This window comes from Cytobacillus solani, from assembly GCF_006704205.1.
In the GTDB taxonomy this organism is placed as follows: domain Bacteria; phylum Bacillota; class Bacilli; order Bacillales; family Cytobacillaceae; genus Cytobacillus; species Cytobacillus solani.
Window position 1 is genome coordinate 4,786,043 of record NZ_CP041305.1, and the last position, 57,671, is coordinate 4,843,713.

A 57,671-nucleotide genomic window follows, 5' to 3' on the forward strand; every position below is an offset into this window, starting at 1 on the left:
ACCTAATTCGGGGTACTGATTTTTATATTGAGCAAACATGTCATTCCATTCTTGCTCTTTCTTTTCCCCTTGCTCCAACACTTGTTTTCTAAAATGCGCATAAACGTCTTCAGGAATATGGAAATCTTCCTCAAAAGTCCATTTATAAGCTTCTTTCGTTAATTTCAACTCATCAGCACCAAGTGGAGCACCATGAACATCTGATTTACCAGATTTATTTGGGGAACCGAACCCGATTACTGTCTTCACTTCAATAAGTGTAGGACGGTTTTCATCTTGCTTCGCTTCTTCGATTGCTTTTGCAATTTCAGAAAGGTCATTTCCATCTTCCACTTTTATATATTGCCAGCCATATGAAGTGAAACGTTGAGCAACACTTTCTGAGAATGATTTGTCTAAGTCCCCATCAAGTGAGATATCGTTAGAATCATAAAGGACAACTAAACGCCCAAGTCTTAAATGCCCTGCGAGAGAAGCTGCTTCAGCGGAAACACCTTCCATTAGATCACCATCTCCGCAAATACTGTATGTATAATGATCAACAATATTCATATTGTCTTTGTTATAAATTGCAGCCAAATGTCTTTCAGCCATCGCCATACCAACAGACATGGCAATTCCTTGGCCAAGAGGACCTGTAGTTGCATCTACACCAGGTGTATGACCGAACTCAGGATGGCCTGGAGTTTTACTTCCCCATTGTCTAAAGCCTTTAATATCTTCCATTGATACATCATAACCAGAAAGGTGAAGAAGACTATATAAAAGCATAGAGCCGTGTCCAGCTGATAGCACAAAACGGTCACGATTGAACCAGTTTGGATTTTTCGGATTATGATTCATATACCGAGTCCAAAGGGTATAAGCCATTGGTGCAGCTCCCATCGGCATGCCTGGGTGCCCGGAATTCGCCTTTTCAATCGCATCAATTGATAAAGTACGAATGGAGTTTATAGATAGAGCATCATTTTGATCAAACATTAAAAACATCCTCCCAACGAGTAATCATTACTCTTATAATAATATAGACAGCTTCATCTATATTCAATAAATTGTATCAAAACCAAGTAAAAAAGCTGATTTATTTATATCTTGTCACTTTTATAAGCCCCTATGTAAAGAAGGAATACAAATCTAATGTATTCCTCCGATTAATGAAGATTCTTTTTTTGAACTTCTTTAAGCTTTTTCGGTGTGACATCATTGCCATTTGGATCAACGATTGTTACACTTTTTAATGTATTAAACATTGAAGAACGAAACGTCTCTAAATACTCCCTGCGAAGGGTAGATTGCTCCTTTGCTTCTTGTTCAGTTAGACCTGTTTCTTTCGCTTTCTTAGCTAACATATTGATTCGATCAAGCTTTTCTTTAGGCAGCATAGTTAGGCTCCTTTATATTTATCATTAAACTCAACTGCCATAATACTAAAAATGACTCCTTTTGACAAGAAGTTCACTCTATAAGCTCAGAATCCATATATTCCTTATACCTCCTGTGTACAGTTGCTTTTGAAATATCATAACCAAATCCTCTAAGGGTTGCAGCAATTTCCGAAAAAGTTAAATCATTCTTGCGAAGTCTAACTATCTCTTCAATCGGAACTTCTATACGTTCCCTCCCAGAATGGACCCCCAAATTGGACAAATTTTTTTCAGGCCTATAACCATTTTTAACAGCTCTTTTCATCCCGCGTTTAATCTTAATGTTATGAAGTTTTCTTTGATATTCCTCTACCATGCCGACAATATTCAAAACCATAGAGTCAGATTCAGAAAGCTGCAATTCCCCGCTGTGAGAAATGCTGAATAATTTTATTCCTTCTTTTAAAATGCAATGTAGAATGGCGATCTTCGCATTGCCTCGCCCCAGCCTCGTTTCATCCTGTATTAAAAGGACATCAGCTTGATGTCCTTTTATTAATGACAGAAGTTCGAGAATTCCTTCCCGCTCTAAATCATAGCCGCTAGCTTGTTCTCTAATAACCTTAACAATTTCTAAACTTTTTTCATTTGCAAGTTTTGTAAGTTCCTCTTCTTGTCTTACGAGCGATGTTTCCTGCGTTTCTTTCGTAGTGCTGACTCGGCAGTAGATAATTGCATTCATATATTTCCCTTTCTCCTAATCTATTTGCTTTGTGAACTTGCCACTTCTGTTCCGTTTCCTTTTTCTATAGCAATTGGAAGAATAAGTTCATCTCCCGGATAGATTCTATCTCCTGCAATTCCATTATGCCTTTCAACCCATTCAACAAATTCGTTCGCTGATAGCATATGTTCATCGGAAAAGTCTTCAGCTATCTGCCAAAGCGAATCCCCCTCATTAACAGTAATTTTCTTTAGGCCATCTTCTCCTGAAAGGCCATTATAAACTATAAGGATAAATGAAGTTAGCAAGCTTAAAACGACTAGAATAATAGCATACGAATATTGATTCCACAATTTTTTCATTATATTTACACCTCGATAAGAATATATGTTCGTTTATTGATTTCATTATAAATCGAACACTTGTTTCGTGTCAACAATTGTTCGAACTTATGTTTGTACTTTTTACTAATAGATGCTATAATTGGGAAAAGAAATCATAAGTGAGGTAATTATGATGGTGAAATTATCGAAACGGCAACAGGATATATTAAATTTTATTAAGGATGAGGTAAAGCTTAAAGGATACCCGCCTTCTGTACGGGAAATCGGCGAAGCAGTTGGACTGGCTTCAAGCTCAACTGTTCATGGTCATCTAGCAAGATTAGAAACAAAAGGGTTAATTCGCAGAGATCCTACTAAGCCGCGTGCAATTGAGATTCTTGATTTAGATGAAGGTGCCGAGGCAATCAATTATAAAGTCGTAAATGTTCCGATTGTCGGAAAAGTAACAGCCGGTATGCCGATAACAGCCGTTGAAAATGTTGAGGAATACTTTCCTTTGCCTGAAAGGCTTGCCCCAGCAGATGAGCAGGTTTTTATGCTTGAAATCATGGGAGAAAGCATGATTGAAGCGGGAATTCTTGATGGAGATTACGTAGTAGTCAGACAACAAAGCACTGCAAATAACGGTGATATCATCGTCGCAATGACAGAGGATGACGAAGCAACCGTAAAAAGATTTTTCAAGGAGAAAGATCGAATTAGACTTCAGCCTGAAAATTCAACCATGGAACCGATTATTCTTCGTAATGTTTCTATTTTAGGTAAAGTAATTGGGGTATACCGAGATATTCATTAATAATTTTGCACTCGTGTCATTTGCACTGGGTTTTACTAGATTAAAAGAAAAAAGGGATGCTTAACTTTTAAGCATCCCTTTTTTTCAATCATATATTAATACATCGACATATATTGCTCACGTTCCCAAGGGTGGACTTGCGTACGGAACATATCCCATTCGATCTCCTTCGCTTCAACGAAGTGTTCGAAAATATGGCCCCCTAAAGCAGATATAATCGTTTCATTTCCTTTTAATTTTTCGAGCGCTTCAGCTAAAGTTGAAGGCAGATCATCAATCCCTTCAGCAATACGCTCATCTTTGCTCATCACATAAATATTACGGTCTACTGATGCGGGAGGAACAAGATTATTTTTAATACCGTCAAGACCAGCTTTTAGCAGTACGGCCATAGCCAAATATGGATTTGCAGCCGGATCCACGCTTCGAACCTCAACACGTGTACTTACTCCACGTGAAGATGGAATACGAATTAACGGAGAACGATTCTGTGCAGACCACGCTACATAACATGGGGCTTCATAACCAGGAACTAATCGCTTAAATGAATTAACTGTTGGATTCGTGACCGCTGTAAAACTTGTTGCATGTTTAAGAATACCCGCAATAAATTGCCGTGCATAATCACTCATTTGCAGATCGCCTTTTTCATCAAAGAACGCATTTCTTCCCTCTTTAAAAAGAGATACATTGCAATGCATACCTGATCCTGCTACACCGAATAATGGCTTTGGCATAAAAGTGGCATGCAAACCATGTTTACGAGCAATTGTTTTTACGACTAGCTTGAACGTTTGAATTTGATCACAAGCTGTTAGGGCATCCGCATATTTGAAGTCAATCTCATGCTGGCCTGGTGCTACCTCATGATGGGAAGCTTCGATTTCAAATCCCATTTCTTCCAGTTCAAGAACAATATCGCGTCGGCAATTTTCTCCAAGATCTGTTGGTGCTAAATCAAAATATCCTCCATTATCATTGAGCTCAAGGGAAGGGTCTCCATTTTGATCTAATTTAAATAAGAAGAATTCAGGCTCTGGCCCTAAATTGAAGTCTGTGAAGCCCATTTCTTCCATTTCCTTTAAAATACGTTTTAAGTTATTGCGAGGATCTCCTTGAAATGGAGTCCCATCTGCATTATGAATATCACAAATTAGACGAGCTACCTTGCCTTTTTCAGCAGTCCACGGAAATACTACCCATGTGTCTAAATCCGGGAATAGGTACATATCTGATTCTTCAATTCGAACAAAGCCTTCAATTGAGGAACCATCAAACATCATTTTATTATCAAGCGCTTTTTCAAGCTGGCTAATAGGAATCTCAACATTTTTAATCGTTCCCAAAATATCTGTAAATTGGAGACGGATAAACTTTACATTCTCTTCAGCTGAAATTCGTTTAATATCCTCTTTTGTAAACCTTGCCATATAATAATTCCTCCTTTTTGTTTAAAGCCACTTTATCAGTGGAATAAGCGTGTTTTATTCCCTTGGCTTGATAAATGTTGGTTAAATCTTCCGGCTTGTACGATTTCTTTTCTAAGATGTCTTCTGATTTCGTCATTAGATAGTTCTCTCTCTGATTTAAGCGGTTTTACATCAGAAGCGATTACTTCTTGATTTTGCACAAATAATAGCTGTTTAATTCCAGCCATATTGATTCCCTGATCAATAAGATCTTTAATTTCAAGGAGTTTGTCAATATCATTGAGCGAGAACAATCTTCTATTGCCTTCAGATCGAGCTGGAGAAATCAATTGGTGCTCTTCATAATACCGAATTTGCCTTGCAGTCAAATCAGTCAGCTGCATGACAGGCCCAATTGGAAAAAGCGGCATGGAACGTCGAATGTTGCTTCCAGTCACTTCTTTCTCCTCCTTTACAAATTTTCTATTATTAGAATAAACGATGTTAGGTTTATTGTCAAACATATGTTAGATTTTCTGACATGACATTTAAAAAAATAAAAGGCTTGGATTATTGACAACCCAAACCTCTCAATTCTTATTTAACTTATTACAATTCTTCTAATTAACATCAATAAAACCCTTATCTGCTAATCCATTAAGAGCATGACAGATAGCGATTTTCACATGGGAATAAGTGAGCCCCCCTTGTACATAGGCAACGTACGGCGGCCTAATGGGACCGTCTGCAGAAAGCTCGATGCTTGCACCTTGAATAAAAGCGCCAGCAGCCATAATGACATCATCCTCATAGCCAGGCATTGGACTTGGATATGGTGTTACATGCGAATTGATCGGTGCCGCAAATTGAATAGCTTGGCAAAATGCAACCATCATATCACGGTCATCAAATTGTACCGCCTGAATTAAATCCGTTCTTTTTGCATCCCATTTCGGGGATGAGTTCATGCCAAATCGCTCTAGAATGGCTGAGGTAAACACAGCCCCTTTCAATGCTTGGCCGACAATATGCGGAGCCATGAAAAAGCCTTGATACATTTCTTGCAAGCTATATAAGGAAGCTCCTGCTTCCGCACCAATGCCAGGTGAGGTCATTCTATAAGAGCATGCCTCCACCCATTTTACTTTTCCGACAATATACCCGCCTGTCTTTGCAATCCCGCCTCCAGGATTCTTTATGAGGGAGCCAGCCATTAAATCAGCTCCGATATGACAAGGTTCCATCTCTTCAACAAACTCACCATAGCAATTATCGACGAAAACAACCACATCCGGTTTGATTTCTTTCACAAACTGAATCATTTCTTTTATTTGTGTGATCGTAAAGGATGGTCTTGTTGCATATCCTTTGGAACGCTGAATTCCGATCATCTTTGTATTTGGTTTAATGGCCTGTTCTACAGCACGATAATCAACTGAACCATCATTCTTTAAAGGAACACTATTGTATGAAATACCAAATTCCTTTAATGATCCGTTTCCGCTTCCCCTAATTCCTACTATTTCTTCTAGCGTATCATATGGCTTGCCAGTAATATATAGCAATTCATCTCCAGGACGGAGGACGCCAAACAAAGAAATGGAAATCGCATGTGTGCCAGAAATGATCTGCGGTCTAACAAGAGCAGACTCTCCGCCAAATACTTCTGCATAAATTTTTTCAAGCGTATCACGGCCAATGTCATCATACCCGTATCCAGTTGTAGGAATAAAATGTGAATCACTTACCTTATTATTTTGAAAGCTCTTTAATACTCTAAATTGGTTTTCATCAATCCGCTTATCAATATACTGAAGGACTGATGCAATTTGCTGCTCCACTTCATTTACAATCGGCTGCAGTTTTTCCCCATTTGATAATTGTTGAAACATGTTGTTCTCCTTATCTAAATCTTATATTTACTAATTTGTCCGGCTATTTGATGATCCTCTAAATAATAACCATTGCAAATGTAGATTTGTTTTTCCTCATGAAAGGATAGTTCGCGAAGTATTGTCTCATTTTTCAACTGTGATAGAAGCTTTCCTTCTGTAGAAGGCACCTCCACATGATAGAAACTCATCATACTTAACACGATTTCTTCCAATAATTTCATTAAATTATTTCGGTCATACTCATCAAATGCACTAATTTGGATTGTTTTCGTTTTTGCTGTTGGGACAAAATCAGAATGCTGAAGATCTTTTTTATTATATACGACTATTTGTGGGATTTTTTCATTTTCTAAATCCTCAAGCAGCTTGTTTACAGTCTGTTCATGCTGGTAATAATCAGGACTTGAACTATCAACCAGATGAAGCAAAAGGTTAGCCTCTTTCACTTCTTCCAGTGTAGATCGGAAAGCAGCGATAAGAGTCGTTGGCAAATCTTGTATAAAACCAACAGTGTCTGTTAAGAGGGTCAAAAATCCGCTCGGCAAAATAACCTTTCTAGTCATTGGGTCTAGGGTAGCAAACAGTTGATTCTCTTCAAATGAGTCTGCCTCTGTTAGCCGATTAAATAATGTTGACTTTCCAGCATTTGTATAACCAACAAGGGCAATCTGGAAAGCTTTATTTTTTTTCCGTCTTTCCCGGTACCTATCCCGGTGTTTAACAATAACCTCTAGCTGTGTTTTAATGTCATTAATGCGATTTCGAATATGACGGCGATCAGACTCCAGTTTTGTTTCACCAGGTCCACGTGTTCCAATACCCGCACCTAACCTTGATAATTGTGTTCCCTGCCCCATAAGTCGAGGCAGCAAATATTGAAGCTGAGCTAGTTCTACTTGTAATTTTCCCTCTTTCGAACGAGCCCTACCAGCAAAAATATCCAATATTAATTGTGTTCGGTCAATAATTCGCGCTTCAAAATCTCTTGAAAGATTTCGAACCTGACTTGGTGATAATTCATCATTAAAGATGATTAAATCTGCTTCCAACTCTTCCTGCAGGGCAGTTAGTTCTGCAACTTTTCCTTTTCCTATGTATGTAGCTGGGTGGATGCGTTCTCGTTTCTGCGTAACAGTAGACACTACTTTTCCTTTTGCTGTTTCTGTCAATGATCCGAGTTCATCCATTGAATAACCAAATCGCTGATCATCTTCATTCGTTTGACAACCAACTAAAATGACTTTTTCAAATTCAGTCTTTTGTTCCAATCAACAACCTTCTTTCATCATTAATCTAATTCTCATCATATCAAAAATCGAGCGGCAACTCTAATTTTCGTAAGTGCTAAGTTTTATTTTATTATTCCTAATATTAACCCCTTAATTATATTAAAAGGATTGTAAATATCGATATTTTTGGTAAAATCATATTGTTTGCACAAAAACTAGTAATCTATAAACATATCTGGGTCTTTATCAAGTTCCACTTTTCATATCCTAATCAGTAGCAATCATCACCAAAGAGGAGCCGAAATCATGACATGGGAAGTTTTAAGTATGATTGGAACGATCGCTTTTGCCATAAGCGGAGCGATTGTTGCAATGGAAGAGGAATATGACATATTAGGTGTGTATATTTTAGGAATTGTAACCGCCTTTGGTGGAGGAGCCATTCGAAATCTTTTAATTGGTGTTCCCGTATCCGCCCTATGGGAGCAAGGACTGTTTTTCCAAATTGCGTTACTTTCCATAACAGCCGTATTCCTTTTTCCGAATAATTTATTAAAACACTGGCAAAAGTGGGGGAATTTTTTTGATGCGATCGGGCTTTCAGCCTTCGCTATCCAAGGAGCACTTTATGCTTCTGAAATGAATCATCCGCTAAGTGCAGTAATCGTTGCTGCTGTTCTAACAGGCAGCGGTGGAGGAATTGTTCGTGACCTTCTCGCTCGAAGAAAGCCTCTTGTTTTAAAAGCTGAAATATATGCTGTGTGGGCCATTCTTTGCGGGCTCGCCATTGGACTAAAAATCGCCGTTTCTTCTTTTGAATTATATACTTTATTTATTGTTATTACTGGATTAAGGGTACTTTCATATACGTATAGATGGAAACTGCCAGCCCGGAGACTAGGTACTTAAATAGATAAGAGCAACATCCGATATCCCCATATATAAAGGATTCCGTGAAGACGGAATCCTTTTGTAATCCGTTAATCCTCTTCAAAAACTAAATCATTGCTTCTAATCGTTATTAATTCATGCCGATCAAACGTATTTTGCATCAATAACCTCATCGCTTGAGCACGAATTGATTTTTCAATGACGTTCCTAATATATCTTCCATTTGAAAAACTTGCTGGGTTTAATACTGTTTTAACCCATATTAAATGCTCTCGAAGCTTCTTCTCAGCTTCATGGCTAAAAGTATATTCTCTGTCCTTTAGCATTCGTTGTCCAATATCCATCAGTTGAATAATCGAATAATCCGGGAAGTCGATGACAAGAGGAAATCGTGAATGCAATCCTGGATTTAAGGTGAGAAAATAGTCCATTTCCTTCGAATAACCTGCCAGAATAAGAATAAAATCATGCTGTTTATCTTCCATATGCTTAACAAGTGTATCAATCGCTTCCTTGCCAAAATCCTTTTCCCCGCCTCTTCCAAGTGAATAAGCCTCATCAATGAAAAGGATTCCGCCAATCGCTTTTTTTATTAAATCCCGTGTTTTTTGTGCGGTGTGTCCAATGTACTCGCCCACAAGATCTGCTCGCTCTGCTTCGATTAGATGCCCCTTTGATAACACATTCATTTTTTGAAAAAGCTTGCCAATTAACCTTGCAACTGTTGTTTTTCCAGTGCCTGGATTTCCTTTAAACATCATATGGAGTGCCTGTTTTCCTGCTTTTAACCCAGACTCCTCCCGTTTTTTATTTACATATAACCATGCATAAATTTCCTTTATCATTCTTTTCATTTCTTCCATGCCAACTAATGTGCCAAGTTCATCCTCTATATCTTTAAGTGCCGCATGTTCTGGTGGAATGTCTTTTGGGAGAGGTTGAGATTCAGGTAATTCTTTCGCCAATGTCTTTCGTTTCTGTGAATTAAGGACAATGCTAATCTGCCCGTTATTTTTCATGCGAATCGGCTGGTCCAAAAGCGTTCACCTCACGTTCTCAAAACAGTATACGCCTAGAAGATATTTTTGTGACAAATGCCTATATTTCATCACGATTACATTCTTAATAAAAAATACTATATCTATATGTATTCAAGCTGTGCTTACTTCATTAAAGATTTTACGGAAAACGCACAAAAATCCCCCGCTGCAGCTAAAATCTTAGTGTGGGTAAACTACTTCGAAGCCATTGCCACTTTATCAAATTTATTTATTGTTTTGGACAATGCTCCTTTCCCTGCCAGCGAGCGGACTGTTACAGGTGTGACTTCATAGACTTTTGATTGAATGGTAATGGTTTGTCCAAGTTTGTCTTCTATTTTATTACTAAGATAGAGAACTATGCCTTAAAATATAATGCAATAGTATGACCATTTCAAAATTGTAATTATTATACAGTATACTTTTCCTAGGGAAATTATTGGAAAATTCGGTAATTTTACACATTCTATTTTAAACAATATCCTTATATACTAGTAATACACCAAGAATCAAACTAAGGTCGCTTAACCAAAAATCACGACTTTAGGAGTGTGAAGTGCAAATGTTGTTGAACATTATCTTCGCTGTTTTGATTGGTGGACTAGTCGGTGTGGCAGGGCATCTAAGTAAAGAGGGGAAACTAGTAGTGCCCCGAAAAACAAAAAAGTTTATTTATCTAGGATTTTGGGAAGAAGTCATCTTAGGAGCTCTTGGTGCAGTTTTTTTGGTTGTCTATACAGATCCTGATTCAACACTGAAAGTTATCCTCCTTTCTATCATTGCAGGTTTTGGAGGAGAAGCGTTGTTAAAAGGACTGGAGCTTTTAAAGGTTCGACAAAAAGATAATAGGTAATGGCATCCGAGTTACAGGATCTCTAGAATCCTTTCACAAAAAGTTTAATAATCTTTGAAAATGGCGAACAGTCTCAGTCACTGCTCGCCATTATTTAATTGCAATGATATTACCAAAATGCCATTTAACTCGAATGGATCTTGTCATCATTATTAAATCATGTTTCAACCTCTTTGAAGTTTTTTATAACCTTTACTATTAGAAAAAAATTTAAAGAAATTTTTCAAACTTTTTTCTCCCCCATCGGCGTCTATTTTATGTAACACATCAAAGATACGTATCTAACAAAAAGGGCCCTATAAAACATAAATAATATTATTGTTAGAACGGTGAAAGAGCCGCTCAAGATACCGGAAATTTAATTAACTATAAAATGGAGATGATTCTAATGAAAAAAGGCTATAAATGGCTTATTGGATTAACTACTGCAGCAGCTATCTTTACAGCAAGTGTAAATACAAGCGCATCATTCGCAAAAACTTTATCAGACGTACCTGTAGTTGGCACTATGGTAAAGGGAGTTACTTTTACCGCTGAAGGAAAAGATGTTAACGCCCAGCTACAAGTTCCTAAAATAGAAAGTCTTGAGAATAAAGAGCTTGAGAGCAGTCTTAATCAAAAGTATTTAGCTGAAAACCAAAAATTATATGATGAGTTTAAAAAGGAAGTAAATGAAATAAAGGAAAAAGGAAATGGTCATTTAAGCGTCAATTCAGGCTATGAAGTAAAAACAGATGATGAACTCATATTCTCTATCGGAAGATATACTGATAAAGCTAAAGGCTCTTCATCTACAACAATGAAATACGATACAATTGATAAAAAAGAACAAGTTCTATTAACTCTTCCAATCTTATTTAAAAATAATGATTATATAGCAGATATTAGTGAAAATATTAAAAGTCAAATGAAGGAACAAATGAAGAAAGATAGCAATAAAGTTTACTGGGTAAACGACGGAGGCATTGAAGACATAAATATAGTAGATAAATTCAAGCAGATTTCTGCTGATCAGAACTTCTATATTAACAAGGATCATAAATTAGTTATCTCTTTTGACGAATATGAAGTTGCACCTGGTTATATGGGCATTGTTGAATTCGTTATTCCTACTGAAGTGATTTCTAAAGACTTAGTTGGTCACAATTACATTAAATAAGTAAAGGCAGAAAACTCTAAAGGGGTTCGGGATGAAATCATTCCGAACCCCTTTTTGCAGGTAATCTGCAGCTTCTATTTCTTCATAACACCAATGGAATAGATAAAAAATCAGGTTCCTGCTTTGCAACAGATTGACTGATAAGCTTATCAAATTTTGGGCTGCAGCAGTTTGTGAAGTTCCCAGAGTTCTTTGATGTATATAAATCAAATGATGCATTGAGCGTCATTTTGAATGGTCAATGGTGGAGGCTGTTTTTCCTTGGTCTTCTAATTTCATTATTGATATTTGCCTTTAATGCCTTTGGGGACGGATTACAGAATGCGCTTGATCCGAGCACAAATAATCACAGGAGGGTCTTTATATGCACCAATTTTTGCTTTTACCTTTTTTCCTTATTTAGCCAAAACTTTCTTCTGTATTCATTTTTATATAACTTAACTACATACAACAAAATCCCCCGCTCCAATAGAAGCGAGGGTCATATTCATTTTATTTATATAACTAGAATTTTACTGGTTATCCATATCAAGCTGTACATTTCGCTGAGGGGCAAATGTTGAAATAGCGTGTTTATAGACGAGCTGTTGCTTTCCTTCAGATTCAAAAAGTACAGTAAAATTATCAAAGCCTTTAATTTGTCCTCTGATTTGGAATCCATTTAATAAAAAGACCGTTACATTTGTATTATCCTTGCGAAGCTGATTTAAAAATTGATCTTGAATATTGATCGATGTTTTCATACTATTTCCTCCTCTTTTATCTCTAATATTATGTATTCGATTTTAATTGCAGCTTTCCTTCAATATACGTTGAAATTTCATCAAGTTTTTTTTCAAATCCACCTAAACTCACAGCATCTGTCATATCAAACCAATCAACATTCATTTTATTTCGAAACCATGTTAACTGTCTTTTGGCGTAACGTCTTGAATTTTGCTTTAACTGTGTGATCGCTTCTTCGAGTGTTACGTGTGCTTGAAAATATTCGTAAATTTCTTTATATCCAATTGCTTGAATCGATTGGCAGCCCTTTAATCCATGCACGTACAGCTTCTCTACTTCTGGAAGAAGTCCATCACTTATCATTAAATCTACTCTCTTATTTATACGTTCATACAGCATTTCCCGTTCCATCGTTAAACCAATCATAGCTGTTTGATACATCAATTCTGGCTGTTGATTTTTCTGGTAGTTACTTACCGTTTTTCCAGTAACATGATACACTTCTAGTGCTCTAATTACTCGGCGAACATTATTAGGATGGATTTTATTTGCACTTTCTGGGTCTACTTCCATCAATTCTCGATGCAGCTTCTCATTCCCTTCAATATCTGCTCTTTTTTCCAGCATGATACGAAAATGATCGTCAGAAGGTGCATCCGAAAATTGGTAATCACAAATGACTGACTGAATATATAACCCGGTACCGCCAACAATCATGGGGAGCTTACCCCTTTGTGAAATCTCTGCAATTTTCAATCGGACAAGTTCTTGAAACTCTGCAACTGAAAAAGGTTCGTCTGGATTTTTTATGTCAATTAAATGATGTGGGATTCCTTCCATTTCACTTGGCATAATTTTTGCCGTACCAATATCCATCCCTTTATAAATCTGCATCGAATCGCCACTAATAATTTCTCCGTTAAATCTTTTTGCTAATTCAATACTTAATTTCGTCTTCCCCACTGCTGTTGGACCAATTAGCACAACAAGCTTTTCTCTCTTGTTCAATCTACACTCACTGCCTTTGCTGCCTACTATAATATCTGTTTCCTTCATGTATAACAAGGATATTTGCCCTTATCGTATCATATTGAGTGAATACTTTCCTGTTATTTATCTTATCAAAAACATATTCGTTTTCCACATCTAAACATTATTAACAGAAAATGTTCCTCCTATTCATTTTTCATTGGATATAATCTACCATATTCTTTTCATTTATTAAATATATAGGTTAAAATTTCCTCAATCATTACATTTCATTTACGTTACGATAACAATTCATTTTAAACCCCCAAATTCGTGTTAACGTATTAGAAGATTATAAGGAACATGAAAGAATAGAAAATAGGTGGGAAATAATGATTACAACTTATGAACTAGGAATTGATCTAGGAACTGCAAATATTCTCGTATATTGTAAAAATAAAGGAATTACTTTTAATGAGCCCTCTGTTGTAGCAATTGATACAGTATCTCAAAAGGTGTTAGCGGTCGGAAAAGAAGCAAAAGAAATGATCGGTAAAACACCAGGCAAGATTATCGCAATTCGTCCATTAAAGGATGGCGTGATTGCAGATTATCAAACAACTACTGATATGCTTAGATATGTAATAGGAAAAGCAACGAAAAAAGCTGGATTTTCAATTAGAAAGCCTAATGTAATTATATGTACTCCTTCTGGTTCTACGAGTGTAGAAAGAAGAGCCATACAGGATGCTGCCAAAAATGCTGGAGCAAAGCAAGTCCATTTAATTGAAGAACCTGTTGCGGCAGCAATTGGCGCTGACTTACCAGTTGATGAGCCGATAGCAAATGTTGTTGTTGATATAGGTGGTGGCTCTACAGAAGTCGCCATTATTTCATACGGAGGAGTTGTAGCCTGCCATTCTATTCGTATTGGAGGAGATAAGCTTGACGATGATATCATCCAATATGTTCGCAGAGACTTCAATGTCCTAATAGGTGAAAGAACTGCTGAGCAGGTGAAAATGGAAATTGGCTATGCCCTTATTGATCATGAGGAATTAACAATGGATATCCGTGGACGAGATCTTGTAACTGGCCTGCCAAAAACGATTACATTGTCATCATACAAAATTCGTGAGGCCATAAGAGAATCATTGCTTCACATTCTCGAAGCAATCCGAGCCACATTAGAGGATAGTCCAGCAGAATTAAGCGGCGATATCGTTGATCGTGGCGTCATATTATCTGGTGGCGGCGCTCTTATTAATGGGCTACAGGAATGGATTGCGAATGAAATCTCTGTGCCTGTTCATCTAGCCCCAAGTCCACTAGAATCTGTAGCAATTGGGACAGGCAAAGCTTTGAAGTATATTGGGAAATTGCAAACTGCGACTAAGTAAATAGATTGAAATGGAGTGTACTCTTCAAAGAAATGAGTGCACTCTATTTTAACTCACCTATAGTTTACATAATAATATTATAATCAATTTATATTCATATAAAAAATACACGTGTTAACTTGTGAAAAGTATACAAGGGAATAGATATAATATTTAGATAACTATCATCATTGGTTCATACCTTTTCTTCTTTGGAGTAATGTTTTAACGACCGATTTCAGATACTCCAGTGAATTTGTCAGCCATGAAGGTTCATATGGATTGGTTTCTGTAGCCCTAAAGGGTATTGGAAACCATATTTGTTAATAGTGAGGTTTCTTGAAGATAACATGGTATTCGTAACTTTGGGGAATCATATGAAAAGTTACAATCATTAAGAAACAAAGGGGAATATACAATGGATAAAAGATTAGCTGAAATTCAACAAAGGCTAACAAAGGAACAAAAAGACTTATCAATTTTCGTAAAACATGTATTTGATGAGTATGATAAGAAAGCAGACGAACATCGACGTCTAATCGCTTCGAACGCACTAGCTGGTATAAAAACAACTGGAGTTGAAGAAAAAGTATTCTACGATACGATACAAGAAACTAAACGATGGATGCTTAATGTCTTGGAGCGTACAGCTCAAGACTTAGAACACACTGGAGATAAAAATTGGAATAAAAATTTTCCCGATGGTGTACATGAATAGGTATAATATATAGAAAACTTTAGATTTGCTTAACTCTCTTATAGATGACATACAGCTCTTATTAAGAAAATAAAAAAACTAACCTAAGTGTTAATTAGCTTTTACTTCAAAAGCGAATGAAGGATATTTTCTTCGTTACCTGACCAAGTTTGATCCTTCATAGCCCCGATGAAGGTCATTTCTAGGTATCTGATAGGTTTTGTCCTTCATATTTGATTTCTATAGGTTTAAACCTATAGAAATCTCCTTGATATAGTGTTAATCCATTTAATAAAATAAATTTTCTGGTTCATATAAGAATAATTTTTGACAACTGAACCATTGTTCCCGCCTTAATTACTTAATTGTTAGTAACCAATCTTGAACTAAGCATTGAACAATTTGCCTTTTTTCGATTTGTATCATATGACCAGTTTGATCTAATATCGCAAAAGTTGCATTTGAAAATTTGTTTAAAAGCGATATATGATCTTTATATCCGCATATTGAGTCTTGTTTTCCCATTATGAAAAGAGCTGGCTGAGAGAGTTCCCCCATATTTTTAAAAGGTTCTTCTGAAAGAAAGTACCCTTTCTCCCTCCAATTTGAATGTAAAAATTTTTTATTAGCTAACAAGCGCCCTGGCTGAATTTCCTTCAGAAAATATTCTATATGTTGTTTATCTTGATAATTCATGAGAGTTTCAATTGCAACACGTATATCAGGATCTAATTGACTTAGCAAGATATCATCCTTAGTAAATACTTCTCTTTTTGGAAGCGTTCTATCTCTAATATGCAGTGCAGTAGAAAGTAAACAAATACTTTTAACATTTGTTTTCCTAGTATGCAGAATACCTTGGGCTAAATAGCCTCCGTACGAAAATCCAATCAGCGAGAACTTTTGATTAGGAATAATACAGTCAACAAAGTCTAATATGCTTATGAGCATATCATCTGAGGAACTAAAGTTTTCTTCAATTACACTTTTCCCATGAGCAGGTAGGTCTATATATATTCTTTTAAATCCTTTAATGGTTTGAAATATAGGCTCTATCCAACTTGTCATTGAAAGGTGATCGGTCCCCATTGAATGCATTATCAAAATTGGAAATCCGCTTCCATGGACTTCATAATTAATACTGCCTTTTTTCACGAGACACTGCATATCATTTTCTCCTCTCTAAACATATGCGATTCAAAATAAAAGGGAGATTCCTTTTATTGGAATGAGGGACAACTCCTGACAAATTCCTCACATACCATTTTATTTAAAATAAAATGCACCTTAAACTTCGTGTAGAACTATGATTATTCGCTTTCATTTAATGCTTCAGGATATACAATCGTATTAAACACTTCTCCTGTTGCCTCACTTTTAATAAAAATTGTCACTTTATAATCTTCTGGACTAACCCCATTAAATAGTTGATAGTACATTCCTGATAGGCCTAATCCAAATGCAGCAAAGCCATCAAAGCTATTTTCGAACTTATCTTGATCGACAATTAAAGTAAATTCCGAGAATGTCTTATTATGAGTAACATCTTTAATTGAAACATAATCCTCATTATTTTTAGCATCTTCAATGGATTCCATCAACCCCTCTTCTAGTTCCTTCATCATTTCTTTATGCTTTGACTTTGACATTTTGTAAGTTAAAGAACCGTCAGCGTTTTGTTTAACATCTTCTATACCTTCATTCTTTGCTTCAGCAATAACAGCATTAATGTCTTGGTCTTCAAATAAAGAAGCTGGCAAAGTAATTTCAACGTTTAATAGTCCCTTATCCACTTCAATTGACTTTTCATCAGTAGATTCTTTATCATTTCTCTCAGAATTACTATCTGTTGAGTTGCTGTTATTCGTTTTTTCCTGTCCACATGCTGAGATCATAGTAAAAAGTATACATATTATAATTAAAGACAATAGTTTCTTCATTTCAATCTCCTCCTTTAACCCTCCTATAATACTACCATAATTGTATTATTATGGATGTGAATATTCTATCTTACCTCTTGTCTTTGTCACAATTGTTGTTTACATAGCCTAATGGTTCGAAGAGATTCACTACCATCATTGCAAGCAGCTATACGATTTACTAGGGCACTAAATGAAACAGCGGAACATTTATTGGGAGATTTAGTGGACAAAATAAAGCTCTTCTCAAATGAGAGGAGCTCCACGTTATAATACAGAAACTTTCATAATGTCCCTAAATTGAAATTGATTAATCTCAGAGTTCTTTTCGATATGAATGAATCTAGTACGGCTATCCATTTTTATAATATTACCTTGGACCATCTTCCCAGACATCTAATATTACTTCTAATATTTCATCATGTGCTTCTACAAGCGTATTACCGATCTCTCCAAGCTCATATTCGTCTCTTGTAGGTCTTTTTTTCTTAACTTTAGCCATACTTATGCCCCTCTCCTTGTGTTCGAATTCAACCGAATAAAGAACAAATGTTCCTATGTAGGCGTTATTTAGAATAAGCGATACTGTTAGTACAATAACTTCAATAAAAATAAACAGTAATTGGAGCTAGTATAGAAGTATGGACACATTTTAGTTAAGTCCTTATGCTAGAAATTAAGAGAGGACGTGTCCGTTATGAAACAAAAACGTTACAATCAAGAATTCAAAGAAACGATTGTTGAACTTTATCGTGCTGATACTCCCGTCAACCAGCTTGCTAGCGAATATGGTGTCTCAGAAGTAACTATTTATAAATGGATTAAAGTGCATTCTCCTATTGGGGGAAATGAGTCATTAACACCCGCTGAAATCGCAGCTATTCAAAAAGAAAGTTTACGTTTAAAACAAGAGGTAGAAATATTAAAAAAGGCTATGACCATATTCGCGAAAAAGTAAGGGATCAAGAAATTATCGAACATATCAATGAAGAAAAGGCACACTATCCTGTTCAAACCATGTGTCGTGTATTAAAGTTGCCTAAAAGTACTTATTATCAAGCTGCCCATAAAATGCCTTCGGCCTATCAAATAGAAAATGAGGAAATAACCAAACGTATCCGAGAAATCCATAAAGCAAGTAAGGGTCGTTATGGAGCTCCTAAAATTCATTACTTATTGCGTAAAGAAGGATTTCAGGTGAGCATCAAACGTGTACAACGCTTAATGAAACAGGCTAGAGTTCGTTCTATTATTGTTAAAAAATATCGTCCTGCATCATTTCAAAGTCTTATAGAAGAACGTGAAAACAGATTAGAGCAGGATTTTCAAACAACCTCTATTAATGAGAAATGGGTAGCTGATATTACATATATTCACACACATAAAGATGGCTGGTGTTACTTAGCTTCAGTGCTAGACCTTCATTCTAAGAAAATCGTAGGATATAACTTTGCCCGACAAATGACGGTTGAATTGGTTACACAAGCACTAGACAATGCCATTCAAAATCAAGACCCTAATGAAGGGGTTATTTTGCATACGGATTTAGGCACACAATATACGAGTGAAGCATTCCAAAAGCAGTTAAAGCAACATGGATTCATTCAATCATTTAGTCGAAAAGGTTGTCCGTATGACAATGCATGTATAGAATCATTTCATGCAACATTGAAAAAAGAAGAGGTTTATAGGAACCGATATCTGGACTTTGAAACTGCAAAAGTAGCCTTATTTACTTACATTGAAAGCTGGTACAACCGAAAGCGAATTCATGGCGCAATAAACTATTTAATACCAGATGAAGTAGAAACATTATGCCGAGCAGCATAAGGAATGGGACTTAACTTTTTTATGTCCAAGATATTGACTTAGATCCAAAATAAAGGATTGTTATCAGTTTTAGATAACAAGCCTTTTGTTAATGCATTTCTTACCAAATATTAATTCATCTCCTTAAGTACCATTGTTATTTTCACTGAGTTTCCCTGACTTGATATCTTCCAACAGTGTGTTTAGTAGTTTTAAAGCTCCTGCTTTTTCCCCTTTTTTTAATGCTTTAATTACAGGATTATTCATATTGTTGAAATAGTTTAGCCACATTCGAATATCGGCGATCATTGGTCCTAAAGGAGCTATTCGCCAACTTGCCAAGGTCCATGAATTAACCTAACATCGCCTTCCGATTATGTATCAGCTAACTCTTGCTCATTTTATGTGCTGATCACTGACACTATTGTTGGTTACTAAAAAACTCGTTAATGTCAAGGATTAACGAGTTTACTGAAAAGAACATAAATTACATTATAGTTGGTACTAGTTTTCAATACTAATTAGTCTGCTTAATTAATGTTAGTATGACTGATTCATTACTTCTTACATTTTATTTACTACCTTAGGATGCATTGGCGTTGTTGTTACATGATCAGATATTCTATCTGTTCACTTACTTTTATTTTTTCATAAAACAAAAGTAACCTAAAAATCATGTTAAGTTTGAGTAATGAAATCAACATAATTCTATGTGAGATTACGAGATATTTAACCTAATTATTTGAAATACAGTATCTAAACTTATTTCCCATAAAATTCGGCAATTTTCGCCACAACATTTTCTTGCTGCACTAATTTAAGTTCCGGATACATTGGAAGTGACAATGCCTCTTTAGCTGCCTTTTCGGTCGCAGGAAAGTCCCCTTCTTTATACCCAAGACTTTTAAATACAGGCTGAAGATGAAGAGGTAGCGGATAATAAACCATTGTTGCAATTCCCTGCTCTTTAAGATACGACTGAAGTTCGTTACGTTTCTCTACTCTAATCGTGTACTGATGGAAGACGTGATAATTTCCTTCCTTCTCAACTGGAGTTATCACTTCTTCACCCACTATTTTCTTTAGGAGGCTTGTATATATTGCAGCCTTTTCACGTCTAAGTTCACCCCATCGCTCCAGATGAGGAAATTTGACATTTAGAACGGCTGCCTGAAGTTCATCTAAGCGGCTATTATAACCATTAACATGATGATAATACTTAGGCTTGCTTCCATGAACACGGATAATTCGACTTAGTTCTGCTACTTCATCATCATTTGTTACTATCATGCCGCCATCTCCATAAGCGCCCAAGTTCTTAGTAGGGAAGAAACTGTATGTTGCAACTGTTCCAAATTCACCTACAGTCTTCCCATTATGCTTCGCTCCTATGGCCTGTGCAGCGTCCTCCACTACTGCAAGATTATGTTTATTGGCAATTACTGAAATTTTCTCCATATCAGCCATTTGACCATATAGGTGTACAGGTATAATGGCCTTGGTTTTTTCTGTAATAGCATCTTCAATTTTATTTGGATCAATGTTGAATGTTACAGGGTCAATATCGACATAAACTGGTGTTGCACCTAATCTTGTTATGGCCCCACCCGTTGAAAAAAAAGTGAAAGAAGTTGTAATAACCTCGTCCCCTTTAGTTACTCCTAGAGCTTGTAAAGCTATAAGGATTGCATCGCTGCCGTTTCCGCACCCTATTCCGTGTGTAACATTATTAAACTTTGCAATGTCGTGTTCTAGTTTCTTAACATTTTCACCCAATATAAAACTTGAAGAGCTCATTACACTATCAAGTACTTCCAATACTTCACTCTTTATTGATTGATACTGCTCACTAAGGTCTAACATAGGAATTTTCATTTTATTTCCTCCGAAAGTTATTATTTTATCAAGGTATTCTTATTTGATAGGACTAAACTAGTAAAAAAATCAAAGGTTTTACTTTGACTATTCCATTAAAATGTAGGGTTTATCCTCTATTATTCATTCTACTTACACTTCTTTTTGCTTCTTAATCACTACAATTTCAAGAAATACTTGAAGAAAACGAGTATCAGAAGTTAACTCTGGATGAAAGGCGCAAGTAAGGACATTTCCTTCTCTTGCTGCAACAAATCTCCCATCTTATTTTGCAAAAACCTCTACATTTTCACCAATACTTTCAATATAAGGTGAACGAATAAAAAGAGCCTTATACGGATCGTCAATACTTGATATATTAAGATATGCTTCAAAACTAGCAATTTACCGGCCAAACTCATTTCTTTTTACAGTAATACCCATAATTTGAAGGGTGTGATTCCTCTGAACCAACAAGTTCCTTAGCAACTAATACCATGCCAGCACAAGTTCCAAAAATCGTTTTTCCAGCCTTGTGAAATTCTTTTAATGGGTCGAAAAAGTTGTAACGATTGATAAGATTTCGCATAGTTGTGCTCTCACCGCCACGAAGAATTAAACCATCCATTTGTTTAAGCTGCTCCAGTTTCTTGACGACAACAGTCTTTAATCCCAGGGCTTCAATTTGTTTTATGTGTTCTGTAACCGCACCTTGCAATCCTTAAATTCCAATTTTTTCATCTTACCAGCCACGTTCTTGCATTCTTTCTTCAAGAGACAATATGGAAATGTCGATTCCTTTCATTGCAGCTCCAAGTTCCTTAGAAAGCTTGCCAATTAAATCATAATCAGTGTAATAAGTTGTAGCTTGAACAATCGCACCTGCAAATTTTTTAGGATTTCCGGATTTAAAGATACCTGAACCAACAAACACTCCATCAGCACCAAGCTCCATCATTAATGCAGCATCAGCAGGAGTAGCAATACCACCGGCAGCAAAGTTAACTACTGGCAGCTTGCCTAGTTCTTTAATTTGCTTTAAAACTTCAAAAGGCGCACCAAGAACCTTTGCTTCTGTCATTAATTCATCATCGCTCATCACAGAAACCTTACGAACCTGTGCATTTATTTTACGCATATGGCGGACTGCTTCCACAATGTTACCTGTACCAGGCTCACCTTTGGTACGTAGCATTGCAGCACCTTCACCAATACGGCGAGCAGCCTCTCCAAGATCACGGCAGCCACATACAAATGGTATAGTGAAATCACTCTTTAATAAATGGAACTCTTCATCAGCAGGCGTTAACACTTCACTTTCGTCAATGTAGTCAACACCCATTGCTTCCAACACTCTCGCTTCCACAATATGACCAATACGTGCTTTAGCCATTACTGGGATGGATACTGCACTCATTACTTCTTCAACAATGCGAGGATTTGCCATTCTTGCAACCCCGCCAGCAGCGCGGATATCGGATGGAACTCTTTCTAATGCCATTACGGCAACGGCACCTGCTGCTTCTGCTACCTTGGCTTGCTCTGCATTGACGACGTCCATAATTACGCCGCCTTTTTGCATTTGAGCCATGCCCCTTTTTACAGTTTCAGTTCCTATTAACTTTTCCACTTTTTATACACTCCTTTTTCACTAGCTATTGCATTTTTTAATCTATTGACTATTATAAAAATCAATTGATAGTATTAAAAGTGTCAGTTTTTTAAAAAATAACAAGGTCAGTTATAAAAGGGCTACTGTAAATGGAAATCGAAATGTTATCATGTCATTTAAATGGTTTAAGTGATATACCCTTTATATAAACAAATTATATTTATATATAAAAAAAGTAGGAACAGAAAGGCTCATACTAAAGGACCTGTCCGAAGGATCGAACTGGTCCTTTTACTATTACCTCTCTAGTTGGGCAAATAGTTTGTGGAATGCTTCAACAGTTTTCTTTATATCTTCTTTTGTATGTGCAGCTGATAGAAATAATCTTTCAAACTGTGAAGGGGGATGATAAATCTCTTCATCAGCCATCAATTTTTAATAGTTTGCAAGCAATTCCAATTTGGATGTTTTTAACAGTTCCATAATTGATGACCTCCTCATTGATAAAGAAGAAGCAGATCATTGATCCTACGACCTTAACCGTGTGAGGAATTCCATATTTCGTTTCCACTTCGCAGAAGCCAGCCTAAGGTCCATTCCGATCCCAACTAGAATATTATCACTGAAACTTTGTGAACCTATGTATTTAGTTTCAGTTCCTAATTATTTTTCATTCTTTATACACTCGGTTTATCTAACTATTGTATTTTTAATCTATTGAAAATTTTAAAGAGAAACTGAATTGAAAGTGTCAGTTAAATTAAAAATAGCCACGCCAAAATTAAGGAAGTAGACAAAATAGAAATATTATTATGTAAATTAAATAGACTAATAGTATATGGACAGCCCATGATTTTAAACTAGGCTCTAGTAACCTTTCTTGCGATGTAATCATGCTCGGTGGGAAACTCTAAAAAAAGATTCCCTAGGAGTCACGAATTGATTTTTTACCTTGTATATTTTCTGATGTGATTTAAGAAGTACCATATACTATTCGATAAACGTTCTGCAGGACGTGTTATTACATTCGCTATTGCATCCTTTGGAGTATAACCGCTCCAATAGTCAAGCCCACCATGGACTAATTCAAGCTTAGCTGCAGATTCTTAAATTACCCCGTATCCCATACCTTCTTTCACAAAGTGTTTAACTGCCTCTATAGAATTCATTTTTATAATATCTAATTCGGAATCCCTATTAAACATAAAGTAGCAATCTTCAGGGATTAAAAGAGTTTGTTTACGTATGGGGGCTGTTGTCTGAATACCTATAAATCGATCCCGAGAAAATTCAGTAATTCTAAAAAACAAATGATTTTCTGGAAATTTTTATGTCAGCCCAATATCAACAGCACCTGTTTGAACCAATTTTTCAATTTCTTCATCCGTCCTAGTTTGTATATCAACTTTTAGATCTGGATAAGCTTCGGTAAATGAAAGAAGTTTTTGTGGCAAAAAATAGGTTCCAGCCACCTGAGAAGCTGCTATAACAATTCTGCCTCGGTTTCCCTGACGATCTTCCATCTCCCGTTTGATTTGCTCCTCTAGAGATAAGATAGAATCTGCATATTCTAAAAAACCCTTCCAGCATCTGTTACGGAAATGTTACGCCCTATAGCCTATTTCTTGTTTGTTCCCTTACGGTCTTGAGATTTTCCTCGACTAAATTCCCCACGTTCTTCCCTCTTTCCACTCTGTATTCGCGTATATATATAATGTTTATTAGAAGACATCATAGATCTCTTGATTAATATTTCTCTTTTAAGAAATGGTCTAAATTATTTAAATTCCTGAGTTTTAATACTTATTTAAGCGTTCAAGCATGCTGAACTAAAAAGACATGATTTAGGTCCCACCTAGTCTCTAATTAGAAATAAGGGTTCTTCAAAGCTTTACCTTTCCTCTTGGCAATGGTTCCATCAATATTGGTTAGGAAGATAAGAATATACTTCTTGACCTTTTTAATTCCTTACTTTTTGATCACGGACAAGCAAAAAGTCCACGTTGGGGGCGCCACCTAGACTCGAACTAGGGATAAAGCTTTTTGCAGAGCTTTGCCTTACCTCTTGGCTATGGCGCCATTCAATAGGGTTAATTAACTTCATTATCTTGAGATTTGTGAACCTATGTATCTAGTTTCAGTTTCTTCCTATTATATTACTGTTTATTCACCCCGTTTCACTATCTATTGTATTTTTTGAATCTAGTTATTATAATAATGAGTAGGTGACTCTGTTAAAAGTTCCGATTTTTTTAAAAATAACCATACCAGAATTAAGGATGTTGATAAAAATGGAAATGTTATCATGTCATTTGAATAGGTCAAGTGATATACCTTTATATGAACAATTATATTTATATATTAAAAAAGAAATAATAGAAGGGCACTTACAATACGGAGCAAAGCTCCCCTCTAAGCGAAAGCTAGCTGATTTTCTAAAAATCAGTCAAAATACGGTTGAAATAGCCTATCAGCAATTGACCGCAGAAGGATATGTCGAAGCTTACCCCCGTAAAGGATATTTTGTCATGATGCATGAAGACTTAGAATATATGCAGACAAGTCATCCCTTAAAGGAAAATACAATAACAACTCAGACTTATATAAAATACAATTTCCTTCCAAGCACGATTGATACTGAAAATTTCCCATTCTCCGTATGGCGTAAATACGCCAAAAATACGATCAACAAAGAAAATCATTCTTTGTTACCGCTCGGCGATTCGCAGGGGGAGATGGAATTACGGCAGGAAATCGCTTTCTATTTGTATCATGCCAGGGGGGTACGATGCTCACCAAATCAAATTATGGTTGGGGCTGGTATCGAAATTTTATTGCAACAGCTCTTTCTTTTATTTGATAAAAAAATGGTTTATGGTGTAGAAGACCCAGGTTACCATTTGATCTTGCAGATTCTTAAGGGCTTTCCAAATGAAGTGTATCCTCTTGAAGTAGATGAGGAAGGGGCAAAGGTAGATAGTATTTATCAAAAAAATATCAATGTCGTTTATGTAACTCCTTCCCATCACTTTCCATACGGTACTGCATTATCTGTAAACCGCCGAACAAAGCTATTAAAGTGGGCTGCATCGGAGAAAGAGCGTTTTATTATCGAAGATGACTATGATAGTGAATTTCGCTATAGCGGTAAATCAATTCCCTCCTTACAAAGCATGGACCTTCATGAAAAAGTGATTTATCTAGGTACATTTTCAAAGTCATTAATGCCATCAATTAGAATTAGTTATATGGTGTTGCCTAACCTTCTCTTGCAACAATTTAAAGAGAAATTGTCGTTCTATCATTCCTGTTCCGTATCAAGAATTGACCAACATATTTTAGCTCAATTCTTGAAAGAGGGGGATTTCGAAAAACATTTAAATAAGATGAGAAAGATTTATCGGCGTAAGCTCGAAAAAATTATAGATTTGTTAAAACCATATCAGGATAAACTCTCTATCATTGGAGCACACTCTGGCCTTCATATCGTCCTTGCCGTTAATAACGGTATGAATGAGGAGGAACTAGTTCAAAAAGCAGCCGAGAAAGCCCTGAAGGTTTATCCATTATCGGCTTACTCACTTGGAAGAAAACCTGAGAAAGCCCCGGAAATTATTCTTGGTTTTGCCGGAATTCATGAATGCGAATTAGAAGATGCTATCCAATTGCTATTAGAATGTTGGATGTTTTGAATTATATTAAGGGATAAGACTCCTCTATTTTCTCCCAGGCGACTTTAAAAAATGGTCAGGAAAAGGAAAAACAAACATAATTAAAAGGTCTCTGCTAGATTTCAGCAGAGGCCCTTATCAATTAATATTATTGATTTTGATAGCGAAGGAAATTCATTCGCGTTACCCTTCTCTTTGAAAGCGAAAATTTGGCTTACGAGATGCAGTTGTTTCATCTAAACGTTTTATAACAGTGTTATGTGGAGCTTCTTGAACAATTTCTGGATTGCTCTTAGCTTCATCAGCAATTTGAATCATTGCATTGATAAAATTATCCAAGGTTTCTTTCGATTCTGTTTCAGTAGGCTCGATCATAATTGCCTCTTCCACAATTAATGGGAAATAAACAGTTGGAGGATGAATTTCTAAATCCATTAGTCGTTTGGCAATATTCAATGCCCTCACGCCAAGTTTCTTCTGTTTTTTACAAGATATGACAAACTCGTGTTTACAATATTGTGTAAATGGGAGTTCATATTCTTTTTCAAGGCCTCGCATCATGTAGTTTGCATTAAGGACAGCGTATTCACTAACTTTCTTTAATCCTTCTGCACCCATTGTACGGATGTACGTATATGCACGCACATTAATTCCAAAGTTTCCGTAATAACTTTTCACCATACCAATGGATTGCGGTAGATCGTAGACTAATTCATACACACCTTCGTTTTTACGAATAACGGGTTTAGGCAAGAACGGAGCAAGATCTTCTGAAACACCGATTGGGCCAGATCCTGGACCGCCACCACCGTGTGGACCAGTAAATGTTTTGTGCAGGTTCAAGTGAACCACATCAAAACCCATATCTCCTGGACGAGTATACCCCATTATAGCGTTTAAGTTTGCACCGTCATAGTACATTTTCCCGCCCACACTGTGGATAATCTCTGACATTTCAAGGATTTCAGTTTCGAACAAACCTAGAGTGTTCGGGTTTGTTAACATGAGAGCGGCAGTATTTTCATTTACTAAACGTTTTAAATCCTCAATGTCAACTAATCCTTTTTCATTTGATTTTACTTCAACAACCTTAAATCCTGCAACTGCTGCAGTAGCCGGGTTAGTACCGTGTGCTGAGTCAGGTACAATTACCTCATCACGATGATGATCACCATTTGCTTCGTGGAAGGCTTTAATCATCATCAATGCTGTCCACTCACCTTGTGAGCCAGCAGCTGGCTGTAACGTGATTTCATGCATACCTGTGATTTCTTCAAGGTGAACTTGCAAATCATACATTAATTCAAGAGCACCTTGAACTGTTTTCGGATCTTGATAAGGATGAATATGACTAAATCCAGGAAGTCTGACAACATCTTCGTTAATCACCGGATTATATTTCATCGTACAAGACCCCAGTGGGTAGAATCCAGAAAGTATACCGAAGTTACGGTTGGATAACCCTATATAATGACGCATTAATTCCAATTCATTTACTTCAGGAAGTTCTGCATCGACAGTACGAACATATACATCCTCAACTTCTTCTTCCAAATTAACTTCTGGAACATCAAGCGTCGGCAAATTATATCCCAATCTTCCTTCTTTACTGCGTTCAAAAATTAATGGAAAGTTCTCTTTAGCCATTGATATCCCTCATTTCTTTTACGAAAACATCAATTTCTTCTTTTGAGCGAATTTCAGTGGTAGCAACCAGCATGTGGTTTTCTAATTCTGGATATGCTTTGCCAAGATCAAACCCGCCGATAAATCCTTTTTCAAATAACTGATCATTTACAACAGATACTGGTTTGGAAAGTTTAATTACAAATTCATTGAAAAATGACCCATTAAATGCAGCTGGTAAGTTAGCCTCTTCTAATTTTTGCTTTGTATATCTTGCCTTGTGCATATTTAATTTCGCCATTTCTTTTACACCGTTCTTACCAAGAGCACTCATTGCAACTGAACTTGCTAAAGCGTTCAAAGCCTGGTTTGATGTGATGTTTGATGTTGCTTTCTCACGCCTAATATGCTGCTCTCTCGTTTGTAATGCTAAAACAAAACCGCGTATGCCATCTCGATCTACGGTTTCACCAACAAATCGACCAGGTACTTTACGCATTAATTTTTGAGTTGTTGCAAAGTAGCCACAATGTGGCCCACCAAATTGCGCTGGAATGCCAAATACTTGCGTATCCCCAACAACAATATCTGCACCAAATTCACCTGGAGGTGTTAAATACCCAAGTGCAAGCGGGTTACTGGAAACTACAAACATTGCTTCCTTTTGTTGCCTAATCAACTTATTAATTTTTTCCAGCGGCTCGATTTGTCCGAAGAAGTTAGGATATTGAACAAGAACTGCTGCTGTATTTTCATCAAGTTCTTGTTCTAATTGTTTTAAATCAGTCAAACCGTCTTTGTAATTGATCTCGACGATTTCGAGTTTCTTCCCGTTTGAGGCTGTTTCAACAAGCTGCCGATACTCAGGGTGCATAGCAGCTGAAATAAGAACTTTTTTGCGTTTTGTCTGAGCTACACTCAAGTATACAGCCTCAACTACAGCTGTTCCCCCATCATATAAGGAAGAGTTGACAATTGGCATTGCAGTTAATACAGAAACCATTGTCTGGAATTCAAACATAGCTTGCAGTTCTCCTTGTGTAAGTTCCGGCTGATAAGGTGTGTAAGCTGTATAGAATTCTTGTCTAGAAATGACATGATCAACGACTGATGGTATGAAATGATCATAAACACCTGCGCCTAAAAATGAACGATATTCAGTTAAATTCGCATTTTTGCTTGCCATTTCTGTTAGTTCTTTTTTTAACTCAAATTCACTAACTGGTTTTTTAAGGTTTAATTCCCTGTCCAATCTAACTTCTTCCGGAATATCAGAAAACAGTTCTTCTGTGGATGATACACCGATTTTATCTAGCATTTCTTTTTTATCGGTTTCAGTTATTGGTAAATAACGAAATTTCATTACGATGCCCCCTATTTATCTCGTTTATAAAATGGTGTTTTTACGATATCTGCTTTTAACTTTCGTTTTCGAACTTTTATTTCTAATTCTGTACCTTTAATCTCAAACTTCGAATCGATAACTGCTAATCCGATATTTTTGTTTAAATCCAGTGATTGTGTATCAATTATTTTGAAACTAATTTCACATTTCCCTCATTGCGTCACGCCAATTCTATCTGTTGTCTCACTGTTTTAAAATTATCCTAGACTAAAATCCTCATGTTCTTCTGTATTCTCTTTATCCTATAGTGATAATTTTAGAGATATCATACACCACAAACTGATATTTACCCCATAAAAAAAGGGTAAAAGATTCAAATTCTTGAATGTTTGATTTCTAGTCAACGTTCATGACTGCGCGAAAAGTACATGATGGAGGCGCCACCTAGAGTCGAACTAGGGATAAAGCTTTTGCAGAGCTTCGCCTTACCACTTGGCTATGGCGCCATCAGTTCTGTTTTTTTCTACTGTGTTCCTAGCACAGATCGGGAGTAATTACTGAAAAAGTGTGGCAAAAAAGTCTATTCCGATCCCTTCTAGAAAATTGTCATAGAGATTTTATGAGTCTATCTATTTAATCTCAGTTTCTAATTATTTTTTTCAGTTTTAATACACTTAGTGTTACTATCTATTCTATTTTTTGAATCTATTGAATATTATAAGGAGCAATTGATTGTATTGGAAGGGTCAGTTTTTCTAAAAATAACCATGCCAGAATTGGAAGGGATGAGTACAAGTTTGCTAATGTCGACAAGGAATAAATTAAGTAAGGGAGTATCGACTTTCTGAATCGTCTTATAAAATATATGGTTGTGTTGTGTCGACTTTTCCAAGTTTTAAATTCAATAAAAGAGCCACCGGTTCTGATTAGAATTCGTGGCTCAACTATTTAAAACATATTTCTCCATTAGGATGGGAACATATTAATTTCTTAGGAGAATACCGATTTAATAAGAAAGAAATTGCACCTTTAGAATCTCTTCGACCACTACAAATAAATTAACAATAAAAAGTCGATTATCCCTTAGCGTACAGGAAATCGGCTTTTTCTATGTGAAAAATCGCTTAGCGTACGAAATTCACGTTTTGTTGATGCACCCCATACAACAGTAAAAACAAAAACATCAAGAAGACAAGTTCCTATTTCTGATAATCTTAAACAGGCTTTACTTTCCCATAAAAAACAACAGGATGATTGGCTCGATCGTCTTGGTGACATGTATCAAAATTTTGATTATGTTATTTGTAACTTAGAAGGTAAAATGCAGGATCCACGTAATGTATTGCGGGTATTTAAACGACTATGTAAATCTGCTAATGTTACGCCAATTCGTTTCCATGATATACGACACACCCACGCATCTATTCTAATTTCGGAGGGTGTAGATATTGTCAAAGTTGCTGCTCGTTTAGGACATGCAAATCCTAAAATCACTTATGGGATTTATTCACATCTTGTTCCCAATGAAGATAACAAAGTTGCGGATATCTTCCACAAGGCTATTGGAAAAAAAGCGTTAGCAAATGGTTAGCAAATGATGCCAGACGTACAAAAGACCACTCCCAAAGGAAGCGGTCTTTTGTACGGGAACCCTTTGTTCCGAAGGGTTCCTACGGGTTTGGCACCCAATGATCTGAGAGGGATTTGAACCCCCGACCCTACCCTGTCAATCTAAATCAGTGAAATCAATCTAGTTTAACTGAGTTAAATAAAACTATTGAGTGCTGTTAAGTTAGGGATTTTAGGGGTTCAATATCAATTCAGTAAAATAAGTTAAGCTCTGAAAAAAGTATGTTAGCAAATGTGTTAGCAAGATTGTGAGCAGGTGGTCGAATTTTTAAATTTATTACGTGTTTTTTTAAAATAAATTATCTTGTATTTATATTACAAATTCCCAAAAATGTTTCCACACTCCACATGTGTCGTGGCTATTATTGGGATACAATTCATTGACCTCGTTTATAGTATTGGAACACAATTCATTAGAAGTTTCTTTTTTTATTTTTTGTATTTCTTCTTGGTAGTTTAAAATGATTTCCATCCAATGAAATGCTTGTTCAATAGTTTCTTCCGGTATCCCTTTGCTTTCTGGACAACTTTTTTTCCTTTCTTTGTGCTCGTCACACAATGCTATATAATCTTATTATATTGAGTTCCACCATGCAACTTCGCCTTGATAATGAACTCCCGCAATAAACGCATTTTAATAAACTACTAAAAGCAAACTTACGACTATATTTTTCTCTTTTTCCATCGTTCTTTTCTACAGTATTTTTACTCCACGATCTGCGTAACCTAATTTCTTCTGCTTTATCGAACATTTCGGTACTTACAATGGGATCAAGGTGATCTTTTATATAATACTGATCTTCTTCCCCATGATTATCTAACCGACGTTTAGAAATAGGAATTACAGTTGATTCTTGCCATGTTGTAAAGCCTTTTTTGGTTTTACGACCTAAATTTGCAATCTTTCTGTCGCCAGCTCCCTGCACATACCTCTCAAATATATAACGTACTATTTCTGCTTCTTTTTCGTTTACGCTGAGAGTTTGATCCTCTGGGTGATAATCATAACTAAGGTAACCTTGAAAACCTATCATTTCCCCTCTTTTCATTTTCATTTTCATTTTTAACCCTTTTTTTACATTAGCAGATATATTTTCTACTTCTTGTTGTGCAACGGGAACTCAATACAACAAGTAATAATTCATCATCCATTGTAAGTATATTAATTTTTTCGTCTTCAAATAAAACAGCAATGTCTCTTTCTTTCAACATACGAATATACTTAAGCGTATCTAAAGTATTTCTTGCAAAACGAGAGAACATCATTGCATTTAGCCACAATCCATTCAGGGAATGGTCTTTCTTGAAGTTGTAGATAATCTCCTGCTTGTATCTCACCCTCTTTAAGAACACGAAAATACCATACTGTTAAGCCCTCTTGTTGTATTTGTGAAGCTAAATCTTTTATTTCCAGTGTCTTGCTGGTCTCCAACATGGTTGCCTTGGTTGCGAAACTTGAACGACAGCCCCACCAATATGAAATACATCACCGATACATAAATCATCTTCATTGATGTTTTTAACAGCTAAGTTTTCACCAAATGCACCGACGGAAAAGTCTGGCCTTTGTAATTTTTTTTGCCAATAATCATAATGAGAAACCGTATAGACAAAAATTGCTTTTTTCGGTCCGCCATGTCGCTTAAGATCTGCTTATCCGTCCCCTCCAAGATTTGTTTTCCCTGCCCAAATCTTTCCTTTAACTGAATATTTTACAATTCCAGTGGTCCACTCACGATTCATTGGATGTTTTGCATCTTTATTTCCGAATGTTTATGGCTTTCCTACCATTATTTTATCTATCACAGGTTGACTCACCGATATCAAACTCATTATTAAAATTAATTTTGATTCATATTTCAGCTTCTCATAATTTTGAGATGGTAATGCATAAACTCAAATATTTTTTAAACCATTTTCCACCATATTTCATCTATTAAAAATATATAATAAATTAGTATATAATAATAGTTAAAACCTATCATTGTAAATATAAATACTTGGGAGGAAATCGATGGAACTAAAACAATTGGAATACTTTATCGTATTATGTCAAGAGCTGCATTTTACACGTGCGGCGGAGAAACTAGGTATTGCCCAACCTTCTCTTAGTCAACAAATTGGCTTGTTAGAACATGAAGTAGGGCTGCCTTTATTTGATCGTATTGGCAAAAAAAATATACTTACTGATGCAGGTAAAACATTGCTCCATCATAGCTACAATGTTTTTCATGAAATTTCTCAGGCACGTGCTGCAATTAGCGAGCTTCAGGGGTTAGAGAGGGGCACGCTCAAAATAGGCTCCCTACTCACAGTTGTTAATTATTTGCTTTCCCCAACAGTTATCGGGTTTCACAATGCTTATCCCAATGTAGAACTTTCTGTACAAGGGTTACGAACTGGAGATATTTATAAAGGACTATTACAGAATGAATTGGATTTGGGTATCGTTTTTTTACCGTTGGAACATGAAGACCTAGAAGCTATTCCGCTCTATAAAGAAGATCTTGCTTTTGCTGCACCTATAGATCACATCATTGCAAAAGAGGCGTGTGTATCACTTCAAGTTTTAAAAGAGACACCATCTATTTTATTACCTGAAACCTATTTTCTACGACAAGTTGTTAACGAACAGTGTCGCTTAATGAATTTCGCACCCAAACCAGTACTTGAAATGACGACGATGGAATCTATCATTCAAATGGTAAGCAAAGGCGTCGGTGTTACGATACTACCAAAAGCTTACTTAGATTATATTGATAATATTCATATTAAAACGATTCCTATTCAAGATCCGGTAATCACCACACAGATTGGTATTGCCTATCGAAAGAACAAACATTTATGTGCTGCTAGTCGTGTTTTTATGGACCAATTGATTAAAACAGTTAAAGATGAACGCTTTTACTAGAGCTTTATCAGGAATAATCTTTATGCTTTTCAATACTTTTTCAGTACAACTTCAATGAGGTCAACGGCTTGGTCAATTTCTTCTTTAGTAATTAATAAACTCGGTGCCAGACGGATTACATGGGTTCCCGCTGTAAGTACGAGCAGTCCTTGTTGCAGCAGCTCTTGAATTATTGGGGCAATCGGTTCGCGGCATTCAATACCAATTAAGAGACCAAGCCCTCTTATATTTTGTACACTAGGATAGTGCTGAAGTTGATCTGTCAAGCGCTGCAATGCGTATACTCCAAGTTTAGTAACATGTTCCATTAAGCATCCCTCAAGTAGCGTTTCAAGAGTTGCAAGACCTGCGGTTACCGCAAGAGGACCTACCCCAAAAGTCGATCCATGACTCCCTGATGAGAAAGCCTCTCGAAGTTCTTTCTTACCCATCATCGCGCTGATTGGAAACCCGCTGGCTAGTCCTTTGGCAAGCGTGATGATATCTGGTTCGATACCATAATGCTCATAAGCGAACAAACTCCCTGTACGCCCCATGCCAGTCTGTACTTCATCGATAATGAGTATAATCATCTTCCGAGCTTCCTGCAATAACAGTCTCGCCAAATTTTCTCGCTTCTGCTATCGCCTTTTCTGACCATGTTCCGCTATGAAAGTAACTTGCATTACATCCTTCTACAAAAAGTTCATAGGTACCATGGCAAATTGCGTACTTGCACCACCTTGAAGAAATAACACCTCATAATCAGTAGGAATGTTAAGAAGATCCTTCAACAATTGTTGTGTTTCTCCATTGATATTCTCATACTCCTTACTTCTATGTGATATCTCTAAAATAGACAAACTAGTTCCCTGTAGATCGAGGAGTTCATCTTGTATTTGAAGCATTACTTCTAAAGGTAATGTTGCTGGCCCCGCATTAAAATTATTAACTTGTTTCATTCTTGTCCCCTTATTTAATTGCAGATACTTTTAACTGATATGCTCCCCATTAGGTAGACAGATTAAAAATAATAATCTGTTTGCTTTAAGGGGAGTATTTTTTATGTCAAAAAGAGGACATTCATTAGAGGATAAAATCAAGATAATAAAAGCTATAAAAGATGAGGATTATTCTATTTATGAACTGGAATCGATTTTTAATGTAAATAATCTCTCAATTTATGATTGGGTTTATAAATATGAAAAATACGGAGTGGAAGGATTAAAAGAGAGCTCAACTTGGAGAAGGTATTCGAAGGAACTTAAACTGGAGGCAGTAAAGGAATATCTTGATGAAGGGTACTCCCTTGGGGAAGTTACTAGAAGGTATGAAATTCCGAGTACTACCACTCTACGTCAGTGGATTAAGAAGTATAATAGTTATAGAGAATTAAAGGACACGTCGAAAGGAAGGACGAGCTCTATGACTAAAGGGAGAAAAACCACTTGGCATGAATGGATACAAATTGTGCTTGATTGTTTAGGGAATGCCAAAGATTATCAACGAAAACATGTGGCGGAGAATGTGTTGAATCGTGAATTCACCTTGGAAAAGCCAAATGAAAAGTGGGTAACGGATGTCACAGAATTCAAATATGCTTTCTCAAAGAAAGCATATTTAAGTGCGATTCTTGATCTGTATGATGGATCCATCGTTAGCTATGTTTTAGGGCATTCAAATAATTATCATCTCGTATAAAAGACGATTGAACAAGCAATAGAGCTTTTGGATGGAGATCATCCACTTATTCATAGTGATCGCGGGTTTCAGTACACCTCTAATAGGTTTAAGCGCAGGATAGATAAGGCTGAGATGACTCAAAGTATGTCACGAGTCGGTAGGTGTATTGATAATGGACCAATGGAATCTTTTTGGGGAACAATCAAATGCGAGAAATATTATTTACATAAGTATGAAACATTTGGGGAACTCTCTAATGCGATAAATGAGTACATCTATTTTTATAATCATAATCGATATCAAAAACGACTAAACGGCCTTAGCCCTATGGAATATAGAGCTAAAGCCGCTTAAGTCAATTTTATTATTTCAACTGTCTACTTGACAGGGGGCAGTTCAAACTTCTTCATAGCTCTTCTTTTTTAATATTCTTGCTACTGAAATTCTATAATGTTTTCTTTGACCCCTAATTCCCCATGTCTATGGTAAGCAGCAAAGTCTGGAGGACCTACGCCTCGCTTAAATGCAATGGAATGACGAATGGCAGCTGTAATAAACATTTTTGCTTCTTTAACAGCATCTTGGACAGGTTTACCTTTTGCTAACAGGGCTGTGATTGCGGCAGAATAGCTACATCCTGCTCCATTTGTATGAATTGTATCAATACGCTGCGCTTCGAGTATATGTAATTTCTCTCCATCATATAGCACATCAACAGCTGGACCTTTCAAGCGACCTCCTTTGACAAGGACATATTTTGAGCCTAGTTTTTTTAATTCTATTGCTGCTAGTTTTAAGTCATCAACAGTTGTAAGTTGTTGATTTGATTTTAATAATAGTGCTGCTTCTGGCATATTTGGTGTAATAATTGTCGCTAAAGGTATTAATTTTGTTATAAGGGTATTGATAGCATCGTCTTTTAACAAAGGCGTGTCCATTTTACCAACCATGACTGGGTCCACAACAACATTGGTTGTGTCGGCTTCTTCAATCCACTTGGCTACATGGGAAATATTCTCCTTTGTATAGAGCATTCCCGTTTTTATCGCATCTACCCCGACGTCACGAAGCGCTGTATATACCTGTGCTTCAATAGCACTTAACTCTATAGGAAACACATTTTGATTTGTATATGGATGGTATGCAACAATACCAGTGACAGAACTTAGACCAAACACACCCATCTCCTGGAAAGTTTTTAAATCAGCTTGAATCCCAGCACCTCCTCTTGCAGCAGAACCCGCTATTGATAAAGCTCTAGGTACCCACATATAATCAAAACCTCTCTTGTTTATGAATCTAAATTTTCTTTGTCTATAATTTGTGACCTAGTGTTTACCCATCCATCGAAATAGATTGTATTTACGAGGATATTAAAATAAAATCACTCTTTAAAAACTCTTTCGTTTTCTCTAGTGCTAAAATGAATCGTTCGATATCTTCTTCTGTATTGTATAAGTAAAGGCTGGCACGTGCCGTAGCACTAGCTTCAAAATGTCGCATTAATGGTTGGCAGTAATGATGCCCAGCGCGTATTGCTATACCATAAGTGTCGAGAACCGTGGCTAGATCATGCGGATGAACTTTGCCTAAATTAAACGTAACCAACCCAAAACGTCCGTCATCAGGTCCATACATTGTCACATCTTCAATTTGTTTCATTCGTTCTACCGCATAGCTAGTTAATTGTTTATCGTGCTTCTCTATCGTATCTAATCCTATTCCTTCTAGAAAATCGATAGCTGTACCTAAACCAATTGCACCTGCGATAATTGGAGTTCCCCCTTCTGGATTAAGGAAATTAGCTACTTTCTTCCGTGCTCCTTCATAAGCATCTGTAGCACGTGAACTTAACGTATGTACTCCTCTGTGTACATTAGCATTATCTTGTTTATAGTATTGTTGCAATGATTCAATGACTTGGAGCGATTTCTGTGTTGATGCTGCGTTATCTAAGTAAACCAACGGATACCCATGAATCTTTTGATTCAGTATCGGAAATTGTTTTTGTATATTGATCGATTCCATTATTATTCTCACCCAATACTTTTGACATTACTAAGTGCTTGATAATGAGCCTTGATTGTATCTTCAATATCTTCATCGGAGTGTGCTGCCGATATGAACATCACCTCATAAGGTGTAGGGGCTGTCAAAATTCCCAAATTCAGCATACTCGTATAATATTTTTTAAAAACTTGCATATCCGAACTCTTAGCTGTTTCATAATCAACAACCTCTTGTTCTGTAAAAAAGGTAGAAAGCATGGAGCCTACCCTGTTGATTTTTAATGGCACACTTGTCAATTCAGCATTTTGTTTGAAACCTTCTTCTAATCTAGCCGCTTTTCTTTCCAACTCATCATAGATTTCAATCTGCTCAAGTAACCTCAGAGTTCTATATCCAGCTGACATTGCAAGTGGATTCCCTGATAATGTACCTGCTTGGTAAATAGGTCCTGCGGGTGCAATTTGCTCCATGATTTCACGTTTACCTCCATAAGCTCCCACAGGCAATCCCCCTCCTATGATCTTTCCTAAACAAGTAATATCGGGATCGACTCCGTATAGATTCTGTGCCCCATGATAGTCTACGCGAAAACCAGTCATTACTTCATCAAAGATAAGCAAGCTACCGTACTGTTTGGTAATCTCACGTAACCCTTGGAGAAATCCAAGATTTGGAGGAACAACTCCCATATTTCCTGCAATTGGCTCGACAATAACAGCTGCGATTTGTTCCCCATATTGTTCAAAGGTATGACGGATACTCTCCATACTGTTATAAGGTACTGTAATAGTATCAATAGTGACATTATTGGGTACCCCCGGACTATCGGGCAATCCTAATGTGGCCACCCCAGAACCTGCTTTGATTAAAAAAGCGTCAGCATGTCCATGATAGCCACCTTGAAATTTCACAATTTTTTGCCGCCTTGTATATCCTCTTGCTAAACGTAATGCACTCATTACAGCTTCTGTTCCAGAGTTCACCATACGTACCATTTCAATAGATGGAACAATTTCACATATTAATTTAGCCATTTTCACTTCAATCTCAGTAGACAATCCAAAGCTTGATCCATCTCTTAATGCCTTCTGTATCTCTTCCTCCACTGCTGGATGGGCATGTCCAAGTATCAAAGGTCCCCATGAGCATATATAATCAATAAATTCATTTCCATCAACATCAAATATGTGAGATCCTCGACCTTTTGTAATAAAAACAGGAGGAGAGTCAACCAACGAAAATGCACGTACCGGGCTGTTCACTCCTCCAGGAATCACACTTTTTGCTTGTTCAAATAATGCTTTGGAGTAAGAATCCACTCTTTTTGTATTCATTTATTTTCCCCTCTCAATGAATCTTCTGCTCATTCATAAGTTCAATCCCTATATTTCTTTTATTTTTAAATAAAGATTTAAAATTAAAACATAATTATTGGTAATTATCACAAAAAATTAACTTAATATAGAATATCATCATTACTTATTTTTATGATTATTTTACTATGATAGTTATTTCCTATGACTATAGAATAGTTACGAAACTTCCTAAATTAAACTCTTTTCACCAGTTTTTTGACTTTTTAAAAAGGTGTGTGTTCTGGACACTCTTTAAGGGAAGCCTCGTGAGTTAAATATTTTTGAATTAACTCACAATAATGAGGTGTAACTGCGTCACCGGTACCTGGGCGAAAATAAATACAACCTAAACAAGGTTCTGATACAACTAGATGTCCTTTTGTCCGTAAAGTAGAAACAACAGATCCAAGTCCGAGTTCTAAATGTGACAAAACATTTTCAGGTAGAGACTGTAGTGCATCCTCTAATGCTTGCTCCCAGTCATCAAGGTTAGAAATGACCTTTTGTCCTTTTTCAGTTAAAGAAATTAGGGTCACACGTCTATCATCTGCCTTTTGTGTTTTATAAATTAGTTTTTTTTCTACCAATCTATTCAGTATTTTAACTGCTGTTACATGTGTTGTACCGATTGTACTAGCAAAATTCCCCACTTTAGCCATATCACTTCTAGTATAAGCAGCAAATAATAGTCCTTGAGTTTGTACAGGTGATAATCCGAGTGCATCACTTTCCGCCTGTGTAATTTTTTTGATTGCCTGCGAGATTCGGAATAAAGCCATGCTCATTCTTGCAGATCGATTATCTTTTCGATGTTGGGGATCGAACATCATAACATTTTCATACCTTTCCACACTTAATTTATCAAATAATTATGCTATGAAGCATAATATAGGTTTCTCTATTTATTATATGTGGTAGAAAGATTAATTAAAGGCATGTTTTAATAAACCTTATTGAAAAAAGAGGAAGGTGCCCAAACAGCACCTTCTTTTAGAACTTATCCCTTAACATCAGTTAAACTTGCACCAAAATTGATATGATATACATTTTCACCGATCACCAATGCTGGGACTGATTTTACTCCAACCTTTTCTGCTTCTTCAATACGATTTAGGTCTGTGCCAAGATGCACCACTTCCGGAGTAATTTTTGATTTGTCAAGATAATCAAGAACCATTTGCTCCGCATCTACACAAACTGGACAACCTGCATGATAAAAAATTGCTTTTGACATTTACAATCATCTCCCATATTTTTTTGTAGCATTGCTACTTAATTTAAATTCTAGAAGGTACCATAAAAGTAAACAATATCAAATTACCTATGATATCCATAGGTAAAACTAATTGAGTTTTTCAAAAGCATTATCAGCTTCTATCGAAGTTATGTTTTATTTAACAATCAAAAGAATTAACAAAAATTATCTAGATCGTCGCTTAACAAGCGCCGAATTATTTTCTGATCATTATCAAGAGATAGGGCTTGTACTGGGGTATGTTTTGATTATTGAAAGGTTCAACATTGATATAAAGTATCATAGAGGAACTAGTGAACAAATAATCTTTTATATTACTAGAAGTTATCGAAGCAAGATTCATGTCATATTCATAAAATAAAGGAGATATATCGCGGTCAAGATGTTATAAAGGAATTAGTTTTGAAGTATGATCTTCATTTTTATTATTGACATAGATACAAAGTAAGTAATTTTCAAAGCTACGCTAGTGATAATAGGTATTAGTCAAAAGTATCAGGCGAAGTTGTGAAATGAAAAAAATAATCAATTTCATAATTACTAACGCAGCTCGAACCTCACATGACCGAAGTAGCAAGTGTTTTTGACATTTTCTAAAAATAGATATATAGGACTCTATATTTGGAGCCATCAAAATAATAAGGTATTTATACATTTCCTATAGGACTCCTATAAACTCCTATCGGGATGCCTTGCTGATTAATAACTTTTTTCACATTTACAATAGCATTTCCTTCATAAATTTGGCCCATAATCTTATCAATTTTTTCGCCTTCTTTTGCACTTAATCTTTGTTTAATTGAAGCCACACCAAAGATAACTTCCATATTATTCATGAGTTCTTCTTCCAGTTCTAATCCGTCAATGATGTCAAATTTCTCTTGAAGGTTTAGACTATGCTGTTCTCCAGTAGTTCCAGAAACAAGAACAGATTTTACACCTTGTTTATTTAAGTTTCTTATATGGCTTATTGTTCCTTGAACGTTTAAAGATTCATCTTCATAAAAAGCTGTTGGTACGGCAATATGAACTTTTTCTGTTAGCATTACCTTATCCCCTTTATCCTTTTATTTGCTTAAAATAATCTACCCATTTGTTTAAGTATATAAATATACGACGATATCTTTCAAACTGTTAATCCTATTATTTTTGAAAAGTGGCTTCTTAATATTCTATAAATGTTTATCAAAATTAAAGTAAGAATTCCACTAGCGATATATAAAACTAATTATTTATCATTACTTTTCTACCAGCAAGCACCCCTGTTATGAAAATAATCATCGCAATAAAAAGTAACATGAATAGCGGCGTAATCCAACTTCCTATTAAATCGTGCAGCCCACCAAAAAGAATTGGTCCTAAAGCCGCAAGGAAATAACCAAAAGATTGAGCCATTCCCGACAATTCTGATGCCTCATAACCATTTTTAGTTCGTAATGTAAAAAACATCATTGACAAACTATATCCACTGCCGCAGCCAATTCCAATTAAAATTACTGAGATAGTAATCAAAACAATATTAGCACTAAATAAACCGATTGTGCCAAGAAGAAAAACAGCTCCTGTCAAAGCTCCTAATATTTTTTGATTCTTCATTTTATCGGCAATAACTGGGATTAAAAAGTTAACTGGAATGAGCGCAAATAACATGAGTGAAAGTATCCACCCTGCTTGACTGGACGAATACCCATGGAACTGTAAGATATCAGGTAACCATGTTAAACATGTATAATACATCAACGATTGAAGTCCCATGAATAAAGTTACTTGCCAGGCAGTGAAAGAAGTCCACATATTCGTTTTCTTTTGATCGGATTCCAATTCAGGTTTTGGAACCGGATTTTTAACTTGGGAATACCAAATAAATAGGCTAATGATTACTAAGATTACCCATATACCTAATGCACCTTGCCACCCAAAACTGTCAATCTTTGAAATTGGTACACTAAGACCTGAAGCTAATGCACCAAAAACGCTCTTAAACAATGCATAAAACCCCGTCATTAAACCTACTTTAAATGGAAAGTTCATTTTTATAAGACTTGGTAATAATACATTTCCAAATGAAATAGAAATTCCAATCAGGATTGTACCAATAAACAATGTGCTAATACCAGTAATGGAACGAATAACTATTCCGAGACCGAGTATAACCATTGATAAGAAAATAGTTCTTTCCATTCCCATACGGCTAGCTATCTTGGGTACAAATGGTGAAACAAATGCAAATGCCAGTAATGGTAAAGTTGAAACCAATCCTATAATAGTATTACTTACTCCCAAAGTATCGCGAATTATCGGTACCAATGAACCAATTGATGTTAATGGGACACGTAAAGTAGAAGCAAATAACATAATTCCAACAACTAATAATAAACCATTTTTCCTTTTAACACTTATTTGCTCCATATTTAAAGACATACTATTCCTCCTATGATCTTTTACCGGAGCCGAGCGCGCCCGCATCTACGATCAACACATGCGCATCCCCCAAGGCCTGTTGGCCAGCAGCACCAATCGGCCGGAAATTCTGCTGTCTGCTATACCGATCCTGAGACATCGCTGCTACCCCCTTCTGTTCATTCATCAAAGCCGCACTGACAACCGCAAAGCCGTCCATCCCGGAACGGCGAAAATACGACATTGGCTGTGGTGCGTGAAGCACCACAGCCAATGTTTTGCCGATACTATGCATGAGCGGTAATGAATCATTCAAGACCTACAATGCGGAGTAGATCATCAGGTCGATTTATACTGTATTTTGCCACAGTACGCTCTGGTTGCTTGGCCCCCCACATCGCTAAGGCGAAATCGATTTGAGCCCCGTTCGCGCATTTCTGATCAAATACAGTATCTCCGACATAAAGCGTTGTCGTCGGGTTGATCTTGGTTTGTTCTACATACTTGAGCAGCGGGTCAGGCTCAGGCTTATGCCTAGACGTATCGTCTGCACAAATAATGTGTGAGAAGAGTTCGCTTATACCATGAGGCATAAAATCAACTATGAATTCCTCGAGTGTTTTGGATGTAACAACACCCGTATGAATGCCTTTTCCAACCAACTTTTTAAGCATCTCTTCAATCCCAGGATAGAGGATCATCATATGATTATTCCTTTTTACATAAAGCGTTAGCTTTTCAGCAACGCGCTTTACATCTGAAACCCCCAAGAAGTTCAAACAATTTTCACTAGTCATACCCAATACAGGAATCAATTCTTCACTTGGGTACTCCATTTTCTTTTCTTCTCTTAAAACTTGCTGCAAAGCCAAAATGATCGCTTGGTCTGAATTAAGAAGAGTACCATCCACATCAAATATAACGGCTTGAATCATATTAAAAACCTCCTATTTTTCACAAATCGAACTCCGACTGAAGTAGGAAATGTGTGCTTTCATATAATAAAGTACCGCTCAACGCATAGCCTTTATCCATAACCCAATCCGCTATTCGTTCAGGCGATTCAAACGGAACATGCTGCAAGTAATGAATCCTCACCTTATTCCACTTCCTTAAAGTATTCTTTCGTTTTGTTCAAGGCAAAAAGAAACTGCTCTACATCCGCTTCTGTATTGTATAAATAAAAGCTGGCACGAACTGTAGCACTAGCTCCAAAATGTCTCATCAACGGTTGACAGCAATGATGCCCCGCACGAATCGCGACGCCATACGTGTCCAGAACCGTAGCCAGATCATGCGGATGTATCTTGCCTAAATTGAAGGTCACTAAGCCAAACCGCCCTTCCTCTGGGCCATACATCGTTAAATGTTCAATTTGCTTCATTTGTTCTACCGCATAGCTGGTCAATTGCTTGTCATGCGCTTCGATGACATCCAACCCAATTTGCTCAAGAAAATCAATGGCCGCGCCCAAGCCAATTGCGCCTGCGATAATGGGAGTCCCCCCTTCGAACTTCCAAGGAAGTTCCTTCCAAGAGGCGTCATACAGACCCACATCCGCGATCATTTCTCCGCCAAATTCGATCGGCTCCATTTGTTCGAGATAAGCCTTTTTTCCATACAACACTCCGATGCCTGTTGGTCCGCACATTTTATGTCCCGAGAAGGCATAAAAGTCACAATCCAACTCTTGAACATCCACCTTGATATGCGGAATGCTCTGGGCTCCATCTACCATGATGACTGCCCCACGATTATGGGCGATTGCTGCAATTTGTTTCACTGGATTAGCAACACCCAATACGTTGGAAATGTGTGAAATAGATACGATTTTCGTGCGATTCGTAATCATGTTCTCCGCTTCTTCTATTGAAAATGTTCCGTCAGTTTGCAGCCGGATATATTTCAACACTGCACCTGTCGCCTTTGCCGCTTGCTGCCAAGGAAGGAGATTGCTGTGATGCTCCATAGCAGAGACAACAATCTCATCGCCTTCTTTGCATACGGCTCGTGCATAGCTGCTGGCGACAAGGTTAATGGATGAAGTTGTCCCGCGCGTAAAAATAATTTCCTCACCCCATTCTGCATGGATAAAACGGGCTACTTTGGCTCGCGCCCCTTCATAAGCTTCTGTTGCACGCGAGCCTAACGTATGAACACCCCGATGGACGTTCGCGTTATCTTGTTCATAATAGTATTTTAAGGTTTCTATCACCTGAATCGGTTTTTGCGCTGATGCTGCGCTATCCAGGTAGGCAAGCGGATAACCGTTAATGGTTTGACCCAGTATAGGGAAAAGTTTTCTTATGTTAGAATTATCCAAAATCATCACCCTTTCTTGCTGATTTTATTTAGTGCTTGATAATGAGCGCTGATCGTCCTTTCGATATCTTCGTCGGAATGAGGTGCCGAAACGAAACTCACCTCGTAAGGTGTAGGGGCAGTTAAAACGGCGTGCTTCAGCATGGCTACATAATATGCTTTAAATAACTGCATATTTGAACCTTTAGCTGTATCGTAGTCCACAAGCTCCTGCTCCGAAAAAAAGGCTGAAAACATGGAGCCGACCCTGTTTATTTAGGGCGCTGTAAGCGTATGGGCAGCAACACTATCAGGTACTCCCGGGCTATCCGATAATCCCATGGTAGCGGCGCCCGATCCTGACTTGATTAATAACGCATCGGCATGTCCGTGGTATCCGCCTTGAAATTTTACGAATTTTTGGCGCTTCGTATAACCTCTTGCTAATCGCAATGCGCTCATTGAAGCTTCCGTACCGGAATTCACCATACGCACCATTTCAATAGATGGCATACTTTTGCATATCCATTCAGCCATTTTGATTTCAACCTCCGTGGACAAGCCAAAGCTGGTCCGGCAAGACACTACTTTCTTGATCGCCTCCACCACTTCAAGATGAGCATGCCCGAGGATCAAAGGCCCCCACGACCCGATATAATCGATAAATTCGTTGCCGTCGATATCGAACACCCGCGCCCCTTGACCTCTTGCAGCAAAAACAGGCGTTAAATCTACCGCTGATAATGCGCGAACAGGGCTGTTTACCCCGCCAGGTATTACTCTTTTGGCTTGCTCAAATTCTGCTATAGAAATATGAATCCTTTCTTTTTGTACTGAGATTCATAGATGCTCCCTCTTTGGCTAAATTGCCTTGGTTTCGATAACCACCTTGATATTTTGCACTTTTAAATCTTGAGGTCCTCTTACAGGAAGACCAACTTCCAAATGCTCTCGAATGTAACGAATATGTTGTTCCGCGATGACTTCTCCAGGCAGTAAAATAGGAATACCCGGAGGATAGACATAAACGGACTCTGCCATAATACGCCCGGCAGATTGCTCAAAAGGAATAAGTTCAACCTCCCCATAAAAAGCATCTCTCGGTGTCAGAGTAAGCAGCGGAATTTCAGGTAATTTTACATCAATGGCTTCAGCTTCCGCTTTTGGTTTTTGATGAGCTTTGGCTAGTTCAGTTAAAGCGTCCAGCAAGCAATCTACCGTTTCTGTCGAATCACCTGGTGTGATTAAGCAAAGAATGTTGTACAAATCGCTCAGTTCTACTTCAATATTGCAGTACTTCTGCAGCATATCCGGTAATGCCTAACTCTCGGACATGTACGGTAAGCTTCGTAGGGTCGAAATCAAAGGCCGCATCCGTCCACAGAATCTCCCTTCCGAAAGAAGCCAGACCGGGAATTTGGTTGATTTGAACTCTAGCGTACTCTGCCAGTTGAATTGCTTTTGCAGCCATTTTCGATTCATTCAAGGCAAGATGCTTCCGTGCTGCGTCCAGGGAAGCCAAAAGAATATAAGAAGTGGATGTGATTGTCAGCATGCTAAAGATGGTTTTACTTTTTCACGTTGAATATGCCCTTTTTTGATATGGAGCAGCGAGCTTTGTGTCAGTGATCCACCAAGATTGTGCATGCTTGTTGCAGCCATATCTGCTCCAGCCTACATGGCGGACAACGGAAGCATGTTATGAAAGTGGAGCAATGCCCCGTGCGCCTCGTCAACAAGTACCGGTATGCCGTAATTATGAGCTAAATCAACAATGGCTTTCAGATCGGTACATACACTGAAATAGGTTGGATTGATTACGAGCACCGCTTTGGCGTCCGTATGCCTTTCAATCGCTTTCTTCACTGAACGAATAGAGATGCCATGATCGATCCCCCATCGCTTGTCTCTCTCAGGAGTGACAAATACAGGCATCAACATTATTAATCATAAATTGAGTTGAATCATTGTTCAATTCAATTAATTATATAATAACGATAGGATATAACTATGATAAAGAAAAAGGAAATCAAGCCAGATGCAAGGATGGCGTTCATCCACTGCCATTCTAGACTTTGAATAAGGAAGTATGTTCGGGGAATTCTTGAAGTGAGGCTTCGTGGGTAAGATACTTTTGGATCATCTTGCAATAATGAGGCGCTGCTATATCGCCGGTATTCGGGAGAAAATGAATGCAACCTAGACAGGGTTCCGATACAATGAGATGCCCCTCCTTTTGCAGGGTAGAAATAATAGAGCCAATCCCAATCTCGAAATGCGCCAGCAACTCCTCCGGAATAGGCTGGAGCGCATCATCTAGTAGATGTCCCCAATTGTCAAGCTTGTTAAGGATCTCCCTTCCCAAGTTAAAGAGAGCAAGGTCACTCGACGATCTTCGGCTTTTTGCTCACAGCCGTTACATGAGTCGTACCGATCGTATTGGCGAAGTTGCCTACCGTAGCCACATCGCTTCGTGTGTGAGCAGTGAACAACAGTGCCTAGATTTGTACAGGGGATAATCCCAGAGTATCGCTCTCGGCTTGCGTCACTTTTTTGATCGCCTGGGACATTCGGAACAAGGCCATGCCGATGCACGCTGAGCGATTATCCTTTCGATGCTGAGGATCAGTCTGACCTTCCATATTCATTTTGCTTACCTCTGACGGTGCCCCGTAACAGCGGGATAGATGTCTCTTAATATTACATTCAAAATAAGTCGGATAAAAGCAGATTCAATGAAATGTGTTGACAAAAGAAGGTGCCGCTTAGGGCACCTTCTTTTGCAATGTTTAACTTTTTACATCCTCGAGACTTGCACCAAAATTGATATGATATACATTTCCGTCAATCACCAAAGCTGGAACGGATTTAACACCTGCCTTCTCCGCTTCTTCAATCCGGTTTTGTGCTGTACCGAGATGCACAATCTCCGTAGTAATTTTCGATTTGTCAAGATAATCAACCACCACTTGCTCTGCATCTACACAAACTGGACAACCTGCATGATAAAAAACTGCTTGTGCCATTGACATTCACTCCTTCGTTTTTAATGTAGCTTTGCTGTATAGAGCTAATAAAGTCGTTTAATTTTGATGTAGAACAATAAGAGCTTTACTACAATTCGTATGTAGTAAAGCTATTTAAAGTTGTTAAAAAATTATCAGATACAAATTTTGACTACTTCAAAAATGAATAATAAAGTTGTTTAATTCGGTTACCTAATCTCAACTTTTACCCCTTACCTTACATTACATTTCAAATAGATAATCACGTTCTACTTTACATACACGTAATGTGAATCGACTATACCACTCTTTTTTTCCACGTTCTTGAGCGATTTGGTGAGCTGCATTTGCTTTCCAAGCAGTAATATCCTCGAGTGTTTTCCAGTAAGAAACGGTAATGCCCAAATCTGAATCTCTTGCACTTTCGACACCTAAATATCCTTTTTGTTTACTTGCTAATTCAACCATTTTTGCTGCCATTACACCATAACCATTGTCACCTTCTGTTCGCTCAGAAGCAAAGACAACTGCATAATAAGGTAATTTATATGTATTTGCAATGTTACTCATCTCTAACCACGCTCCTTACTGCTCAATATTCGGATGAAAATTCTTACAATTATTATACCTTAATCAGAAAAAGCCGACACTATTTTTAAGTATCGGCTCTCATTTTTAAAGGCTCTTTTCTCAAACATTTTTGCTATTTAAATCAAAATAATGATTCAAAAGATAATAAAAACGTTAAATTTCATTAATCACTTTGAGAAAAGTGCTGTGCATACGCAATAAGGTACCGCTAAACAACCATTTTTAGTAGTCGGCTTTTGGACTTTTACGAAAAACAACAATCTTTACGAATACAGCCTTTTTAAATAACTTTATTAACTTTTAAACGACTTTATTATTTTTGAACAACTTTGTTGTTTCTGTACATTTGCTACTTAATTTAGATTATAAAAAAGGATATGGGTATGATCAATCTCAAATTGCTTATCGTTATCATAGGTACACATAATGGTTATTCAGCCGTTCCTCTTTTGGAACTCAGTCAGAAAATCAGCCAGTGCTTTGCAATGCTCATAAGGTACCGCATTATAAATGGAAGCACGGAGATGCCCCGCATCCCGATGGCCTTTTAATCCCATGAACCCTTCTTGCTCCAGTTCAACAAGCAACTTAACTTATTCTCAATTTCCGGACTGGATGAAGCTTACCGCTCCGGTCTGAGGATCGTTCTGCGATCCGATTTGGGCCAAGCGACTTTCCATTTTCATCATAATTCATGTGCCTCCTTTCCAACTAATACCGATCCAAGCCTCAACCAGGTAGCCCCTTCTTCGATCGCAACTTCGAAATCATTGGACATCCCCATGGAAAGATGTTGCACGGGATATGAAAAAATATCTCTTGCATTAAGTTCATCGCGTAATCGTTTCAATTCTCTAAAAACCGGTCTAGTCGCTTCAGTATTGAGCTCGTAAGGGGCCATCGTCATTAACCCCACGACTCGAATCTGTTTCATCCGTGAAACTTCCTGGGCAAATGTAAATAACACTTCCGGAGAAAGTCCTTGTTTACTCTCCTCCCCCGAAACGTTAACCTGAATAAAGCAATTTACAACGACATTCAAATCAGCAGCCTTCTTCTCTATTTCTTTCATCAAGGATAAGCGGTCTAATGAATGTATATACTCGAATTTACCGATAACATCTTTTACTTTATTGGTTTGCAAATGACCGATAAAATGCCACATTCCTCGTGGATGGAAGGCCTCCCATTTAGATTGAGCTTCTTGCGTACGGCTTTCGCCGACATGGCCTATACCAGACAACAATACTTGCTCCACTGTTTCCATCGTCGTATATTTCGTCACAGCTATAATCTGGATCTCCTTTTCGCTTCTGCCGCATCGCCCGCAAGCTTCACGGATGCGATGTTCGACCTTGGACAGACGATCTTGTAGATTCATTGGATCACTCCTATCTTACGGGTAGCTTGTTCCTTTCAAAACTTCTGACTGAAAAGCCAAAAGCGGTGTTCATTCTGTCATCACTATTTTTCTTCAAATCGTTGCAGATTCATTGCCTTACGTGTTACCTGTTAGTCTTTCTCGAGAATCCGTCTCGGTTCCCGCCAAACGTTTTAGAAACGTATTCCTCCAATTCAAGGACAATTCTTCTACTTCGAGGATTTGTTTGATGCCCTCGATATTATCCTTCTCTCGGTGCATAATCCGATTGGCAAATGAAACCGTAATTTCCTTAGGATGACGATGAAGAAGCGATAGTCCGTCGTCTTTAGAGACGACACCCTCTGCCAGAACGCGGAAGTAAAATCCCGTGTAGCCCGTTTGCTGCACCTTCAAGAGCATATCCGGTACACCATGCCTGATCGTCAACTTGTAACAAGGCTGTCTCGGCTGACTAACTTGAACGATTGCTTTACCAAGCTCAAAAACGTCCCCAATGCAGACATCAGTTTCCAACAAGCCTTTTATCGTTAAATTTTCCCCTAAGGACCCGTACTCTAACGGTCTATTCAATTCATTTTCCCAAAATGGATAGTGTTCATAAGGATAGACGCATACAGCCTTCTCCCTGCCTCCATGATGAACGAGATCCCCCTGCCCATCCCCTTCAAAGTTTAGATAAGATAAATACAAAGCTTCGTCTGTAGCTTTCTTAAATATCCCCGTAGAAACGTCTTTCTGCTGAAACTGGACCTCCCTTGGCATGCCCACATTTAATGAAAAAATTTCAATAGATGCCATTTGAATCACCTCTCTCAAAGATTTTGATCAACAAGTTTACTGATGCGACTATATACCACGTTCCTGCATTCGTTCACGATGAATCTCAATAGCAAGCCCTGAAAAAAGAATAGCAACCGGAGGGTTCGGCTTGGTCACACGAATCGTAACCTCACCGATCCTGGAGTACGAATCTAGAAGGGTGGATGCAATGTTTTCTGCCAAAGTTTATACCAAGGCAACTGGTGGACCCTCGACTACTTTTTTAATCACCTCATACAAATCGGCATAATTTATCGTCAACTCAAAATCATCCGCCACCCCTGCGGGAGACAAATCGAGATATAAAACTACATCGACAACATATTTTTGACCCAATCGGTTTTCTTCAGGCAACAATCCATGACGACCAAAGAACTCAATTTTTCTAAAAATCATTTTATCCAAAATGGCTCACTCCTCAGTTCTTTTAAGGTTCTTCTGGCTGCCATTGCTGCTATCCAACTGGTGAACCTTCGACAACTTTTTTAATCACCTGTGTTAAAACCGAGAAGCGAGCTCCACCGTCTCCAATACAGCATCGATGACATACTGCACGCGTCCAAAATTATGTATTCAAGCAATCCAAAAATAGCGCTAATTTCACTTCATTCTATACGGGGGATCAAATTGCTGAAAGTAAACCGGGACGATAAAAGACCCCTGTGGCAACAACTGCTCGATCAGGCCATCGATCATATTAACAATGGAGTCTGGAAGCCAGGGCAACTCCCACTCGAGAGCTCGCTCAGCAGTTGGGAGTGTCCCTGCGCAGGTTCCAAATATAGGTTTTCCAGACATAGCAAGCGATCGAATCTCCTCGATAAACCCATATTTCCTCATCATTTTCCCTATTGTTGTACTTTCACCTCCAGGAATAATGATGCCATCTATACCGGTTAATTGTTCTTTTCTTTTAATGGCGATGCCAACTGCACCAACTTCATGAATCATGTTCAGATGCTCGTCCACTGCCCCTTGCAGTGCTAAAACGCCTATTTTCGTTTCCATTATTGCCTGCATGCTATTTATTTGCTTTAAATATGGAAATTTCGTTACAAGATCATAAGTTGAGTATAATATCGAATTTATGATAAGACTATTCCGTTAATATTATAAAAACAATAGTTTTTTCCTATGATTCTAGCAAGCCTATCATTACGATAGGCAAATCATAATTGATGCGGCTTGAAATCTTATACTATAATGCTTCTTAAATCATTTTATAATCAAAGAAAAGTTGGCGATACTTATGGCGATTCGACGTTTATTTCATACGTTAACTGAACTGACATCTCATAAATGGTCCTCAAAGTTGATCGGGTCATTTACTAAAACAAGAGCCAGCCGCTGGCTTCTTTTCTGGTATTCGAGAGCGTACGGGATTCATACCGAGGATGCTGAAAAGCCTTTGAAAGCTTATCAGTCATTAAATGAGTTTTTTATTCGACGTTTGAAGGACGGCATTCGTCCGATTGATCAAAATAACGCCGCGTTAGTCAGTCCCGTGGATGCCACCATTACCGGAATAGGCCGAATAGACGAAAAAAGCATAATCCATGTTAAAGGCCAAAATTATACTACGGACGAGCTATTGGGTTCTGCTCCAACCTTTAACAGATATCGCGGAGGTTTCTTTATTGTACTTTATTTGAGTCCGGCTAATTATCATCGCGTTCACTCACCGGTTACCGGAACGATCATTGCGAAGAACCATATTTTAGGAAGAGCGTATCCCGTAAACGAGTTTGGGTTAAAGCATATGAACAAAGTATTAAGTCGTAACGAGCGACTGATCACTTATATGAGGCATCAATACGGCGTTTTATCTATCGTTAAAGTCGGTGCAATGAACGTAAGCAGTATCAAGTATACGAACTCGCTCGCGATCCATCTCAATAAAGGCGATGAGCTTGCTTATTTCGAGTTCGGGTCAACTGTTGTTCTTTTCGTTGAGAACGGAGATTTCGAGTTTCTCCAAGAGCTATGTTTAGGAACCCAGGTACGTGTAGGTGAACCACTTGGTTATTGGGGAGCAGGCTTTCAGAACGGATAGAAAACGGATGCGGGCAACTAACAACGTAAATTTATATACTCAACAAAAGCGTCTCAGAATGGAGTTGGGAGCAATACACGTTATGCCTGCTCAAATGGATGCTTGCAAGGTAAAGAAAGCGGCTGGTTTTTGTCGAAACCAACCGCTTTCGTTGTTTTAATTATGCTTCTCCAGGCTTTGTCGTCATCAAACGATACAGCTTCGTATTACGCGGAAACTTGTCGGCAAACGGTACAAGAGAACTTCCGATCTTCATCAAACCATTCCCCACATCTACAATCGTGATGTAGGAGTGCTGCATGTCCGAGATATTAAGCAGTTCCACCAATTCTCTGCGATTTGTACTGGCTTGATTCAGCATGACAATAGACTCACTGTTCGCAAGCATGGTGCGGACGGTATGGCTCTGCAACAGATCGTCCACATTTTGCGTAATCCCCGTATAAAAAGCCAAAATCAATCGGATCTCCCGTCGACTACAACTCAAATATTTTATTTGGTGTGTGTGCTATATGGAATACAATACTATAATATTGTTTTAATTCATTTCTGCAGACAGAAAACCAGTAAAATGAAAATTTCATTAACGAACCAGCTTAATTATTCAGGCGGCTCGAATTGCATCAGAGTATACCTTTCATAATATTCTTCTAAGTAATCAGTCACAAATTCCTTCTTAATCATTGCTTTTATTGCACTTGGAACCCTAAATTGAAGATTGTTATTCTTTTTTAATTCTTTAAACATCTCTGTAGACATTTTCCCACTAATTTCTCCGATAGTAGTAGTCGAAATCCTAAACTTATTATAGGAAGTATTTATTGAAGTTAATACACCCTCAACTTCAACTATGGAGCTAGTATAGAAGTATGGACACATTTTAGTTAAGTCCTTATCCTAGAAATTAAGAGAGGACGTGTCCGTTATGAAACAAAAACGTTACAATCAAGAATTCAAAGAAACGATTGTTGAACTTTATCGTGCTGGTACTCCCGTCAACCAGCTTGCTAGCGAATATGGTGTCTCAGAAGTAACTATTTGTAAATGGATTAAAGTGCATTCTCCTATTGGGGGAAATGAGTCATTAACACCCGCTGAAATCGCAGCTATTCAAAAAGAAAGTTTACGTTTAAAACAAGAGGTAGAAATATTAAAAAAGGCTATGACCATATTCGCGAAAAAGTAAGGGATCAAGAAATTATCGAACATATCAATGAAGAAAAGGCACACTATCCTGTTCAAACCATGTGTCGTGTATTAAAGTTGCCTAAAAGTACTTATTATCAAGCTGCCCATAAAATGCCTTCGGCCTATCAAATAGAAAATGAGGAAATAACCAAACGTATCCGAGAAATCCATAAAGCAAGTAAGGGTCGTTATGGAGCTCCTAAAATTCATTACTTATTGCGTAAAGAAGGATTTCAGGTGAGCATCAAACGTGTACAACGCTTAATGAAACAGGCTAGAGTTCGTTCTATTATTGTTAAAAAATATCGTCCTGCATCATTTCAAAGTCTTATAGAAGAACGTGAAAACAGATTAGAGCAGGATTTTCAAACAACCTCTATTAATGAGAAATGGGTAGCTGATATTACATATATTCACACACATAAAGATGGCTGGTGTTACTTAGCTTCAGTGCTAGACCTTCATTCTAAGAAAATCGTAGGATATAACTTTGCCCGACAAATGACGGTTGAATTGGTTACACAAGCACTAGACAATGCCATTCAAAATCAAGACCCTAATGAAGGGGTTATTTTGCATACGGATTTAGGCACACAATATACGAGTGAAGCATTCCAAAAGCAGTTAAAGCAACATGGATACATTCAATCATTTAGTCGAAAAGGTTGTCCGTATGACAATGCATGTATGGAATCATTTCATGCAACATTGAAAAAAGAAGAGGTTTATAGGAACCGATATCTGGACTTTGAAACTGCAAAAGTAGCCTTATTTACTTACATTGAAAGCTGGTACAACCGAAAGCGAATTCATGGCGCAATAAACTATTTAACACCAGATGAAGTAGAAACATTATGCCGAGCAGCATAAGGAATGGGACTTAACTTTTTTATGTCCAAGATATTGACTTAGATCCAAATCGTAAATTAACGCTACCCTTTAATTAAAGAAAAAACAATTTCCTTATAACTTTTTGTTCTATATTTACTTTGTAACTGTCTTTATACTCTCAACTTTGTCTAAATATCGAATCTTATATTGAGGGAAAGGCTATATTTTTTTAGTTAATGGAAATAAAACACAATCTTTAATTGTATCACTATCCGTAAGTACCATTAAAAGGCGTTCAATTCCAAATCCCCAACCAGAAATAGGGGGCATCCCATATTCCATTGCTGTTAGATAATCTTCATCCATTTCCATAGCTTCTAAATCTCCATTACTTTTAAGATGGGCTTGAGCCTCCAGCCGTCTTCTTTGTTCGAGTGGGTCAACCAACTCTGAATATGCATTAATAATTTCTGCACCATTCACAACTAATTGGAACCGGTCTGATAAAGCAGGGTTTAGATCATTGGCTCTAGCTAATGGGGATAAATCAATAGGGTGTTTAATTAAAAATGTAGGTTTAACTAATTTTGGTCGACACATTTTCTTGTATAGATGATCAATATAATTACCTCTTCCTAGAGATTCAATATCTAATTGTCCTAAGTTAATATTTTTCCTCAACGTTTCTTGATATAAATTTTTCACATCAGGAAAAAGGTCTATATCAACCCCTGTGTCTTTTAAGATTAAATCTTTGAAAGTGACAATGTCCCATTCTATCGAAAAGTCTATCGTTTGGCCTTGAATGGTAATGGTAGTTGTATTAAAGGTTTGAGCCAGAACAAACAGAACCATATCACGCATTAATTTCATTGTATCCTCATAATTCCAGTATGCCGCATATCCTTCAACCATTGTAAATTCTTGAAGATGTTGAGGACTTATCCCCTCGTTCCTAAAACACTTTGCAAATTCAAATACTTTGGTAAAACCACCTACAATTAACCTTTTTAAATAGGTTTCAGGTGCAATCCGTAAATTTAATTCTGTATCTAAAGAGTAATGATATGTCCTTAAAGGTTTAGCTAAAGCCCCTGATGAAGAATGCTGTAAAACTGGTGTTTCTACTTCTAAGAATTCGTTGTCCTCAAAGAATCTGCGAATGGCACGAACCATTTTGGATCTGGCTAGTAAACGATTTTGTGTCTCTCTTGTCATCATTAAATCTAAATAACGCTGTCTATATCGTAGTTCAACATTGCTTAAACCGTGCCATTTTTCTGGAAGCGGACGCAACGCCTTCCCAAGAAACACATAGCTTTCAATACGAAGTGTTTTCTCATTCGTTTTAGTCGTATACATACGTCCATCTACACCGATAAAATCTCCTATATCCAATAAATTATGAAATTGATTAAAAGGTTCATCGCCAATCTCATCCTTTTTCAAAAGAAGTTGTAAGCATCCTTGTATATTTGAAATAGTAATAAAACTTAATTTGCTAAAGTATCTAATACTCATTATTCTTCCGGCAACTCGGACTCCAGAAGTTCCGTCTTCAAGTTGAGTGGCTTCATAAAGTTCACAATTTGTAGAAAACTTTTCAGGATATACTTGAATCCCCTGTGATTTTAAGGTCAATAAATTCTCTATTCTAAAAGATGTTTGTTCACTACTCATTCTTTTCACTCCAGTCTTTTAGCTTGTTTAGTAGGTCTTTACATTCGATTTTATACTTCAAAACAACAAAAAAACTCCCACCCCCAAGATTATTCATCTTGAGGACGAGAGTTTATAGCTCCGTGGTACCACCTCAGTTTATTGATATATCACCATATCAACCTCTTCGGGTACGGCAATTTTTTAATAATTGATTATACCCTATCTCTTTAACGGGAGATCCCGTCGCAGTATCACTAAGAACGCTCTTAGATCCGTGCAAAGCTCCAAGCCTTTTTTCATTAAGATCATTATTACTCCTTTCCACCTACCGGAGCTCTCTGCAAATAATTAATCAAAATTACTCTTCTCTTCATAGCCGTATATTCCGAATTAATTGAAAATATCTTAGCCTAAATAATTGGTTTAGTCAATAGCTATATAGAGGATTACAAATAGGTCGTTAAGAAGAATTCATAAAAAAAGCAACAGAAAACCTTATTTTATCAAGGGTTTTCCATTGCTTTAACCTACATCACCCGCTTAAACATCTTCTCCATCTCATAAATCGAATACTGTATGATGATAGGCCGTCCGTGCGGGCATGTAAATGGGTCTGTTGTGTGTCTAAGTTCATCAAGCAAGGCTTGGATTTCATCAGTTCTTAAATGATGATTTGCCTTAATTGAAGCTTTACAGCTCATCATGATGGCAGCTTCTTCCCTTAGCTTTTTGATATCTACTCTTTTCATAGAAAGGAGCTGCTCGATCATGTCTTCTATGATTTCTTTCTCTTCCCCTTTTGGAAGCCATTGCGGATGGGAACGAATAATAAAGCTATTGTGTCCAAATGGCTCGAGGAATACGCCTACTTTTTCTAGTTCCGCTTTATACTCACCAATTTTTATATAGTCATCGGTTGAGTATTCAAAAGTTAGTGGAATTAGCATTTCTTGGAGCTCACTTTCCACCTGGCCAACCTTTTCTTTAAAATATTCGTATTTGATTCGTTCTTGGGCCGCATGCTGATCGATGATATACAGTCCCTTCTCATTCTGGGCAAATATATATGTCCCATGCATTTGCCCAATTGGGTATAGAGGCGGAACTCTTGAAGCTTGATGCTGAATGAATTGTTTAAAATGAGATTCTTTGCTTACCTCAAAAGATTTTTCTTCCATATCAGACTCATACGAATGGGCAGCAATTTCTCTTTCTTCATTCATTTCATTGGAATAGATGGAAAGAATATCTTTCTTCGACTCATTTTGTATCATATTTTCACGAATATAAGAAGGTCTTGAATC

Annotated in this window: 52 protein-coding genes, 2 tRNA genes, 12 pseudogenes and 1 other annotated feature (2 of these 67 running past the window's edge); of the genes and pseudogenes, 16 read left to right on the forward strand and 50 right to left on the reverse strand. The window is 37.3% G+C overall.

Going from position 1 to position 57,671, the window contains the following annotated elements; translation table 11 throughout:
• The 4 genes from tkt to yneA all read right to left on the reverse strand — a co-directional run.
• Positions 1 to 981: the beginning of a transketolase gene (gene tkt, locus FI644_RS24045; RefSeq protein ID WP_142108896.1), read on the reverse strand. It extends 1,026 nt beyond the left edge of the window; 981 of the gene's 2,007 nt are visible here — the first part of the coding sequence; it begins with the start codon at positions 979 to 981; its stop codon lies beyond the left edge, outside the window.
• Between the two features lie 170 nt (positions 982 to 1,151).
• Positions 1,152 to 1,382, reverse strand: coding sequence for a DUF896 domain-containing protein (locus tag FI644_RS24050; protein WP_053475767.1), 231 nt, complete (start codon positions 1,380 to 1,382; stop codon positions 1,152 to 1,154).
• Positions 1,383 to 1,455: 73 nt separating this feature from the next.
• The gene (locus FI644_RS24055; protein ID WP_056684327.1) at positions 1,456 to 2,106 is read right to left on the reverse strand and encodes a YneB family resolvase-like protein; all 651 of its coding nucleotides are present in this window, start codon (positions 2,104 to 2,106) and stop codon (positions 1,456 to 1,458) included.
• A gap of 20 nt (positions 2,107 to 2,126) precedes the next feature.
• Positions 2,127 to 2,450 carry a cell division suppressor protein YneA gene (yneA, locus tag FI644_RS24060; protein ID WP_172797636.1) on the reverse strand — a complete coding sequence of 108 codons (324 nt, stop codon included), beginning with the start codon at positions 2,448 to 2,450 and terminating at the stop codon, positions 2,127 to 2,129.
• 154 nt (positions 2,451 to 2,604) lie between these two features.
• Between yneA and lexA the strand changes: the two genes are divergently transcribed.
• Positions 2,605 to 3,228, forward strand: a complete 624-nt coding sequence (lexA, locus tag FI644_RS24065; RefSeq protein WP_053475764.1) for a transcriptional repressor LexA — start codon at positions 2,605 to 2,607, stop codon at positions 3,226 to 3,228.
• A 95-nt stretch (positions 3,229 to 3,323) separates the two neighbouring features.
• Here the strand turns inward: lexA and glnA are convergent, their stop codons facing one another.
• The 4 genes from glnA to hflX all read right to left on the reverse strand — a co-directional run bounded on the left by glnA (position 3,324) and on the right by hflX (position 7,800).
• Positions 3,324 to 4,658: a type I glutamate--ammonia ligase gene (gene glnA, locus FI644_RS24070; protein WP_053475763.1), complete on the reverse strand. Its 1,335-nt coding sequence runs from the start codon at positions 4,656 to 4,658 to the stop codon at positions 3,324 to 3,326.
• A gap of 35 nt (positions 4,659 to 4,693) precedes the next feature.
• A complete protein-coding gene (locus tag FI644_RS24075) occupies positions 4,694 to 5,095 on the reverse strand; it encodes a MerR family transcriptional regulator (RefSeq protein ID WP_142108897.1) in 402 nt (133 codons plus the stop codon).
• Positions 5,096 to 5,257: 162 nt separating this feature from the next.
• Positions 5,258 to 6,529, reverse strand: a complete 1,272-nt coding sequence (locus FI644_RS24080; protein ID WP_053475761.1) for a methionine gamma-lyase family protein — start codon at positions 6,527 to 6,529, stop codon at positions 5,258 to 5,260.
• 14 nt (positions 6,530 to 6,543) lie between these two features.
• Complete coding sequence (gene hflX, locus FI644_RS24085; protein WP_142108898.1) at positions 6,544 to 7,800, reverse strand: GTPase HflX; 1,257 nt, start codon at positions 7,798 to 7,800, stop codon at positions 6,544 to 6,546.
• 267 nt (positions 7,801 to 8,067) lie between these two features.
• On the opposite strand from hflX, the gene FI644_RS24090 reads away from it, so the two are divergent.
• Positions 8,068 to 8,670, forward strand: coding sequence for a trimeric intracellular cation channel family protein (locus FI644_RS24090; RefSeq protein WP_053475759.1), 603 nt, complete (start codon positions 8,068 to 8,070; stop codon positions 8,668 to 8,670).
• A gap of 71 nt (positions 8,671 to 8,741) precedes the next feature.
• On the opposite strand, the gene spoVK is transcribed toward FI644_RS24090, so the two are convergent.
• A complete protein-coding gene (gene spoVK / locus FI644_RS24095) occupies positions 8,742 to 9,689 on the reverse strand; it encodes a stage V sporulation protein K (RefSeq protein ID WP_053475758.1) in 948 nt (315 codons plus the stop codon).
• 565 nt (positions 9,690 to 10,254) lie between these two features.
• Between spoVK and FI644_RS24100 the strand changes: the two genes are divergently transcribed.
• From FI644_RS24100 to FI644_RS27035, 3 genes and pseudogenes are all read left to right on the forward strand, one after another.
• The gene (locus FI644_RS24100; protein WP_053475757.1) at positions 10,255 to 10,545 is read left to right on the forward strand and encodes a DUF4257 domain-containing protein; all 291 of its coding nucleotides are present in this window, start codon (positions 10,255 to 10,257) and stop codon (positions 10,543 to 10,545) included.
• Positions 10,546 to 10,933: 388 nt separating this feature from the next.
• Complete coding sequence (rsiV, locus tag FI644_RS24105) at positions 10,934 to 11,704, forward strand: anti-sigma-V factor RsiV (protein WP_231690052.1); 771 nt, start codon at positions 10,934 to 10,936, stop codon at positions 11,702 to 11,704.
• Between the two features lie 206 nt (positions 11,705 to 11,910).
• A pseudogene (locus FI644_RS27035) lies at positions 11,911 to 12,042 on the forward strand (ABC transporter permease); the annotation flags it as partial.
• 174 nt (positions 12,043 to 12,216) lie between these two features.
• Here FI644_RS27035 and hfq read toward each other — a convergent pair.
• A complete protein-coding gene (gene hfq, locus FI644_RS24115; RefSeq protein ID WP_053475754.1) occupies positions 12,217 to 12,447 on the reverse strand; it encodes an RNA chaperone Hfq in 231 nt (76 codons plus the stop codon).
• A gap of 28 nt (positions 12,448 to 12,475) precedes the next feature.
• Complete coding sequence (gene miaA / locus FI644_RS24120; protein WP_053477510.1) at positions 12,476 to 13,486, reverse strand: tRNA (adenosine(37)-N6)-dimethylallyltransferase MiaA; 1,011 nt, start codon at positions 13,484 to 13,486, stop codon at positions 12,476 to 12,478.
• Positions 13,487 to 13,791: 305 nt separating this feature from the next.
• Between miaA and mreBH the strand changes: the two genes are divergently transcribed.
• Positions 13,792 to 14,799, forward strand: coding sequence for a rod-share determining protein MreBH (mreBH, locus tag FI644_RS24125; protein WP_142108899.1), 1,008 nt, complete (start codon positions 13,792 to 13,794; stop codon positions 14,797 to 14,799).
• A 397-nt stretch (positions 14,800 to 15,196) separates the two neighbouring features.
• Positions 15,197 to 15,496 carry a hypothetical protein gene (locus tag FI644_RS24130; protein WP_056684322.1) on the forward strand — a complete coding sequence of 100 codons (300 nt, stop codon included), beginning with the start codon at positions 15,197 to 15,199 and terminating at the stop codon, positions 15,494 to 15,496.
• A 336-nt stretch (positions 15,497 to 15,832) separates the two neighbouring features.
• On the opposite strand, the gene FI644_RS24135 is transcribed toward FI644_RS24130, so the two are convergent.
• From FI644_RS24135 to FI644_RS27495, 3 genes are all read right to left on the reverse strand, one after another.
• A complete protein-coding gene (locus FI644_RS24135; protein WP_142108900.1) occupies positions 15,833 to 16,642 on the reverse strand; it encodes an alpha/beta fold hydrolase in 810 nt (269 codons plus the stop codon).
• A gap of 143 nt (positions 16,643 to 16,785) precedes the next feature.
• Positions 16,786 to 17,415, reverse strand: a complete 630-nt coding sequence (locus FI644_RS24140; RefSeq protein ID WP_142108901.1) for a hypothetical protein — start codon at positions 17,413 to 17,415, stop codon at positions 16,786 to 16,788.
• A 349-nt stretch (positions 17,416 to 17,764) separates the two neighbouring features.
• A complete protein-coding gene (locus FI644_RS27495; RefSeq protein WP_379999487.1) occupies positions 17,765 to 17,896 on the reverse strand; it encodes a hypothetical protein in 132 nt (43 codons plus the stop codon).
• Between the two features lie 195 nt (positions 17,897 to 18,091).
• Here FI644_RS27495 and FI644_RS24150 point away from each other — a divergent pair.
• Positions 18,092 to 19,224 (forward strand): IS3 family transposase gene (locus FI644_RS24150; RefSeq protein ID WP_142108902.1). Its coding sequence is split into 2 segments (ribosomal slippage): positions 18,092 to 18,326 and positions 18,326 to 19,224, totalling 1,134 coding nucleotides; the frame shifts between segments, so codons are not numbered across the junction.
• Between the two features lie 741 nt (positions 19,225 to 19,965).
• On the opposite strand, the gene FI644_RS24155 is transcribed toward FI644_RS24150, so the two are convergent.
• From FI644_RS24155 to FI644_RS24175, 5 genes and pseudogenes are all read right to left on the reverse strand, one after another.
• Complete coding sequence (locus FI644_RS24155; RefSeq protein ID WP_056684313.1) at positions 19,966 to 21,078, reverse strand: DegT/DnrJ/EryC1/StrS family aminotransferase; 1,113 nt, start codon at positions 21,076 to 21,078, stop codon at positions 19,966 to 19,968.
• 132 nt (positions 21,079 to 21,210) lie between these two features.
• Positions 21,211 to 21,775: pseudogene (pdxT, locus tag FI644_RS24160) on the reverse strand (pyridoxal 5'-phosphate synthase glutaminase subunit PdxT).
• 24 nt (positions 21,776 to 21,799) lie between these two features.
• Positions 21,800 to 22,687, reverse strand: a complete 888-nt coding sequence (gene pdxS / locus FI644_RS24165) for a pyridoxal 5'-phosphate synthase lyase subunit PdxS (RefSeq protein ID WP_142108903.1) — start codon at positions 22,685 to 22,687, stop codon at positions 21,800 to 21,802.
• Positions 22,688 to 23,997: 1,310 nt separating this feature from the next.
• On the reverse strand, positions 23,998 to 24,192 hold the full coding sequence (locus FI644_RS24170; protein ID WP_056684308.1) for a LysR substrate-binding domain-containing protein: 195 nt from the start codon (positions 24,190 to 24,192) through the stop codon (positions 23,998 to 24,000).
• A 481-nt stretch (positions 24,193 to 24,673) separates the two neighbouring features.
• Positions 24,674 to 24,748 (reverse strand) — tRNA-Cys (locus FI644_RS24175).
• 212 nt (positions 24,749 to 24,960) lie between these two features.
• On the opposite strand from FI644_RS24175, the gene pdxR reads away from it, so the two are divergent.
• Positions 24,961 to 26,361: a MocR-like pyridoxine biosynthesis transcription factor PdxR gene (gene pdxR, locus FI644_RS24180; RefSeq protein WP_056684305.1), complete on the forward strand. Its 1,401-nt coding sequence runs from the start codon at positions 24,961 to 24,963 to the stop codon at positions 26,359 to 26,361.
• A 162-nt stretch (positions 26,362 to 26,523) separates the two neighbouring features.
• Here pdxR and gcvPB read toward each other — a convergent pair whose 3' ends face one another.
• The 4 genes from gcvPB to FI644_RS24200 all read right to left on the reverse strand — a co-directional run bounded on the left by gcvPB (position 26,524) and on the right by FI644_RS24200 (position 29,817).
• Positions 26,524 to 27,987 (reverse strand): aminomethyl-transferring glycine dehydrogenase subunit GcvPB, encoded by a 1,464-nt coding sequence (gene gcvPB / locus FI644_RS24185; RefSeq protein WP_142108904.1) that lies wholly within the window; start codon positions 27,985 to 27,987, stop codon positions 26,524 to 26,526.
• Positions 27,980 to 29,329: an aminomethyl-transferring glycine dehydrogenase subunit GcvPA gene (gene gcvPA / locus FI644_RS24190; RefSeq protein ID WP_056684299.1), complete on the reverse strand. Its 1,350-nt coding sequence runs from the start codon at positions 29,327 to 29,329 to the stop codon at positions 27,980 to 27,982. Before gcvPA ends, gcvPB begins: the two co-directional genes overlap by 8 nt.
• Positions 29,330 to 29,340: 11 nt before the next feature.
• Positions 29,341 to 29,511, reverse strand: a complete 171-nt coding sequence (locus FI644_RS24195) for a glycine cleavage T C-terminal barrel domain-containing protein (RefSeq protein ID WP_142109092.1) — start codon at positions 29,509 to 29,511, stop codon at positions 29,341 to 29,343.
• 232 nt (positions 29,512 to 29,743) lie between these two features.
• Positions 29,744 to 29,817, reverse strand: a tRNA-Cys gene (locus FI644_RS24200).
• 689 nt (positions 29,818 to 30,506) lie between these two features.
• On the opposite strand from FI644_RS24200, the pseudogene FI644_RS24205 reads away from it, so the two are divergent.
• A pseudogene (locus FI644_RS24205) lies at positions 30,507 to 30,902 on the forward strand (tyrosine-type recombinase/integrase); the annotation flags it as partial.
• Positions 30,903 to 31,491: 589 nt separating this feature from the next.
• On the opposite strand, the gene FI644_RS24210 reads toward FI644_RS24205, so the two are convergent.
• Positions 31,492 to 32,001 carry a recombinase family protein gene (locus FI644_RS24210; RefSeq protein ID WP_212139246.1) on the reverse strand — a complete coding sequence of 170 codons (510 nt, stop codon included), beginning with the start codon at positions 31,999 to 32,001 and terminating at the stop codon, positions 31,492 to 31,494.
• Between the two features lie 161 nt (positions 32,002 to 32,162).
• A pseudogene (locus tag FI644_RS27500) lies at positions 32,163 to 32,557 on the reverse strand (MOSC domain-containing protein).
• 397 nt (positions 32,558 to 32,954) lie between these two features.
• On the opposite strand from FI644_RS27500, the gene FI644_RS24220 reads away from it, so the two are divergent.
• Positions 32,955 to 33,851, forward strand: a complete 897-nt coding sequence (locus FI644_RS24220; protein WP_056684283.1) for a LysR family transcriptional regulator — start codon at positions 32,955 to 32,957, stop codon at positions 33,849 to 33,851.
• A gap of 29 nt (positions 33,852 to 33,880) precedes the next feature.
• Here FI644_RS24220 and FI644_RS24225 read toward each other — a convergent pair whose 3' ends face one another.
• Entirely contained in the window at positions 33,881 to 34,423 is a 543-nt protein-coding gene (locus FI644_RS24225; RefSeq protein WP_082446538.1) for an aminotransferase class III-fold pyridoxal phosphate-dependent enzyme, read from the reverse strand.
• Between the two features lie 102 nt (positions 34,424 to 34,525).
• The gene (locus tag FI644_RS24230; protein WP_350494538.1) at positions 34,526 to 34,792 is read right to left on the reverse strand and encodes an aminotransferase class V-fold PLP-dependent enzyme; all 267 of its coding nucleotides are present in this window, start codon (positions 34,790 to 34,792) and stop codon (positions 34,526 to 34,528) included.
• Between the two features lie 103 nt (positions 34,793 to 34,895).
• Here FI644_RS24230 and FI644_RS27505 point away from each other — a divergent pair.
• Together FI644_RS27505 and FI644_RS27510 are read left to right on the forward strand one after the other, a co-directional pair.
• A pseudogene (locus FI644_RS27505) lies at positions 34,896 to 35,186 on the forward strand (transposase); the annotation flags it as partial.
• A 153-nt stretch (positions 35,187 to 35,339) separates the two neighbouring features.
• Positions 35,340 to 35,867 (forward strand): annotated as a pseudogene (locus FI644_RS27510) (IS3 family transposase); the annotation flags it as partial.
• 80 nt (positions 35,868 to 35,947) lie between these two features.
• On the opposite strand, the gene thiD reads toward FI644_RS27510, so the two are convergent.
• From thiD to folB, 18 genes and pseudogenes are all read right to left on the reverse strand, one after another.
• Positions 35,948 to 36,784, reverse strand: a complete 837-nt coding sequence (thiD, locus tag FI644_RS24240; RefSeq protein ID WP_056684275.1) for a bifunctional hydroxymethylpyrimidine kinase/phosphomethylpyrimidine kinase — start codon at positions 36,782 to 36,784, stop codon at positions 35,948 to 35,950.
• Between the two features lie 91 nt (positions 36,785 to 36,875).
• Positions 36,876 to 37,541 carry an aminotransferase class V-fold PLP-dependent enzyme gene (locus tag FI644_RS24245; protein ID WP_142108905.1) on the reverse strand — a complete coding sequence of 222 codons (666 nt, stop codon included), beginning with the start codon at positions 37,539 to 37,541 and terminating at the stop codon, positions 36,876 to 36,878.
• A gap of 8 nt (positions 37,542 to 37,549) precedes the next feature.
• Complete coding sequence (gene hemL / locus FI644_RS24250) at positions 37,550 to 38,857, reverse strand: glutamate-1-semialdehyde 2,1-aminomutase (protein ID WP_142108906.1); 1,308 nt, start codon at positions 38,855 to 38,857, stop codon at positions 37,550 to 37,552.
• Positions 38,858 to 39,102: 245 nt separating this feature from the next.
• A complete protein-coding gene (locus FI644_RS24255) occupies positions 39,103 to 39,708 on the reverse strand; it encodes a MarR family winged helix-turn-helix transcriptional regulator (RefSeq protein WP_056684266.1) in 606 nt (201 codons plus the stop codon).
• Positions 39,709 to 39,875: 167 nt separating this feature from the next.
• Positions 39,876 to 40,112, reverse strand: a complete 237-nt coding sequence (locus FI644_RS24260; protein ID WP_056684263.1) for a thioredoxin family protein — start codon at positions 40,110 to 40,112, stop codon at positions 39,876 to 39,878.
• Positions 40,113 to 40,780: 668 nt separating this feature from the next.
• Positions 40,781 to 41,179, reverse strand: coding sequence for a dihydrodipicolinate synthase family protein (locus FI644_RS24265; protein WP_142108907.1), 399 nt, complete (start codon positions 41,177 to 41,179; stop codon positions 40,781 to 40,783).
• Positions 41,180 to 41,357: 178 nt separating this feature from the next.
• Positions 41,358 to 42,554, reverse strand: coding sequence for a CynX/NimT family MFS transporter (locus FI644_RS24270; protein ID WP_142108908.1), 1,197 nt, complete (start codon positions 42,552 to 42,554; stop codon positions 41,358 to 41,360).
• Positions 42,555 to 42,841: 287 nt separating this feature from the next.
• Entirely contained in the window at positions 42,842 to 43,468 is a 627-nt protein-coding gene (locus FI644_RS24280; RefSeq protein WP_142108909.1) for an HAD family hydrolase, read from the reverse strand.
• Positions 43,469 to 43,632: 164 nt separating this feature from the next.
• Complete coding sequence (locus tag FI644_RS24290; protein ID WP_142108910.1) at positions 43,633 to 44,856, reverse strand: cysteine desulfurase; 1,224 nt, start codon at positions 44,854 to 44,856, stop codon at positions 43,633 to 43,635.
• A gap of 5 nt (positions 44,857 to 44,861) precedes the next feature.
• Positions 44,862 to 45,092: a hypothetical protein gene (locus FI644_RS27515; RefSeq protein ID WP_056684252.1), complete on the reverse strand. Its 231-nt coding sequence runs from the start codon at positions 45,090 to 45,092 to the stop codon at positions 44,862 to 44,864.
• A gap of 21 nt (positions 45,093 to 45,113) precedes the next feature.
• Positions 45,114 to 45,653, reverse strand: a pseudogene (locus tag FI644_RS24295) (aminotransferase class III-fold pyridoxal phosphate-dependent enzyme); the annotation flags it as partial.
• Between the two features lie 42 nt (positions 45,654 to 45,695).
• A pseudogene (locus FI644_RS24300) lies at positions 45,696 to 46,766 on the reverse strand (aminotransferase class I/II-fold pyridoxal phosphate-dependent enzyme); the annotation flags it as partial.
• 857 nt (positions 46,767 to 47,623) lie between these two features.
• Positions 47,624 to 47,860 (reverse strand): thioredoxin family protein, encoded by a 237-nt coding sequence (locus FI644_RS24310; RefSeq protein WP_056684238.1) that lies wholly within the window; start codon positions 47,858 to 47,860, stop codon positions 47,624 to 47,626.
• Between the two features lie 222 nt (positions 47,861 to 48,082).
• Positions 48,083 to 48,409: an antibiotic biosynthesis monooxygenase family protein gene (locus tag FI644_RS24315; protein ID WP_056684235.1), complete on the reverse strand. Its 327-nt coding sequence runs from the start codon at positions 48,407 to 48,409 to the stop codon at positions 48,083 to 48,085.
• A 455-nt stretch (positions 48,410 to 48,864) separates the two neighbouring features.
• Positions 48,865 to 49,008: pseudogene (locus tag FI644_RS27050) on the reverse strand (3-phosphoserine/phosphohydroxythreonine transaminase); the annotation flags it as partial.
• 107 nt (positions 49,009 to 49,115) lie between these two features.
• The gene (locus tag FI644_RS24325; RefSeq protein WP_142108911.1) at positions 49,116 to 49,811 is read right to left on the reverse strand and encodes a YggS family pyridoxal phosphate-dependent enzyme; all 696 of its coding nucleotides are present in this window, start codon (positions 49,809 to 49,811) and stop codon (positions 49,116 to 49,118) included.
• A gap of 117 nt (positions 49,812 to 49,928) precedes the next feature.
• Entirely contained in the window at positions 49,929 to 50,612 is a 684-nt protein-coding gene (locus FI644_RS24330; RefSeq protein ID WP_142108912.1) for an MOSC domain-containing protein, read from the reverse strand.
• Between the two features lie 48 nt (positions 50,613 to 50,660).
• Positions 50,661 to 51,038: pseudogene (gene folB / locus FI644_RS24335) on the reverse strand (dihydroneopterin aldolase).
• 222 nt (positions 51,039 to 51,260) lie between these two features.
• Between folB and FI644_RS27520 the strand changes: the two are divergent.
• Positions 51,261 to 51,415 (forward strand): annotated as a pseudogene (locus FI644_RS27520) (MocR-like pyridoxine biosynthesis transcription factor PdxR); the annotation flags it as partial.
• Between the two features lie 16 nt (positions 51,416 to 51,431).
• Here FI644_RS27520 and FI644_RS24340 read toward each other — a convergent pair.
• Positions 51,432 to 51,653 (reverse strand): annotated as a pseudogene (locus FI644_RS24340) (type 1 glutamine amidotransferase family protein); the annotation flags it as partial.
• A 229-nt stretch (positions 51,654 to 51,882) separates the two neighbouring features.
• On the opposite strand from FI644_RS24340, the gene asd reads away from it, so the two are divergent.
• The gene (gene asd / locus FI644_RS24345; protein WP_056684223.1) at positions 51,883 to 52,686 is read left to right on the forward strand and encodes an archaetidylserine decarboxylase; all 804 of its coding nucleotides are present in this window, start codon (positions 51,883 to 51,885) and stop codon (positions 52,684 to 52,686) included.
• A 160-nt stretch (positions 52,687 to 52,846) separates the two neighbouring features.
• Here asd and FI644_RS24350 read toward each other — a convergent pair whose 3' ends face one another.
• Together FI644_RS24350 and FI644_RS26575 are read right to left on the reverse strand one after the other, a co-directional pair.
• A complete protein-coding gene (locus tag FI644_RS24350) occupies positions 52,847 to 53,146 on the reverse strand; it encodes a hypothetical protein (protein ID WP_434088013.1) in 300 nt (99 codons plus the stop codon).
• Positions 53,147 to 53,286: 140 nt separating this feature from the next.
• Complete coding sequence (locus tag FI644_RS26575) at positions 53,287 to 53,445, reverse strand: hypothetical protein (RefSeq protein ID WP_156341138.1); 159 nt, start codon at positions 53,443 to 53,445, stop codon at positions 53,287 to 53,289.
• A 166-nt stretch (positions 53,446 to 53,611) separates the two neighbouring features.
• Between FI644_RS26575 and FI644_RS24355 the strand changes: the two genes are divergently transcribed.
• Positions 53,612 to 54,744, forward strand: a protein-coding gene (locus tag FI644_RS24355; protein WP_434088012.1) for an IS3 family transposase whose coding sequence is annotated in 2 segments (ribosomal slippage) — positions 53,612 to 53,846 and positions 53,846 to 54,744 — 1,134 coding nt in all. Because the reading frame shifts where the segments join, the coding sequence is not laid out codon by codon here.
• 180 nt (positions 54,745 to 54,924) lie between these two features.
• Here the strand turns inward: FI644_RS24355 and lysS are convergent.
• Entirely contained in the window at positions 54,925 to 56,385 is a 1,461-nt protein-coding gene (gene lysS, locus FI644_RS24360; RefSeq protein WP_142108915.1) for a lysine--tRNA ligase, read from the reverse strand.
• Between the two features lie 97 nt (positions 56,386 to 56,482).
• Positions 56,483 to 56,750 (reverse strand) — a binding site (T-box leader).
• 144 nt (positions 56,751 to 56,894) lie between these two features.
• Positions 56,895 to 57,671 carry the end of a DNA mismatch repair endonuclease MutL gene (gene mutL, locus FI644_RS24365; protein WP_142108916.1) on the reverse strand. It continues 1,098 nt past the right edge of the window, so only the last 777 of its 1,875 coding nucleotides appear in the window; the start codon falls outside the window, past its right edge — the gene reads right to left on this strand; the stop codon is at positions 56,895 to 56,897.

Coding starts and splice junctions, on each gene's coding strand:
- FI644_RS24050 (WP_053475767.1), bottom strand. CDS start 1,382: ATGCTGCCTAAAGAAAAGCTTGATCGAATCAATATGTTAGCTAAGAAA.
- FI644_RS24055 (WP_056684327.1), bottom strand. CDS start 2,106: ATGAATGCAATTATCTACTGCCGAGTCAGCACTACGAAAGAAACGCAG.
- yneA (WP_172797636.1), bottom strand. CDS start 2,450: ATGAAAAAATTGTGGAATCAATATTCGTATGCTATTATTCTAGTCGTT.
- lexA (WP_053475764.1), top strand. CDS start 2,605: ATGGTGAAATTATCGAAACGGCAACAGGATATATTAAATTTTATTAAG.
- glnA (WP_053475763.1), bottom strand. CDS start 4,658: ATGGCAAGGTTTACAAAAGAGGATATTAAACGAATTTCAGCTGAAGAG.
- FI644_RS24080 (WP_053475761.1), bottom strand. CDS start 6,529: ATGTTTCAACAATTATCAAATGGGGAAAAACTGCAGCCGATTGTAAAT.
- FI644_RS24090 (WP_053475759.1), top strand. CDS start 8,068: ATGACATGGGAAGTTTTAAGTATGATTGGAACGATCGCTTTTGCCATA.
- FI644_RS24100 (WP_053475757.1), top strand. CDS start 10,255: ATGTTGTTGAACATTATCTTCGCTGTTTTGATTGGTGGACTAGTCGGT.
- rsiV (WP_231690052.1), top strand. CDS start 10,934: ATGAAAAAAGGCTATAAATGGCTTATTGGATTAACTACTGCAGCAGCT.
- hfq (WP_053475754.1), bottom strand. CDS start 12,447: ATGAAAACATCGATCAATATTCAAGATCAATTTTTAAATCAGCTTCGC.
- miaA (WP_053477510.1), bottom strand. CDS start 13,486: ATGAAGGAAACAGATATTATAGTAGGCAGCAAAGGCAGTGAGTGTAGA.
- mreBH (WP_142108899.1), top strand. CDS start 13,792: ATGATTACAACTTATGAACTAGGAATTGATCTAGGAACTGCAAATATT.
- FI644_RS24130 (WP_056684322.1), top strand. CDS start 15,197: ATGGATAAAAGATTAGCTGAAATTCAACAAAGGCTAACAAAGGAACAA.
- FI644_RS24135 (WP_142108900.1), bottom strand. CDS start 16,642: ATGCAGTGTCTCGTGAAAAAAGGCAGTATTAATTATGAAGTCCATGGA.
- FI644_RS24140 (WP_142108901.1), bottom strand. CDS start 17,415: ATGAAGAAACTATTGTCTTTAATTATAATATGTATACTTTTTACTATG.
- FI644_RS27495 (WP_379999487.1), bottom strand. CDS start 17,896: ATGGCTAAAGTTAAGAAAAAAAGACCTACAAGAGACGAATATGAGCTT.
- FI644_RS24155 (WP_056684313.1), bottom strand. CDS start 21,078: ATGAAAATTCCTATGTTAGACCTTAGTGAGCAGTATCAATCAATAAAG.
- FI644_RS24170 (WP_056684308.1), bottom strand. CDS start 24,192: ATGGAAGATCGTCAGGGAAACCGAGGCAGAATTGTTATAGCAGCTTCT.
- pdxR (WP_056684305.1), top strand. CDS start 24,961: ATGGAAATGTTATCATGTCATTTGAATAGGTCAAGTGATATACCTTTA.
- gcvPB (WP_142108904.1), bottom strand. CDS start 27,987: ATGGCTAAAGAGAACTTTCCATTAATTTTTGAACGCAGTAAAGAAGGA.
- gcvPA (WP_056684299.1), bottom strand. CDS start 29,329: ATGAAATTTCGTTATTTACCAATAACTGAAACCGATAAAAAAGAAATG.
- FI644_RS24210 (WP_212139246.1), bottom strand. CDS start 32,001: ATGAAAATGAAAATGAAAAGAGGGGAAATGATAGGTTTTCAAGGTTAC.
- FI644_RS24220 (WP_056684283.1), top strand. CDS start 32,955: ATGGAACTAAAACAATTGGAATACTTTATCGTATTATGTCAAGAGCTG.
- FI644_RS24225 (WP_082446538.1), bottom strand. CDS start 34,423: ATGATTATACTCATTATCGATGAAGTACAGACTGGCATGGGGCGTACA.
- FI644_RS24230 (WP_350494538.1), bottom strand. CDS start 34,792: ATGAAACAAGTTAATAATTTTAATGCGGGGCCAGCAACATTACCTTTA.
- thiD (WP_056684275.1), bottom strand. CDS start 36,784: ATGTGGGTACCTAGAGCTTTATCAATAGCGGGTTCTGCTGCAAGAGGA.
- FI644_RS24245 (WP_142108905.1), bottom strand. CDS start 37,541: ATGGAATCGATCAATATACAAAAACAATTTCCGATACTGAATCAAAAG.
- hemL (WP_142108906.1), bottom strand. CDS start 38,857: ATGAATACAAAAAGAGTGGATTCTTACTCCAAAGCATTATTTGAACAA.
- FI644_RS24255 (WP_056684266.1), bottom strand. CDS start 39,708: ATGATGTTCGATCCCCAACATCGAAAAGATAATCGATCTGCAAGAATG.
- FI644_RS24260 (WP_056684263.1), bottom strand. CDS start 40,112: ATGTCAAAAGCAATTTTTTATCATGCAGGTTGTCCAGTTTGTGTAGAT.
- FI644_RS24265 (WP_142108907.1), bottom strand. CDS start 41,179: ATGCTAACAGAAAAAGTTCATATTGCCGTACCAACAGCTTTTTATGAA.
- FI644_RS24270 (WP_142108908.1), bottom strand. CDS start 42,554: ATGTCTTTAAATATGGAGCAAATAAGTGTTAAAAGGAAAAATGGTTTA.
- FI644_RS24280 (WP_142108909.1), bottom strand. CDS start 43,468: ATGATTCAAGCCGTTATATTTGATGTGGATGGTACTCTTCTTAATTCA.
- FI644_RS27515 (WP_056684252.1), bottom strand. CDS start 45,092: ATGTTTTCAGCCTTTTTTTCGGAGCAGGAGCTTGTGGACTACGATACA.
- FI644_RS24310 (WP_056684238.1), bottom strand. CDS start 47,860: ATGGCACAAGCAGTTTTTTATCATGCAGGTTGTCCAGTTTGTGTAGAT.
- FI644_RS24315 (WP_056684235.1), bottom strand. CDS start 48,409: ATGAGTAACATTGCAAATACATATAAATTACCTTATTATGCAGTTGTC.
- FI644_RS24325 (WP_142108911.1), bottom strand. CDS start 49,811: ATGAATCTACAAGATCGTCTGTCCAAGGTCGAACATCGCATCCGTGAA.
- FI644_RS24330 (WP_142108912.1), bottom strand. CDS start 50,612: ATGGCATCTATTGAAATTTTTTCATTAAATGTGGGCATGCCAAGGGAG.
- asd (WP_056684223.1), top strand. CDS start 51,883: ATGGCGATTCGACGTTTATTTCATACGTTAACTGAACTGACATCTCAT.
- FI644_RS26575 (WP_156341138.1), bottom strand. CDS start 53,445: ATGTCTACAGAGATGTTTAAAGAATTAAAAAAGAATAACAATCTTCAA.
- lysS (WP_142108915.1), bottom strand. CDS start 56,385: ATGAGTAGTGAACAAACATCTTTTAGAATAGAGAATTTATTGACCTTA.